Consider the following 55,584-nt stretch of genomic DNA (forward strand, 5'->3'; position numbering starts at 1 on the left):
CAGTCTTTCGTACCAATCGTCGTCCAGCCTTGCTCCTTGGCCATACATCGGAGCTGCCTTCGAGATGACCGTGAAGATCATCTGCCCACCGGGCGTCAGCTGGCGGTAGCAGTCTCGGATGAGTTTGGCGCGCCCTTCGGCATCTAGAAGATAGATAAGCCCGTAGCAGAAGATGCCGTCGTACTGCCTGCTGTCATACGGCATGTTCGCCACCGAGCCTTGGTGGATGGGAATGTGGAGGCCGAGCTGCGATCGGGCGAGAGCGATCGCCTTGTCTGAGATCTCGATCCCAGTGACTGACATCCCGTGATCGACGAACACCTTCGCGTTCCTGCCGTACCCAACCCCGGGGATCAGGACATCCTTGACGCCCATTCGAGCGAAGTGGTCGCTCGCGAAGATGGCAGAGGAGGTCGGCTCGCTCCCCCACATCAGTTGCTTCTCGGTGAAGGCGGTTTCCCAGAACTCAGTCATGTTGGTCACGGCTCCGATCTCGTTTGTCGCGCCTTGTGATGGTTTGCGTAATCACTCGCTTCGAGTGAGTCGCGAGTCGTCGGTCTCGTTCACCGTGCCGTCATCGTTGCGCCGTGTGCCCGACAACCGTCGGACGTGGCCTTCGCCCCGCTCGGCGAGACTCTTGCTCCAGGAGCACCTACTCATGATCCATCTCCGGATGATGGAATCCGCCAGGGGCAGCAAGGTGGCCGCTAACGTCAGCACTCAGCATTGCAAGCGTCACTTTGCCAAGGCTCGAAAGCAGTAGCCCCTCCGCGTCCTGAAATGACTTATTGAGAGCGGCATTTACCGCCTGTTCGACAAGACAGCCGGGCGCCTCCGTTCGGTTGCCAATGGCGAGTAGCGATGGGCAGCCGAGCGCGTTGTAGATGTCGCGTAAAGTTACCCGTGATAGGTCGCAGGCGAGCGTCCACCCGCCGCCATGTCCCTTTTCTGATCGGACGTATCCGGCGTCCCGAAGTCCCGCCATGTTCTGGCGGATCACCACCGGGTTGGTGTCCATCGCTTTCGCCAGAACCTCGGACGTAACGGGGCCATCCTGCTGCACCATGTGCAGCAGGATGTGAAGTACTCCTGATAATCGGCTATCTCGTCTCATGTAAATTACAATATTACATGATGTCGAAAATATCAACGGCGTGGAGCGAATTCGTCGCAAGCGCCTTGAGTTCAGTGAGGGCCACGAGCGCAGCGCGTAGTGCGCGACGTCGCCATTAGTCTGCATCACCTAAACCGTGCGTGCATCGTCATTCAATAGCGAAGGGCCGCGCTGCCGGCTGAAACTCCACGACGTACCACCTCCGCGCACAATAGCTGTAGTTGTCTTTCCTAACCGCAGATCATTGGCTTCCCCGGCAACAGGCTGAATCCCACGCCATCATCCAGTATGTCGAAACGGCCGCTGACGATTTGTACGCTACAGCGATAGGTGCCGCTGATGCGCTCCCCATCGGCTACTGGTCGATGAGTCATGCCGGTTTCTGTAGCGATGGCTTTGGCTACGGAATCGATCTCGCGCCCCCCGTAATGTCCTCAACAGACTGCGTGCCAAGATCACGCGCTGGCCTGATCAAACGCTTGCGGCTAGAGAGCGGCGGTGTGTACGGCTACCGCAAAATCCATGATGATCTGCGCGAGCTTGGCGAACAGTGCGGCAGGCATCGAGTTGCTCGACTAAGGCGTCAGGAAGGGATGCGCTCGTACACGTGTTACCGACGTCGACCGTGGCGTTACTGTGGCAAGCCTCCAGTCGCTTCGCCGAATTACCTGGAGCGTCGATTCAATGCCTCCGAATCTAACAAAGTCTGGGTCACGGACATAACCTACATTCGCACCTATGAGGGTTGGTTATTTTAGGCGGTGGTGCTCGTTTTGTTTTTTCGGCAGGTGATTGGCTGGTCGATGAAGCCGCAGATGACCAGCGATCTGGCTATTGACGCATTGTTGATGGCCGTTTGGCGGCTTAAACCGGGGCGATTCACTAATCTTGTCCACTAATAAATTCGGGTGCACGCGCAGAAAAACCTGGCACTACAAACTGCCCTTATTCCGGTCAAGGCATTGTCGTCGACAGCGGTACATCAAGTTTTCCTGCCACGATTCGATTCGAAAGTAGCGTCCAGGCAATACACCTCCGAACTCCAGTATTAAGGACGATGGTGTCCGAATATTTTTAAGCGGGCGCGATTGACCTTCACTTCAGGCCCCCAATACACCAACGAAAATTTTACCCAAAACCTGTCAAGTCCTAGGTTGTTCAGGAGTGTCTGCAACTAGGCGCGACGGTGTCAGAGATCTATGGAGTGTCAGCGCGTGGGCAGAGTAATCTCCGGCACATGCCTGATCATCAACTCCATTACCCAGTCCATGAACACACGTAATTTTAGGCTAACATGGCGGTTCGGTGCATAGGCCATATATAGCGGCATCGACGCGATGTCCCAGTCCTCGAACAGCGGCACAAGTTCGCCACTCGCCACTGGTTGCAAAGCCATATATCGCGGTAGCCATAGTACCCCCAGGCCAGCCTGTCCCGCTGCTAGATAGGCATTGCCATCGTCTACGGCCAGCACATGTCGGCCGTGCACTTCCAACTGTTCGCCCATGCGCCGCAAGGTGTAAGGGAGCGCTTTGCCTGTTCGCGCCCATCGATACCCCACGACACGATGCTCGCCTTCCTGCAATTCGCGCGGATGTGCCGGCACGCCATAGAGGGCTAGGTACGAGGGTGCTGCGTACACTCCCAGCGGCAGGTCGGCGATGTGCCGCGCGACCAGGGAGGTGTCGGTGATTTCTCCGCCACGAATCACGCAATCGACGCTCTCATCTATCAGGCTTACATGACGGTCGCTCACGCCTAGATCCAGCTGGATATCCGGGTAGAGCTCATGGAATGCCGGTAGAGCCGGAATCAGTAGCAACCGGGCCAGCGGACTGGGCACATCCACCCGCAGTCGCCCACGCGGCGCAGCTGCGGCACTGGATAGCGCGGTTTCAGCATCATCTAACGCCGCCAACAAGAATTGCACCCGCTCGTAGTAGACGGTGCCATCGGCGGTCATTTTCACCTTGCGCGTGGTGCGATTGAGCAGCTTCACGCGCAAGCGCGCCTCCAGTTGCTGGACGAGTTGGCTCACTGTGGTTTTGCTCATGTGCAAGGTGTGGGCGGCCCGAGTAAAGCTACCGGTCTCTACCACCCGCGCGAAGGCTTGCATGGCATCGAAACGATCCATGGGTGCTCCATATTGTTTGGGTATTACAAACAGTGATGGCCAGCATTGCCTGTTTATCGCACCCGAGCAAGCGCCGTAAAGTGTTCATGTCGTTTCCCAACTGCTGGAGTTTTCTGATGAACCAACGAGATGTTGTATTCCCCGCCCGCCGTCAGGCCCTTTACGAGCGCAACCGTTATTCAGCTGCGGTACGTGCCAATGGCTTGCTCTTCGTTTCCGGGCAAGTGGGCAGCCGTGAAGATGGGTCACCGGAGCCAGAGCTCAAAGCACAAGTTCGACGCGCTTTTGAGAATCTCAACGCGGTGCTGTCCGCAGCAGGTTGCAGCTTTGATGATGTCCAAGACGTTACCGTCTTCATGGTTGAGCCGCAGAAGATCTTCGAACAGGTGTGGGAAGTCGTGCCGGAGTATTGGGGCGAAGCGCCTTTCCCCACCGTAACGGCGGTAGGGGTCACTTGGCTGTACGGTTTCGATGTTGAGATCAAGGTTGTCGCTAAACTCCCTAACGACTGAGTCTATGCCTGCTCACCTTAAGCGAAAAGGCATAACTCAACGACTTCACTTGCGCGCTGCGTTGGCAGTCGCTCCATAACGTCCTTCAAGTAGGGATACGGGTCATGCCTACTAAGCTTGGCCGACTGAATCAGGCTCATTAACGCGTCAGCACGTTTGCCGCTGCGCAGCGCCCGAGCAAGAGCCGACTTTGGCACCCCAGTGTAAATGTCCCGGCATCCCACCTTGCGCTGAGATGTCGACGATTTACTCATCGTTTTGATCCATGGCGAACAAGGAGTTGCTGTTGTGGCCGGACCTCGCGCTGCAAAAATCGTTAGAGTACGGGAGATAGGCCGCCATCAATCCGCAAGTTGATGCCGGTTATATAGCCCGCGATGGGGCTGGCAAGGAACGCGACGGCCGCTGCAATTTCGTCGAGCCGCCCGACCCGCCCAACGGGAACCTGGGCAAACATCGGCAGGACAGCACGTTCGATTTCTTCCCATGGCGCGCCCTTGCTCGCCACGCCATGCTCGTGGGCCACTTCGCGAAAACGTGCTTCAAGTGTCGAGCTGTGTATCGTGCCGGGAGAAACAGCATTGACGGTTACCCCATCGCCTGCGACGGCTTTCGCCATCGAGGCCGTCATCGCGTTTATCGCCGCCTTGCACGCCGAATAGTCGGGTGCCGTGGGGGGGGGCATCGTTGCAGCAAGGCTAGAAATATTGATCACCCGCCCCCATTGCGCGGCCTGCATGTTGGGCAGTAAGCGCGTGGTGACGCGTAGGGCAGCGAGGACATTACGATCATAGGCACGGGCCCATGAGGCAGGCTGCGTGTCTTTCCAGGTTTCTTTCACACCGCCTGAACCGCCCGCATTGTTGATCAATATATCGATAGGCCCCGCGAGCTTTTCTGCCGAGTCCACCAACCGCCGCACCTCATCCTCGTCTGTCAGATCACCCACCACGACATACGCGCTCCCGCCCCGCATAATGATATCGGCGGCCACTTGTTCTGCCAGGGCTTCGTCACGACCGTGCACGACGACGACGGCGCCCTCAAGTGCGAGTTTCCTGACAATGGCTTCGCCAATTCCCTTGCTGCTGCCGGTGACCAGCGCCTTCTTACCGCTCAACTTCAAATCCACCTGCCAACCCCTTTTCAATGATGTTCACTTAGCAAGGTAGAGAGAGATGATGGACGAGACCAGTACGCACTTTTATGTGCCCATCCCTCACGAGGAGCGGGAAATCTGCCTTGGGCCGGAGGGCTCGGTCGCACACGTGGCCCGAGTGATACGAATGATCCAGGGGCGCTGGAAATTACCCATTCTTTTCAGGCTCTACGCCGATCCCTCAATGCGCACCCTACAACTGAAACGGGATTTGCCAGGCGTCTCCCAGAAAATGTTGACGGAGCATCTGCGTGAGCTGGCCCAAGATGGCTTGATTGAGCGGATAGATTTCGATGTGAAGCCGCGCCGGGTCGAATATCAATTGTCGGAAACGGGCAGGCAACTCCTGCCCGTGCTCATAGCGGTGCGCAGATTTTCGGTAAGCCACCTTGCATCCACCGCGATATCGCGAGCCACAGGTCGAACGCTACTGTCAGAAACTGACACTGACTAGAGTTAAAGTGAGGGCCCTTCACTTCTGTCAGGTCAAACCATGAATTTCTCGTCTGTTCGCCTAGTGACCAACAACTTTCAACAGCTCGTCCAGTTCTATCAGGACCTCTCGATCATTGAGGCGACCCATCTTGCTGATGGGTTCGCCGAAATCCACTTCGACGGGGCAGTGTTGGCTTTCAGTGATGAACGTCTGATCCGCCTTCATAACAAGGGACTGGCAAGTGCAGCCAGCAACCGGTCGGCCATCCTGGAGTTTCAAGTGGACGATGTCGAGGCCGTGCTCCATAGAGTAAGTGATGCAAAGATTGTGATGCCCGTTACGAAAATGCCTTGGGGTAATATTTCCCTGATGCTCCGTGATCCAGATGGAAACTTGGTCAACGTATTTTCAAAGCCATAAAAAATGGCCCGTATCAAGCGCTCCGATTGAATGCAGATCGCATCAGAAGCCTCTACAGGGCAACGGATAGACGGGATTAAAGTTTGTTTGAGGACTTCCGACTCTATGAGCGAGGAGCCGCATAAAAGCGTAGCGCCAGCAACCCTCATCGTGTCATGGCGAGCGATCAGGCGACCGTCCAAGGATAATCTCATCCTCTCTTTGCCGCCAAAAGCAGACGCGCAACCTTAAGCTGCGCGTTCGCCAGCTGTGACCGATAGTATTAACAGACTTCGTCACACCCGTTTTGGAGGTAACCTCTTGAACCCACCTTTTTTATTGAATCCTCGACCTCCGCCCATGAACGCCTAGCATATGTGGGATCAGCATCGTGGAATCGACAGCTTCGCCATAGATAAGGTCATGAATACTCGCTGCGCGGTGCCAGGTTACGCCGTCGACGCGAAACCGTGGGCGCTTGGACGTTCCAATTGGCTGTTCGCTAGGTCTCTGCGCACTGGTGAACGGGCGGCGGCGATCATGAGCCCGATCCAGTCGGCGCGTATGAACGGGCATCATCCGTATGCGTACATAAAGGAAGTACCGACGCGGTCGCCGATGCAGAAAGCCAGTGAGATCGAACAGCTATTGCCGCATCAGTGGATGGCTGGCTGATCTGCGCGAGGCGTATTCCTCGCACGCTTACTCCCTACCGGGGGATTTAATGATCGAACGACCTAGGGAGATAACTGCAGCCGCGTTAGAGGGCTCTGAGGCGCGCGATGGTATGCCGAGCCCTCTTACGCCTGCGGAGTTCGACGCAATTATGCGGAAGTTCCAAGACGCCGAAGACTGAATGCTGAATCAACTGCGGTTAAAAAGATCCACGAATACGCGCGGCTCGACCACGTGATCAAAAGCTTAAAAAATCTTACGGGACAGTGACAGACAAACTGGCGCTAACCCTTGACTCGCCAACCCGGCTCTTCAAGACCTCACAAGCCAGTGCACCGACATTGATAGTCGAGCTGACAGTTCGGCCGGTGAAGCACGAAAATGCCGACGAAAATCGAAGTGTCTGAAGATTCATGATTACTTGTGGCCCTGATGACACTGCGCAAGGTGTATTGACCGTACGCTTACCTTTTATGCAGGGCCAGCGACCATACGTTTGATAGTAGAGGGAGCAACGCGAAGAAGCAGGGGGAGGAATCGGGTCTGTCCAGGCAGAGCCAATTCGTTTCGTGCTGCCAACGCTTTCAGTGTGATGGCGGCCACTTTGGCAGCGGGAAGCATTGGCATCGTTTTGCCTGCATTCATCGGCGTATCCACTGCGGGGGGAAGGACTTCCAGCACGTGTGTGCCCTTCGGCGCTAGTTGCCGCCGCAGCCCTTCGGCGAATCCACGTAGACCAGCTTTGACCGCGCCGTATGTGGGAGCTTTCGTCGGAGACACCAAAGCGTATCCGGCAGTCACAAACACAATGGCTTCCATCGAATGCCATCGACTCAATACATCGCCGGTGAGAGCAATGGGGGCGGTCAAATTGACAGATACCTCTTGCTCAAGTCCGTGAATGGCATCCACACCTGCTGCGAAGTCTCGTTCGACGTATGTTCCAGCGTTGCTCACCAGAATGTCAAGGCGACCAAACCGACTTGCTATGGTGTCCAGCATTGCGCGCCGGTCAGGCTCGCACGTGATGTCAGCCTTCAAGGCGAGTGCGCCCGGATGCTTCTGCGAAAAGCGCAGCACGGATTCTTCGCTGCGCGCGCACACCACCACATCGGCTCCTTGCAGTAGGAACGCTTCAGCCAGTGCAAGGCCAATCCCGGACGTTCCGCCGGTAATAAGAACTACTTTTTTCATGTGTCCTGACGCTCGATAGAGGGAGGCGGTATGATCTCCTTTAGATACTTACTTTATGTTCGATACTAAATCTTGCAAAGGAGGCACTTTTTTGGAACAAAGTAACTTACAAGACACCACCCACTGCCAGCGGGTTACGAGCGCCTTGGCACGGGTCGGCGACAAATGGTCGGTATTGACAGTGGTCCAGCTCGAGGCCAGCCCCAAACGTTTTAGCGAACTGCGGCGGGCCATTGGAGCGATTTCTCAGAAGATGCTGACGACCACATTACGGGGCTTGGAGCGGGATGGCCTCATTTCGCGCACCGTGTATCCAACCAAGCCCCCGAGCGTGGAATATGCGTTGACGGACATGGGGTTGGAGCTAGTGATGCCTGTACGGGCCTTGGGCACGTGGGTCATCAAAAACTTGGAGCGCATTGAAACGGCTCGTGCGGCGTTTGATTCGTCACTCTCGCCAGCACGTGGGCTGTAAGGTCGGATTCGCGCGCTGTACGGCGTTGCTTTGACGCTTACCCGATGATTTAAGCCACTCGACGCAGCCGAGATTTTCCCAGGATGCGCCTCGTCCAGCTTCCGTAATTTGGCCGAAAGCAGCCGATTGGGACACTTCGCCGGCCAAGGACGGCTTTGAACCACAATCGGCAAATTCCGCCCATAAATGGACCTACCCAGGGGCACACTGCCACTCGCCTTTGGCGTTTCCAAACATAGTGGAGCATTGATGACCTTGCTGATGGCGACAACGGAAACTGAGGCGCCAGGTTGCAGAGTCTCTGCACGACCTGGGCTTTGAAGGGCTTCGGGTAAGAGCTTCGTTGGCGCATGGAAATCCTGGCGATAAGGGTGATCACGTCCGCTAAAAAATAGACGGACAACATCGCCCTAATGCTGGAGTCGGAAAGGTGTGTTCGCCAGGCGCTTACGCCAGTTCGGCGAGTCGGGTTGAGCGACTTCCTCAAGGTCTATCCGGCTGACTCCAGGCAAACAGATAAACGATCTGCCCAGCTGTTGATCGGCGATCTGCTCTTCAGCGAGCAAACCTGGGAGTGGCTAGGCACACATCACGCGACATCGACATCACAGGTCTTAGTCTACAACTACCAGCATTCTTCGGATTACTCGCCTCATCCCGTACATAGCGCAGAACTTTCATTCATATTCGGCAGCATCAATGATCACCGAGATCCCTCCAGGCCGCGGGCGGGGCCGCCCGTTGAGGCCTTGTCAGCATTGATGATGCCCTACTGGACCAACTTCGTGCGGAATGACAACCCGAACGGCCCGGGTCTTCCGGCTTGGCTGGCCTATGAAGGCCCCGGCTTGCAGGTGATGCACTTCGGTGCGGCCCCAGGCGCTGCTGCCGAGGATGGAACGGAGCGATATCGCTCGATCCACTCGTTTCGGAAACGGACAACTTCCGGAGAATTGGAGAAACGTCAACGCGGGAATGCCAATACCTGTCGCAGCAATGCTCGCAAGATTGATCCTCCTGGCGAGGTAGCCATGATGACTCCTTGAAAAAACCCGGTTCCAAGGGTGTTGGTTTTAAGCGGCTGTCGCATTCCTCGCCTGCCCAATTGCAGGCTACATAACCGGGATTAAACTTGCGAATTGATGGCGGCCTTTCTCCCGTTCTCTAACGATGGTTGCCGCCTGAGGTTGGCGCACGTCCATCAGGCAAGGCAATTGACTAACAACAACTTCTTGTCTGCCATGGATCGCTGTGGGCCGAAGTACTGGGCGATGGTTCTGTAACCGTGGGAGTCATCGTAGAAACCTGCTGATTGCAGCGATTCGTGGGTGTTCCAGTTATAAATCGGACCTTGTGTTCTAACGATTTGACAGAGCATCACATGCAACTGATTCCAAGTCTTGTACTTGGACAATGTGATACCGGTTTGCTGCTTGAACAGGTGCCGTAAATAATCAGCCGAGAAACCCACCATACCGGCCAGTCGTTTCAGGTCGAGCCGTCCCACCGGGTTCTCGGAAAGCGCTCTCGCTACGCACTCCAGGCGTGGGTCCTCCATTTGACGAGCACCGGTCGCTTCAATACCCGTGCGAAGCGCAGCCGTGAACAGCGTCGCATCGTGGGCACTGAAATCTGCACGGCAGATTCTATCGAAATCCTCCGCGTAGTTTGGCAAGCGTTCTAGGACCTGAGCAGATGATCTGGGTGAACCCGAGCCGCATTGAATCTTGCGGCCGGAGGTGGACATGGGGTCCAGGTAGATCACGATGAAAGGGGCAGCGCTGACTGTGCTCCACATGCCCGCCGGATGCAGCAGGCACGACGCCGAAAGTTCGCCGCCACTGAACTGGCACAACAGCGGTTTACCGGGCTCTCCCAGCAGGATGGCCGCAGACAGCATCTGCGAACGCTCGTAGCCGTCCGGCCCGGCATACATGATCCAGTCGGGCCCTATGTAAAGCGACTGTGTGGGCATGGAATTCTGCACGATTGCGCCCCCTTGACGATCAGAAGTGCTTGCTCACGCTGACCACGACGTTCCCGGAACAGAGGTTGTCATAGCCCTGGAAGTTGTAGCATTCCATTTTCGATAGGTCCGTATCGACGTAACTAGCCTTCCAGGTCATGCCCCGAAGGTCCTTTTCGACCCCTGCCTCCCACTCATGATAACGAGACCGGGTTTCACCGCTTGCTGAATAAAACACCTGATCCTTAGCGTCGATCACACCATAACGGGCTTTGAACCGAGTGCTGTCGTTGACTGTGTAGGTGTAGCCGACGGTGGCGTAGCTGCCACTCTGATTGCCATCGCGGTCGCCGGTGTACTGGTAAGTCAGTTCAAGCCCCTTGTATTTGACCACCCCATAGGTGCTTGTCTGGTTCAGTTCGCTGCTTCGGGGGTACTCGTATTTGAGCAATCCCACATCAATGGACAGCTCGTCTGTGATCGGGATAAACCATCCCAGATAGTAATCCTGTTCGCGGCGCGTGTTCACCCCGCGACCATAGTCCACCGACGAACCCCAGATACCGACATGCAGGCCGATGGGCGATGCCAGGGCCAGCCCGGCCTGTAGCGCTGGGTTTCGCTGATTCTGGGAAATCCCCATGTAACGGTAGTCGCTGACGGCCGTGAGTTCTATATCCAGGTCGAATCCCTTGCCGAGGGAAACCGCACTTGCGTCATGGGCGATTAGGAATGACAGGCACACGCCAGCCGCTATGGAGGAGAGATTACATTTCATGAGGTCACCGTTTTTATTGTTTGTTTCCTGCTCAATGGCGAGCGGGATTTTTATCGGCAGTTATCAGAGGAAAGAACCGAAATCTTCGTTTTGCCAGAGTTTGCGCCGCTCTGATTCGGGATCGGATTCGGCGTTTGAGTGTTCGCTCCAGATCATGGTATTTCGTTGGGACGTCTCGTATTGAGGCCACTGGGGAACGTTCGCCCCGTTGGGGTTGCCGGTGCGGGCAAAGTTGGTCCAGGCGGACATCATCTGGGCGCTGAGCCGCGCCTCAACGTCGCGCCTGGCCTGTTCAAGCCTGATCCCGCCCGGTACCCAACCCAAGTCCAGGGTGCCGAACACGAAGGGCAGGTCCAGCGCATGGACCGCACCGAGGTCTGGCACGCCTTTGGGTAGATATTCGGTGGGGACTTTCCATTGGAAGCGGTAAAGATAGACGTTGGCGTTTCGAGCGCTCTGGCGCTCAGCCATGCGGTCCATAGGCTGGATCATCGCATAATCGTCGTTTTGAGCCTGTCGGATGAGGTTGTGCTGGTCGAGCTTTAATATAGCGGCGTAGCGCTGATCCAACTTGGTGCCAAGTCGGCTTTCCAGCTCCGTGCGGTACTGCAAGGGGATTGCCGTAGTGGCGGGCCCGAAGTCGGTGTTCTCGACGAACATATTTCGGTATTGGCCGTCGTACAGGCTCCAATAGTTCAGCTCGTTTTGAGTGGCGCCGAGCATCAGGTCGATACCTTGAGCGTTGCCGTCGCTCAGCTGCTTGTTAGGCTCATCGGCGATGAGCGTACCGTCAATGAAGGGGGCGAACAGCAAGTCGCCGACACCTACTGCGGCCACTGCGTTCTTTTGCGTCTCCAGTAACTGCTGGGGAGTGGCCTTCAGCAGTTGTTCTACAGACTGATAGCCACCGACTTGGGCAATGGTCCTGCCGGAACCTAGGGCGAAGTCCTTCGAGTGTATGAAGTTGCTGGCACCGCTTTGGGCGATGGCACGCTTGAACCATTTTGATGGCTGTTGGATGGACAGAAGCGCAGTGATCGAAATACTACCCGCGGACTCACCGAAGACCGTGACATTGTCGGGGTCACCACCGAAGGCTGCCGCGTTACGCTTGACCCACTCAATGGCGGCAATTTGGTCGCGCAGACCATTGTTGCCGCTACCGGCGTAATTTTTGTCGAGAGCGCCCAACTCCATGAAACCGAACAGGCCGACCCGATAGTTGAGTGTCACCACCACTACGTCGTGGCCGGCCAATCGGCTGCCGTCATAGAAGTTGGACGAGCCGTTTCCTACTACGAATGCGCCGCCGGGAATGAAAATCATGATGGGCCGCTTCTTGTGGTCCGCAGTTGGCGTCCAGACACTCAACTGAAGGCAGTCTTCATTCTCGTAGATTTCGTTCTGATTTCCGTCTGAGTAGTGAATGGTCTTTCCAGGGAAGGGGTATCTTTCCAGCGGGTCTTTCGACTGGGGGCAGGTGGCGCGGTATTGGCTGGCATCGCGCAAACCATCCCACTTGTCTGCAGCTTGTGGCGGGCGGAAGCGCAATTCCCCCACCGGAGCCTTGGCATAAGGTATGCCCTTGAACGCGATCACCGAACCTGACGCGGTGCCTTTGATCTCACCGTTTTCGGTGCGTGTGCAGGCGGAACAGTCTTGGCTGGCCAGCAGCTCATGGCTGATTCCCACGCAGGACAAGAGAGCGCCGATGACCGCGATTGTTCTTTTATCCACGAGTAGCTCCGATCTTCTTATTAGAGGCTCGTAGGATGTGACGCATCTCGAACCGCGTATTGTACGAGACGGTTACCGATCAGATGCTAGCCACAATGCTCCAGGACGGCGATGTCGACACGCACCAGTGCGGTCGGTCTATGGCCGATTGCGGTGCGAAACTATCACGACGCCAATGGCGTAAATCCCGCTAGCTTTTATTACTAAAAATCAATACGACTCAGATTTTAGCGATTTGATTACTAAGCTGTGACATATGACTTAAGCACAGTTACTGTTTCGTAAGAGCTCACTGAGCTGTTTGATAACTAACTCAAAGGGTCGAGATATAGCGATAAGACCTCCCGAATACTGGTTGGGCGGCAATGCAAATGCTCAGGTGCATCATAAGCTCGTCCTAAAGTGTGCGATCAAGGCAACAGGACGCACAGTTTTGAGTCTGTGGTATTGAGTGAAATAGCTCAAATAAGTATTTAAAGATATTTTTTGAACGTCATCGATGTGAGCGTTACTGCTGCTCCAAGTAGTACTGCACAAGGCAAAAGAATAGCGAAGGGGTCGAGCGAAAAGGGCAGGGATAGGTAAATGATCCAGGGCACCATCAACAGTGGTAACACTGCTCGCTTAGCGCGGTGATAGACAAAACTGCTTTCACGCCCGGCGCCAAACTTACGCAGGTCGCGGCGCATCAAACCATCGACAAAACCGGTGAGCGAAGCCAACAAAAATAGTGGTGTAGTCAGGACTAGAATCGTCAGGCGCACCACGAAGGTAAAGATCACATACACCGTTGACAGTACGAAGTCCTCAATGCTCACGTAGAGAAGATTGGTCCAGCCCCAGAAGCCATTACTCTGGCTCGACACGCGCGCCTGCTGGGCAAAATCCGCTAAGCCAGTCTTGACCAATAACCATTGATTGAGAAAATCCAGCCACTGGACAATCGTCTGTCCAGGTTGTTGGAGGATGAGAGAAGATTTGAAGTGCTCGCTGAGCCAGCCCAGCTCACTGGTTAGCATGGCCTGACTATGCCGCCAGCCCTGATCACCCCAGAACAGCAGCAGTCCGACGAACTCAATGAAGATTGAGAACAGCAAAGAGGCAATCAGCAATCCGATGATGCGCAGGACCAGGTTGATCGCCGAGATGATCAACCCAGGGCGCTGGATCGGTTGTGGCGGCGTGTTTTGGGAGGAAGTCGCCATCGTTCACTCCATTGCGCGTTGCAGAGTTGATGTGGGCAATTCGTCTCCTGGATCGTTTTCTGCTGAATCGAAACCTGTAGCGGGGCGGGCTACCCCACCTGATCCAGATCGAAGTTGGTTGTTGGGCCGCCACCGCTTGCGCTCCACCACTGTCCCGCCTGCGCGTTGTAGGTCGTCCGCATCCGTTGAGTGAGTTCTTGTAGGTCCTTGGGCATGGCGTCGTCGTTGGAGGGTTTGGGTAAAGGCATGCGGACTTTCCAGAGCTGCCCACCGGCCTGGAAGGAGAACATTTGCCCCTTGGGCAAACTGACGATATGAGCAGGCTCGATCAGCGGCACACTGGTGCTGCTGACACGGTCCTGTGAGGACGAGGTGAAGTCGGTGTTGGCCTCAGGATCGGAGGTGTCGGTGGCACCCGACACCAGGGTCTTGGTCAGCACGTTGACCTTGGGTAACTGCTGGGTGAGCAGTTCAGCAGTGGCGGTCTCGCGTACCCGCAGCATCTGCAAGGTGTTGAAGTTACCGATGACCTGGCCGGCCTTGGCCCGGTTGCCGATTCGCGCTTCGATATCGCTGAGGGTCTGGGTGTAGGCCGTCACCTGGATGCCGGCGCCGCCGCCCTTGTTGATCAGCGGGATGAATTCATCACCCATCAACTCGTTGAACTCATCGGCGTGGAGGTTGATCGGCAACTTGTCACTGTTGTTACCCGATTGGGGCAGGCCATGGTCGATGCCGTGTTTGTAGATGTGTCCGGCGACCGAGACCAAGTCGGCGAACATGGAGTTGCCCACCGCGGCGGCCACCTCGGCGTCGGTCAGTGCATCCAAGCCGACGTAGACGATGCCGCGTTTTCGGATGATCTGCATCCAGTCGAATATCGGCCGCGGGTCATCCAGGTCGGTGTAGTTAGGGGCCAGTAACTGGGCGGTCTTGCCGGTGGTGAGTTTCTCCAGCAGCGGCAGTAGCGAGGCAACGATCTTGTCGAAGTAAGTACGGTCGTAGCGCACTGCCGAACGCAGTCCGTCCATTACCGGATCAAATACCCGTTTGGCCGCCAGGTACTGCTCGATGGCCACCACGCGCTTTTCGCGTCCCACCATATGCCGGGGAATGTTTTTCTCGTTGAGCTTGCCTTCAAGCTGGACGATCACTTCCCACGCTTTTGGGTCGGTCTTGGCGAAAAACTGCTGGGCGTATTCGATAAACAGTGCGTCGATGTTGACCACATGTCGCTGGATCTGCAGGTAGTCCGGACGTCGGCCCAGCTCGATCAGAGCGCGGGCAATAATGTTGACGAAACGCCAGGCGAACTCGCGAAAGGCCGCGGAGTTGCCTTCACCGCTGAGCTGCCCGGCGATGCGCGACGCCACTTCCGAAATGCGCCCGAAACGTCCTACGGCGTTGTAACGCGCGGAGATCTCTGGCCAGCCTAGATGGAAAACATAGAATTCCTTTTCCCGACCGGCGCGTTTGGCTTCGACGTACATGCGTTTGAGCAGGTCGGCATCGCCCTTCGGATCGAAGACGATGACCACCTCATGATCGATGCGATGAATGTCCTGGGTGATGTACACCTCGGCGAGCCGCGTCTTGCCTACGCGGGTCGTGCCGAGCACCAGGGTGTGTCCGACCCGTTCGCTCAGCGGCAGACTAACTTCCGTTTCATTGGGCTCGACCCCATGCAACAGCGGCGAGCCACCAACCGGGGGCAAAGGGCGCAACGGATTGAAGGCACTGTCCCAGGCGGTGACACGCGCCAATGTCGAGAGCGGAAACGGTGCATGTTCCAGGCGCCGTTCGAGTCCACGGGCCAGGCGGTAACAGGTCGATTGGTCGACATAGTGGGCGACCGCCGGATCCTGGGCTTCGACCAGGCGCTGGGTGTGCAGGCGGGTCCAGCGAAAGCCGCGGCCCATGAACAGACGCTTGCGGCTGACCGGAATCTGGCGGCTGGTCAGCTCGTAGCGGGGCAGCCGACGGATATTGCGCCGATAACGCAGCACCTCCCAAGCTTGTCGCAGGCGGATAAGGCCGAACAGGGCATAGGCCAGCGCTGCGACCAGACCGATCTCGGGTGACAGGGCCACAGCCCAGGGCGAGTACACGCACAGCACTGCGGCCGCGATGCAGATCGCTACGGTGTACAGCTCCACCGCTGGCCGGAGCTTGGATTCCATCGCATGCTCGGCCATGATCTGGACTCACTGTTCCAGTGAGGTGGCAGTGATCAAGACGGGGTAGTGCTCGATCTGCAGGCGGGCGGCGATGTCGTTGCCATTGACCGGCAGGATGGTGACGCCCGGAGCGGCTGCTCGGATACGGGCCAGGGCTTCATTATCGGCCACTTCGACGGCGAGGCCAGCCGCGCCCATTTCCTGAAGTTCAGCCGCACGTTGACGCAGCCAAGTCAACGACTGGGGATCGCCGCCCACCAGAAAGAAGGGTTGCAGGCCCGGCATGTTCAGGGCGCGAGACGTGATTTGGCCGGGGCTCAAGTGAGAGCTGCGGACGGGTAGTATCCAGGCTTCATCGGCAAACGTGGACAGGTCCGCATGCATGGCCCGATCAGGCAGGATCTTGTTGTTTATTGGCGGCCTGACGACCTGAAAATGGGGGCGGGTGAAGTCGCTAGGCTGATCCCCGGCTACGATCAGTTCCGGCTGGGCGAAAGGTGCCAAGAGCAGGATGAAATAGCAGATAAGGGATATTCGCTTCATGGTGGTGTGCCCTGTTTGAAGGAAACCTGCAGTCGTTCGAGTTGTCGGGAAAAGCCGGCGCGGTAACGCGCGGCTGGCGTTCCTCCTGCCGGGCGGTGATAACGTCCGGCAGCCAACACCCAATCACCGGTGGCAGCGTGATGCTCCTGCAACAGCGCGGCGGTGACGGCGAGATTTCGGTAGGGGTCGAGGGCTTCGCAGGGATTGGAGAAACGTTGTCCGTGGTAACCCAAGTTGGTTTGCCCGATTCCGGCATCGACCCGCTTGGGGTCATGTCGGGCGAGCGCTTGAAGCAAGGCGTGACAGGCAGCCTGGCGAGTGGCGAAGCGGTAAGGACTACCGGCGATGTTCAGGGTCCACGGCCAGGGCAGCAGTCGACCACGGACGCGGATACCGCTCTCCTGCAGGGCAATCGCGAACAGCACCGTAGAAGGGATGTCGGCGTCATGCGCCGCCAGTTGGTAGGCTGGCGGCGGAAGCTCCTCGGCCTGAGCCGCCAGCATCGCCAACATCAGCGCAATACCGCTCAGTCGAGGCGTTGCCATTGTCCATTCACCTGTTGAAATGTGGCAGGCAATGGCCCCGGGGCCCCCAGGCTGAACCAGCGACCACGGTCATGGTTCAGGGTGATCTGCCGGCGTTGAACCTTGGCCGGATCGATGTCCGCTTGCCGAGCCCAGCTACGGACGCGTTCATCCTCGCCTTGGCTGCCCACCAGGTAGATATCGAACGCCGTGTCACTGTTTTGCAAACGTTGTGCTTCAGCGGAGCATGCAGGGCAGTGGTCCTCCACAAACAGAGCTGGGCGCGGCGCGACCGATGAGCTGGTAGGGGACGGGGATGCCATGCCCTGGATCGGCAGCAGCCCGGGAAATAGCTTGGCCCAGGCCGTGGTGTAAGCGTTTTGGTAGGCCAACTCACGCTCGGCGCGTTTGGCTTCCAGCGCTACCTGCAATTCGGCATAGCGCTGGCGCTCTTGGTCGGTCTGGGCTTCGACTCCAAGTGCGGTCAACGGATCGAGGTTCGGGCTCCAGAAACCGCGTGGGCCGGCTTGGATCTGTTCGAAGCGCGTCCACTCCTGCTCTGTCAGCCCCCAGCTCGACGCCTGTTCAGAGTGAGAGCGCCCCAAGGGCGCGACCTGCGTGCCCTGATTCCGTGACTGTATCGTGAGGGGTTGGCTCATCGCAGCGCCCGTGGTCAATAGCGAAACGAGACAAACGACGGCGGGCAGTAACGCTCTGTTCATGATCGCTTCTCAAGGGAGGTGCACGGTCTGATCTGGTTGAGCGGCCACCGTGAAGATGGCTGAGTTCGGCTCCAGCACTTTCAGGTGCCAGGCGCCGAGCTGCTCGCCGTTATGCAGCAGCCGAACATCCATGAGCGAGCGACTGTCATGAGGTGCGACTGCCAAAAAGCGCTCACCACCACGGGATTCGACCCCCAACACCGAGAACGGTGGCGGGAGCGGGACGGGCTTGGGGTGAGCGGTCTTTTTCGGTTTGGTCGCGGAAGGCGATGGCGGTGGGGATGATGGCTGGGTCTTGATGTCCAGGAACTGCTGCTCGACCTGTTCAAGACGTGCGCGTAGCACTGTCAGGTCTGCCATGGTGGCACGGGCCGCCAGGCCATCGCGCAGTTCCTGTATCTCTTGCGCCCACTGATCCAGCATCGGATCGAGGGTATTGGCCTGTTGCTCACCAGTATCGACCATCTGCTTCAGGTCTTTCAGCGCGTACTGCAGCTTCTCCTGGGCGTCCTTGAGGGCGTTTGAGTCACGTTGCAGGGTGTCCAGGGTTTGTCGGTATTGCGTGTCCGTGCTCTGAAGGTCTGCCATGCGCTGGTACTGGTTATACAAACCACCGCTTAGCCCGGCGACCGCCAGGCAAAGTAAGCCGACAATGAGGGTTTGAAACGTCGAGGCTCTCATGGGAGTGCCTCCAACAGATGGGGCGAGACGGGTGTGATCAGCGCGACGCCGGCCTCCGTTTTCTGCTGTTCGAAGCAGACCGAACGGCTGACTTCATCGGTCGTGAGTTGCCAGGCGGGGCCAGCCAGCACTTGTAGCGCGCTGCGCAAAGGGATTGGGCCAAGCCGGTAATGGGCCGCCGGCAGGGGCCGGGTAAACAGCACCTTCACCGACGCGGTAACGGGACAGAGCGAATAGCCCGAGCGCTGCAATACGTACTGCAATGCATCCTGCACCGAAGGATTCAGATTGGACGGGATACTCACATCGATGATCTGGGTGAGAAGGTCGCGTTGTTCCGTGGTGGGCTCGGTGCTGACCAGCGTATAACGGCCATAGCGGAGTTCCGCCGTATGGCTTCCTTCAATTGGCCCCCTCGAGAGCTGGGCCCGATTGGAGCTACTGTCGATCTCGGGATGGGTCGAAAATGGGTTGGGAGTTTGCGCGGTGCAAGCGCTCAACAAACCCAGCAGGCAGACAGGCGGGAAAAAGCGCTCCATGGAAAAACCTCAAGTCAGATTCAGTGCAGAACCTGGCATGAGGTGAAGGAGCGATTCAGTGAGAAAGTTGATTTAAGGTGGGTCGTGTTAACGCTGAACACGTTGCTATTCATCGAAAATGGCGAGCCCATCCAAGACGGCAGCGTCGGGGTCGAAGATCAACAATCGCACATCCGCCAATGCCGCCAAATACAGTACGTTGACCAAGGCTTCCGGTGTGCCTGCGTCGAGTTGTTCTTGTCTCAAGCTCGAATAACGATTGCCCTCAATGTTCAGCAAGTTCTCGTCCGTCCAGGGTGTGCCGATCAGTTTGCAACCGATACCGCAGCAATCTGGCAGCGTAAAAAGCTCGAACAAGAGGCCGGTTTGCCTCGGCGCGGAGTGACTGACCCACTCTTCCAGATAAAGCATCGCTTCTTCAGGAAGATGTGCGGTACTGATCTCCCAGGCTCGACTGTAGTGTCCCGTTCCAAAGCTCAAGCGATGGACCATGGCTTGGGCTTCTTCCAGGGAGTACAGGTCGCCGACGTGATGCCGCTCGTTGAGCATTTCGCCCATCACAGCGTAGATTACTTGGCGCACTAGCCCGGTGGACGGGCAGCGTCCATCCAAATCATCCGAAATGGATTGGCCTTCGCTGATCAAGGCGAAATCGTCATTGAACAGGCAGGGGAATAGTTGCAGTGCATGGTCGAGCAGATGGGTCTGTGAGTCGTGTACGGGGCGAAAGCAAGGAGGACAGTCGTCTTCGTAGGTGATCAGTAGCAGCCGTTCGATATGCAGGTTGTCGTAGCCGCGAGCAAATGGATTTGAGGCCGGCAGCAGGGCTGCAGCTTGGGGGGCGCGGTTCATGAGGGTTCTCCAGGATGAAAATGAATAAGGCGCCCGAAGGCGCCTGTGAGGGTTAAAGCCAGCCATATTCGGCAAGGGAGAGCGGACGACCTTCACCCACGATGAAGTGATCCAGTACGCGCACTTCGATCAAGGCCAAGGCCTCCTTCAGCCGTGCGGTCAAAACGCGATCCGCCTGGCTGGGTTCCGTACAACCTGAGGGATGGTTGTGAACAAAAATGGCGGCGGCAGCGTTGTGCGCTAGGGAACGCTTAACGACTTGGCGGGGGTAAACGCTGGCGCCATCAATGCTGCCGTGAAAGAGAACTTCGAACGCCAGCGCCCGGTGCTTGGCATCGAGGAAAATCACTCCGAAGACTTCATGCTCTTGTTGCACAAGGTGCAGTTTTAGGTAGGAGGCCACGGCGTCAGGCGACGTCAGGATAGGGCCGCGGGCGAACAGCCGACGATCCAGAATATGCAGTGCTTCGTCGATCACCTGGTTTTCTTGGACGATACGATCAGCCTCGAAATCCGAGGTCTCAATCAGTGTGAGTGGGGTGCTCATGGTGGTATCTCCGAAGGGAACCATCAGGGGTACACGCCCGAGGGGAGTGGTGTCCCCGAGGTGGGTGTGGAGTCGCGGGCGTTAGCCGATGGCGCGCTGTTTACAGCCGAGTGAATCGGTGGCGTTGACCGTGCAGGGGCGAACCACAGCCGTCGCAGGGCAATGGGGAAAAAGCTTTTATTCCCCAGCCAGTTTCGGGATCGAAGTCGGCACTGATGGGCATTAACCGAACCAGTTCTCGATGGATGCCGGCGATGCGTTTCTCAATTTCATCCGTCGTGTAATAGAGCGATAACGTGCTGTAGTCCTCGTAAGCAGTAGCAAACAGGCAGTCGTCGCAAAGCCAGAAGGATTCCATGTTGGTTCTCCTGTGCGGATTGAAGAAAAGGCGCTCGACGGAGCGCCTTGATGAGGAACATCGTGGACTGTTCAGGCGGACTGAACGGTACGGGTGGCATCACGGCGGGCCGTGCGGGGAGTGGGTGGAGATTCAGGTTCGACCCGAGCCTCTGTTGGGTTTGCGGTCTCCTCAGCTTCGGTATCAGCCGATGAAGGGGATGGCTCACTGTTTGGCGCTTGCTCTGCAGGTGCTGTTACTTCCTGCCTGGCGGGCGCTTTGTATTCGAACGTGCCGTTGACCTTGATCCAGTCAATGAACAGCAAACGACCTTTCAGGCTGGCGCCCGGTTGGCCTTGTTTATCGCCTTTCTCGTAGAGAAACGGATCGATCCACAGGTCGCCGATACGGAACGACAGCAAGACCTTTTTCTCGGCGTTGACGGCGTCCCTATAGAGACGAATCAAGCGTTCAGCTTCACCTCCAGCGACTTTGCAGTCGAAGCGGGTGTACTCCACCGCATCAGTGGCACCGTGCAGGGCTGCGATATCGCAGGCCATGAATGGCTGGCCGCGGCGGACTTGTACTTCACGAACACGGTTGAGGTAGCCGATACCGACGGTGTGCAGATTGAAGTAAGTGGTCGCTTCTTGGGAGTGGTTGGCGTGGGCCATGGTAGTTCTCCTGTTTCAAGGGAAAACGGCGACGCACAATCCCTTACGGGGAAGTGAGTCCCCGTCAGTGTGGGTAAGGCGAAGGCAAGCGATGAACGACTCGCCACCGGCAAGCCGATGACGATCAGAACAATGCGTCTGGGGGAATAGCGGCACAGCAGAGGAACGTCTGCTGTGGTGATCCGCAGGCATGGGGTAGTGGGCATTCATCACCGCTGAAGCGGTAACCGCGCGAGCTTCCGAATGCTGATCGCACTTGGGTGAACCACCACGAACGTGGCGTAGCCTTGAAGGTTCAAGCTACTTGGGCTGGGCTGTCAACGACAGCGAACCACGCCCTTTGTATAAGCCTGTCAAAGGGGAGCGTCAAGACGCTGCAACCCGATTTTTTAAGGCCGGAATACGGTGGAAGTCACTGGGATTAAGAAAATGAAAAAAATGAAGAGTGGGCCTGGAGGGGGCGCCAGGCGAGGAAGAGAAAAGCCACCTTTGGCGGTCTTACGCAGTCGACAAACTCCTCGCAAAACTTGGTTTAACTGCGCCATGATTCGCCAACCGACCCTTGTCGTGGCCTGGGTCGGAACATGCTGGCACGCATCCGCGCACAAAGGGTGCCCAGTGTTTCCCCGGTGGGCTCCGGGACTGAATGCGATCGCCGAAGCGGATGACCGCTGTTGCCCTAGAGGCAACAGTGGTCATCCGCCACTACGATCAGGTCGAGCAAAATACGGGAATGAAATTCCGCAGAACAGAAGGCTCCGAACTCAAGGAGTCCGACCGAGCTACCCGGAGCGAATCGGTCTTGGGTCGCCGTTGGCGATAATCCTGAGGTACTACAGCAGAGAGGATGGGACGAGGTCAAGGCAGAGAGCGCACCATTCTCATGATGATCGTCCCATGACCATCATGAGCGACGCGTATCTTTACTGATCGACACAGTGCCCTTGCAATCCGGGTAGTAGGAGCACGACCAGAACGGCCCTGATTTTCCCGTTCGCCTGAGCATTGAGGCGTTGCACTTGGGGCAGCTCGGGCTCGTTTCGACCGCTATTGCCAAAGTGAGCGAGCGGTAGTGTGCGACCAACTGCGCGATCCAGCTCGCCTGCTTGGCAACGAACGCATCCAGGGTCAGGCGTCCCGATTCGATTTCGTCCAGAGCCTGTTCCCAGATTGCGGTCATACCTGGATCGGCGACTGCTGCCGGTACCGCCTCGATCAGGGTATGGGCCGCGGCGGAGGCCATTAAGGCGCGTTTTTTCTTCAGTAAATAACCGCGATCAATCAACCCTTTGATAATGCCGGCTCGCGTGGCTTCGGTGCCGATACCGGTGGTGTCCCGAAGTTTCTGTTTCAGGCGTGGGTCGTTGACTAGCTTGGCCACATTTTTCATCGCCTTGATCAGATCGCCCTCGGTGAGCGGTTTGGGAGCGGCGGTGCGCATGAACTTGAGTTCGACGTCGTTTACGGCGCACTGAGTACCCTGTTGCAAGACGGGCAATACTTGGTGCTTTTGACTGGGCTCATCGTCCTCGGTGTTGTCGGAGAGCAAGCCTTTCCAGCCCTGGATCAGGATCTGTTTGCCGACAGCGGTCAAACGTTCTTCGCCACATTTCAGTTCTACTTGGGTTCGATCAAACTCATGATGCGGAAGAAATTGCGCCAGGTAGTGGCTACGGATCAGTTCGTAGACCTGGCGTTCTTGTTCGGACATCCGCACCAGGTTTGCGGGCTCGGTGGTGGGAATGATGCCGTGGTGCGCGGTGACCTTGGCATCGTTCCATACGCGGGCGCGCAATGATCGATCGAGGCTCCCGAATGCAGGTCTGAGTGCAGGATCCGTTTTGAGCAGGGCATCGAGTACCGCGGGTGCCTCGTTGAACATACTCTCTGGCAAATAGCGGCAATCGCTGCGCGGGTAGGTGGTGGCTTTGTGGGTTTCATACAGGGCTTGGGTGATGTTCAGGGTTTCCTGAACACCGAGCCCCAGCTTACGCGAGCAGACTTCTTGCAACGTGCTCAGGTCGAAGGGCTGGGGCGGTGGTTCTCGGAACTGCTCAGTCTGCAACGAGAGTACCGTGGCGGACTTCTCGCCGGTGATTGTTTGGACCGCGTGATGGGCAAGCGCCTGTTGCAGGCAACGCCCCGCTTCGTCCCGTCCTGAACGTGGTGGTAACCACGACGCGATGAATCGCTGGCCCATCGACGATAGGTGCACGTCAACGTTCCAGTAAGGCACCGGGACGAAGCTGGCAATCGCGCGATCCCGATCGACCACCAGACGTAAGGTGGGTGTCTGGACGCGCCCCACTGACAAAACGCCGTCGTAACCTACTCGCCGACCGAGAAGGGTAAACAAACGACTGAGGTTCATGCCGATCAGCCAGTCGGCACGGCTGCGGGCGAGCGCCGAGTGATAGAGCGGGAAAGTCTCCTGATCAGACTTCAGCGAGGACAGGGCTTTGCGAATCGACGCCTCGTTGAGGGCGGACAACCAGAGGCGCTGAACCGGGCCTCGGTACTTGCAGAGCTCCAGCAACTCACGGGCAATCATTTCACCTTCGCGATCGGCGTCGGTCGCGATGACAACACTTGAGGCTTCACTCAGCAGGCGTTTGATGATTTCGAACTGCGCGGCGGTCTTGGGTTTGACCTCGACCTGCCACTGCACGGGAATGATTGGTAGATGATCCAGCGACCAGGATTTGTACTGAGCACCATAAGCGTCAGGTGGGGCCGTTTCCAGCAGGTGGCCGATACACCAGGTGACGGTTGTCTCTGTGCCGATTAGGCAACCGTCACCACGCCGAGTGGCCCCGAGCACCTTGGCGATGTCACGACCTTGGGACGGTTTCTCGCAGAGGAAGAGACGCATAGAGCTGCTCCGGATTGATTTAGGAGCAGCGTTGTTCGAAGTAGCGCGGACTAATATGAGAAACCTGAATGGCAGGTTCCTCATATTAGTCCGTGATGGCAGCCTTGAATGGGTCGAAGCTGCTACCTTGTTGTAGCGTGGACGACAGGGCGGGGCTTCACGAGCAGCCAGTAATAACTGGCCAGCAACTTCGCGTAAAGGCGCAATTTTTATGCCTGATGTCTGTCAGGCCGTAGGTGGTTGCCCTCTGCGTTTCTTGGGTTTCGACGCAGGTGAACCGGCCGGCTCTGTATTTTGAGAGGCCGCCGGTTCACTGGAGCGCTCGCGCATGACCACGCCGTTTAACCGGTGAGGTAGGATACCGACGCGACGGGCCTCGATCTTGAAGGTCACCCGCGCGTTATCTTCGCTGTCCTCCCACTCATCGCGCACGGTACGACCTTCAACCAGCACGCGCATGCCTTTCTGGTACAGCGTGCTCCAGTGTTCAGCCTCGCGGTGCCAGAGCTCAACCGGCGCCCAATAACCGCCCCGATCTTCATAGTTACCCTCGCGTGGCACGGGGTTGTCGAAGTACACATTCAGCCGTAGCAAACGTCGTGGCTCGTCATTGCCTGATGGAAATACCTGGAACTCTGGCGCACTGCCGATATTGCCTTCGCCGACGAAAAAAGTACTCATCGTGATACCTCCATTGCGGGTGTGAACTGGCGCAGCAGCTGTTCGGCACTGGCCATTTTGATCGCGCAGGTCGAGGCCTGGCGGTAAAGCGAATGCACCACGCTCATCTGCAGGTTCAGTGCAATGCGCTCGCATTCGAAACGGTGCAATCTCTCGCGTACGACCTGCGGCAAGGCTTTGTTGCAGACCTGGCGTTCCCAGACCGAGACTCCCATACGGGCAAAATCACGGGTGCGCCAACGCAAAAAGGTGCTGCCAGCGCTGGTGTTCTGCAGCACCAATCGGATATCCAGCAGTGAGTAAGGAGGCTGTCCGGCCTGCTGCACCACAGCCTCCATCAGGTGACATAACTGCGCCTCGATTTCCCTCGCTACCTGCGCCAGCTGTTCCAACTCCCCCTTACCCTTAAAAGGTTTTAAAAGGCCTTTTAGGTAGGCTGCGTGTTCGAGTTGTCGATAGGCATCCGGTGTTAACGCTTCGAAGGGCATTGGTTGAGCCGGGATCATCGGATTCATGCTTCGTCCTCCGGCTCATTCACTGTCGCAGAAGACACTCCCACGTCCTCTGCCAACGCGTCGGCGTCATGCACTGCCACCGCACCACGGCGAGTGATTGGCGGCGCGAACTGGGAGCGGCGATGACCCTCCAGGATGTCCATCGGGGGCAAACCCATCTTCTCGATAGCCGCAATGGCACGGGCGTTGTTCGCCGCCATGTCATCGCGTGTGACGCCGGCATGCCGATAGCGCTGGGCCTGGCCGAATAGGCTGCGCAGCAGATGGGCGCCTTCGTCGATCCAGGCTTCCATGTCGATGCGGCCGATCAAGGCGGTGTGATGGGCCAATAGGGTACGACGCACCAGGGTGTCGTAGTCGGTCAGCAGGTAGACCGCCAGAAAACCCAGCTGGCTGCCGATGTACAACGGCAAGGTGACGGGGTGGATGTTGAGGTTGTCGCCCATGTCGATCTGTGTCGGCAGATCCTGTCTGATTCGGTCCAGCTGCTGGGTCAGTTCCAGCATCCCAGCTTTTGCCTGCATCAGCTTTTCTTCGAGTTGCACGATGGCCCAGTCGGCATAGGGGTCGTCTTGGGCCGCGGTTTGTTTGATCAGGTTGGTGACACTGATGTAGCCGGCCATGCCCATGATCGAGTGGACGCCTTCACGTGCGGCCCGACCTTGCCAGATACGGGCGGCGTGGTGGGTGTGCAGGGTCAGGGTGATGCTGCTGCGCAGTGAACCCAGGTTGAGTTGATAGTGATCGGCCACGGTATTGTCCTCGCATAAGCTTGGACGGGAACGTTGCGACAGATGAGGGTCAAGGGCAGCCAAAAAGCTGAATGCGGTCTGTTCGGTTTGGTTTAAAAGGGCTAACTAAGGAGACGTCAGTGAAGGGTGAACCGGCTTTTCCCTAAGAGTTTCATAGTTTGGTCCGATGTGTTCGTAGAGTGGAATTCCATGGATTTGATGCCAGTGGCATCAAATCTACTGACGTCCACCGCGTTTACCGCGCAGTTGGCGCAGCTCATTCAGGCACGCTTGGGCGAGGGCGGATGCGGGTTCGCCCTGTTTTCGAATGGGGCGCGAGGGAGTCGGTGCCGGCGGCTCTGCAATGGGGGACGGTTTGGCCTGACCTGCCCAAGGATGAAAGTCACCTTTCAGCGCACGCTGGATCAGACCCATCAGATACGCCGCTGGCTTGCGGATTCCACCGGCCGCACAGCGTGCCCCTGCTTCGTTGAGCACCACCTGCCGATCCGCGGGTTTGAGCTTGTTTAGCGCCACGGCGACGGCCTGACGCTCGCTTGGGCTCAGTTGCAGCGCAGCGGGCCAGTGCAGGTTATCTACCGCTGGGGTCGCGCGTGGTACTGTACAAATACTTTCTTTTAATACAGTACAGGCGGCGCTCGGATTCCGAACGGTGCCGGAAACGCTGGCGTTCAAGCCTGGTTCGGAATCCGAACCAGGGCCTGCACGATTCAGAACCTGGTGATTTGCTCCCAGTTCGGAATCGTGGAAGGCATCATCGGCCGTCTGGTCCAGTCCTTGCTGTGTCCAGTGTTCGCCCCAGCTGTCGAGTCGCGTCGGTAACCGATCTCGCTCGATATTCTTATCCTGGCGGACTTCCTCCACAATGTGCTGAGCGACAATGCGCACCGCCTTCGTCGCATGACCCAGGGCATGTCCGACCAGCTCCAGGTAATCCTGATCCAGCTCCAAGGCTTCGGCAGGAGTTAACGGCTCATCGTGCAGAACATACAGTGAACCTTGAAGACGTCCACTGAGCGGGTCGCGTCCGCGACTCACCAAGCTGAGCCAACGAGTTAGTCTGAGCATCGTCAACACGCGGGCGATGGTTTCACGGGAGGCTGATGCGCCGTAGGGCACGCTCGACAGGTAAGGCTGCAAATCTTCATAGCGCGGCGTAACCACGCCGTTGCCTTGCAGCATGAGCCGAAACACTTGCCAGGCATTACGCTCCAACGGCGTCAACCGACAATCCAACAGCAGCCGACGTGGCACGACTTCGTGAGCTTGGCCACTGAACAGAAAGCCAGCTTGCATGGCTTGATTGGAGGGATGCTCAGTGGTGGGGCGTGCCGGCCAGCGTTCACTCAGTTGTTGGGTGCATTGCTGCAGGACACGCTGCCAGCGATTGGACGGGGCAGCGTTCATGTGCCGTTGCTGTACTGGTCAATCTGCTGCCAGACGATGGTCAGGCTGATCTGCTGCTCTTCGGCCAGCATCATCATGGCGTCGAGCTGGTCGCCGGTACTGTCCTGAGCGCGCAGCTGGCACCATCGCTGCCAGAGCGCATGTTCCTGGGCTTCGCTCAAATTTTGTGGACGGCCTTTACGGGTTTCTATCTTGAGCATTCGTCGACGTAGGGCGGTTTCCGAATGCGCCAAGCCGAAGCACTGATACATGATTGTGCTGCTGGCGCCCAGCTTGAGCGCTCGATTGATCAATCGCTCGTTCTGCTCGTCACGTTCGGCCTGCTCGATCAAGCGATGCAGCACCGGCGAATCAATTTTGATCTCAACCCAAGGGATGACGGCATGGGCCAGGCGCGACAACGTAGTGGGCGGTAAGGACTGCAACAGGTAGATGTCGTCCTCACTCAGTCCGAGGGCCTTGCAGCGCTTCAGGTTACCTTGGCGCAGCTCATGCAACACCTGGGTCAGCATGGCCTGGTTGAGGACATTGAAGGACAGGCTCATGGCAGCTCCTTCGGTGAGTTGTCTTCAGGGCAAAGCGTTAAATCGATCAGGCGGCGGGCCAGGCGGATCAGACGATACAGCCTGATGAGCAGACCGTCGGGCAGTCGTTCCAGGCCCACATCCGCCGCGGGACGGTTTGGCAGGGGGATTTGGTAAACCCCGAGCAATAGTTGGCCGAACAGGGCAGAGGGCAGCTGCTTGCGATCGTCCCAGTTCACGTCGTCTTGAGCACGCAACAGGGCCAGGAGCAGTAGGTGAATGCCGGTCGAGCGGGACGCGGCAAGATCGAGCCGCTCGATATCCAGAGTGAAGCCCAAGCCGTGCGGTTGATCGATGACGCTTTCGGGATCTCCAGCATAAGCGGCCATTTCACGAGCCAGCTGGGCAACGGCTAAACGCAGTTGCTCGGGGCTATCCAGTGTTGGCGCGATGATCCAGATGTCATCGGTCGTGAAGGCTTCGATGATAGATGTTGCTTTGGTGTTGGTCTCGCGATCGATCTGTTCGCGAATCTGTTGAACACGTGAGAGCGGGCTGGGCACTGATAGGGCATTGGTCTCAGGCGGTGCGAGCAGCTCCTCTCGAGCGGTTTCGGTCTGGGTTCTGGTCTCGGCTGATTGAGTGTGGGACTCGTAGGAGAGGGGTCCTGCCGCGGCTTCATCAACGCCCGGCAGACGGTTGTTCTCTGAGGGTGTGGTCACGACGATGCCCGGCGTTGAGATGACTCGCTGGGTGTCGCTCAGCTCCAGGGCCAACATGCGGTAGGACTGTCCGAGCAAACGGCTCATGCGCTCGAGCAGTTCATCTTGGAGCTGCTCAAGATCGAAGGACTCGGGGTCGGCATCGACGTAGACCAGAGTCTCGAGCCAAAATTCGGCGAACGTAATGGTGGCTGTTGGATAACGGTTCCAGGTTCGCTCTGCCTGACTACGTAGAGCGATCAGGCGTTCGATCTGGGGCTTGCCCAAACCGGCATACAGGGTGTGTGGAATGGCGGGCAATAAGTGTTCGAGGGTGTCGAGCATCCGGCTGATGTGCGACTGTGAAATAGGGTAACCCCCAGCGGCAAGACGTCGTGCCAGTTCACGTTGCGAGAGCACCGCTCCCTCTGCTTCGAGCATGGTTTTGAGTTTGGCCACCGCCAGAGCCCGTTCGATGAAGGTGAGTTGACCGTGCAGATCGCTTTCGGCCAGATGGCCTAGCAGGGCAGTGATTTCATTGCTCCAAGGTCGGAACAGGCAATGAATGCGAAAGAAGCGCTCGTCGCGGGTTTCCTGCCACAGCTCGCCGAGAATTGCCAAACGCGTATTACCGCCGTTGCGGATGATGAAATAGGTTTCACCCGGGCGGCGGGTAATCGGTGGCGGTTGATCCAGCCCGCGTTCACGGATCGAAGCCTTGATATCGTCATATAGCGGATTACGGATGAAGCGCGGGTTATGTTCGTAGGGCCGCAACTGCTCCAGCGTGACCAGCATCGGCGTGTCAGTAAGTGGATCGGACAGCCGCTCCAGTTCTGGCCCTCGAGGGAAATGGTCCTGGTGCAGCTTGCCGGTGATCTCCTCCTGACTGAGCTTCTTCATTTGAATTGCCTCAGTTAAGTTCTGTTGCGCAAATGGTCACCGACCTCGAACTTGACGATCTCGGCAGTCCCTGAACCTTCGAAATGTTGGGAAAGTTCTGCGAGGAACCGACCCATGGCCGAGCGCCCACCCTGGAGGCGAAAGACCACGGTGCAGTATTCTTCGCAAGGTGGATGATGTGATCGAATGGAGGGTGGAACGGTGATGGGAAGCTGATCCAACATTAAATAACTCCTTGCCAAACGCCGTTGGCCTCAAGGTCGATAAAAATGGTTTCGAGAGATGCCGGCTTGGTGCCTCATTTCATCGAGCGTTCGGGCACTTGCCCACCTTAGAGATCGCCTCGCGCCATTCCGGAAACAACTCGATGGCCAGCGCTTGCATGGTTTCCAGCGCTGATGGCGAGCGTCGTTCACGTGACTGGCGCGTCTCGATTCGGTGGACCGGTAGGCCTAGGGAGGCGGCATTGAGATATGCCACTCGGTCTGGAACCACAGTGTCTAAAACCGAGATGTTGGTAGCCTCAGCGAAGGTCTCACGCAGACCACGGATGATCATCCGTGTATCCACTCGAATGGTATTCACCTGGTTCAGTAGCAATCGGAAGGAGGGCAGTGGAATGCCCAGATGACGGAACGGCTCGAGTTCGCTCATTAGCTTCACGGTACCGCGGCGCAGTTCGCGGGCGGCGAGCATTTCCGGGGTTATGGGAGATAGGGCGAGATCGGAGGCCAGGATGGCCATCTCCAGCAACACGCTGCGTGTGCCCTGAGTGTCGATCAAAAGCAGGTCATAGTTGAGACGGAAGTTGTCGAGCAGATTGCGCAGTCGTAAACGTCCGTCAGGTGCATGCAGCAGCAAGTTGCTCAGTCGGCCTTGATCGTCGTTGGAGAGGATCAGATCGAGCCCTGCAATCACTGTCCTGGAAATAATCTGGGCAGGAGTTGTTAGGTTGAGGGCGATGATTTCATACGCACCTGCATTAGCCTTCTGGCTCAAGGCGTAATAGCTGGAGAGGGTGGGTTGATTATCCAGATCGAGCAGCAGAACGCGTTGGCCAGCATCTGCCAGCAGACCACCGAGGTTGGCAGCTATTGTGGTTTTGCCAACCCCACCTTTGGTGGATACCACCGATACCACACGCATGGCATCAGGCCTGCTGCGCCAAGCGCTCGCTGACCCACCGCTCGATTTCCAGCGAGTCCCAGCCCACAGCGCGCAATCCAATGCGTTTAGCCTGAGGAAATTTCCCTTCCTTCATCAGGTTGTAAATGTGCGCACGCTTGAAGCCGGTTTTACGCTCCACCTCGTCACGCCGCATGATGTGACGTTCGACCTGCAGTTGAGGTGCTTCAACGATGGGTGAGGATTGGCTGGACATGCTGGTCACTCCTGGCGCCGATTGGCACTTGGTGGGAAGTGGCCTGAATTGAATAGTAGAAGTGGGGGGAGAGTCATTGCACTGCAATCGTTGGGATTGCAGTGCAATGACTCTGTCTATTGGTTTTTTTTGAGGCTGCGATTCGCCGCGGCGAACTTTTCATCCAGCGTTCGTTTGCTGAGACCAGGGGTATCTGTATGGCGTGCGGTAATCGCATCTACAATTGCTGCTTGATTCTTGAATACGGAGAGAGGCTTACCAGCAGGTGATTGGTCCAGAAAGAGGTTGAGCAAAGCACCGATGATATTCTGATAGGTGAGTTCGCTACGATCGCTGAGCTGTCCGTGCGTTTTGACCATTGCTTTGAGGTCATCTCGTTCAAGTCCGATTGCCCGGAGGTCTACCAAAATATCTTGGAGGTGGTGCTGTAGCGTGCTCACCTCTCGCAGGAGGGTATCCCGGTCCGCTTGTAGCGCAAGAAAGGTCCCGAAACTGACTTTTTCATGAGCGTCTCCGTCGGATTCAAACAGAAAGCCGGGCTTCTGATCGGGATAGTAAACCTGCATCCAATGGCGCAAATCAGAGTGGCGTATTGCCAGTTGAAAGGGCTCCACGTAACTTCCCCTGAAAACCGAAATACCGAGACAGCCATAGGGCAATTCTCCATGGCGTATTGCGTCGTAGATTTTTTCGGTAGTCGCGTGAAGAGCTGGCCATTGAGGGAACAGTGCGGCAAGGTTTTCGGGGGCGGACCAAGCCGCTTGCACTATCTGTGCTTCGTAACGGATGAGATTGCATCAACGCAACGCCGCGTCGATGGGACGATAGAAGGTTTTGGGTTGCGGATTGAAAATATAACCTGACATCTGCGGATAGACCTCCATATCTTGATGAATAGACCTCCCCTGAAACGTCTCTACATCGCAAACCGGCAAACCGAAAATGCTGTGGCTGATTCACTCGGATTTTTACTCAGTGAGGTCATCCCATTTAACTATCTTTACGGTCAACAAAGTCCTCGCCGGGTAATCATCACCGACGGGCAAGGCTCCTGCCAGTTTATTGAAGGCCTCTGGGACTTGGGGGGCGGCCTGGTTGATCAGCGCTTCGTTTCCGCCGCTGTCTATGAAAGGCTCTAGAAAGGGCGCGAAACGATCATTCCGATTGAGTAAGGTATTTATGGAATTTGTATCTTGATAACCGAAGGCCTTAACGTAGCTGGCAAAGGCGCAGCACTGGCTCATGGCTGCACGAAGCAGCAGGTCTGAGAACACCGTCTCCATTAGACGATAGACCTGCGGGTCGAGGTCCTTCATGACCACGGCGTCAATTACGACCTGTTTCATCGTTTCAGCAAGAGTATGCATCGACCCCTTCTCGGTTTCAGTACGATTAGACCTGTCTTAGTCGTAAATAACTCGTTATTCGATCTGAGCCTATGTAAACGGCCGGCGAATACACCTTCAAAACCCCAGCATTAAGGACGATGGTGTCCATCAAAATACGTGGACACCATCGCCCTTATTGTCAGGATCACCATGCGCCAGTGCACCACTTATCCCAAGCTCTTCAAGTCTCAAATCGTCCAGGAATGCCTACAACCTGACGTCTCGATTGCCAGCGTTGCCCTGCGCCATGGCATCAACGCCAACCTGGTTCGCAAATGGATACCGCTTTACCGTGACGGGAAACCAGTCTCTTTACCGGCATTCGTTCCATTGAATATGGAAGCCGCGCCAGTGTCTTCCCCGCAGAGCATGGCCAGCATCGAAATTCCCCTCGGCCCGCAAACGCTCAGAATGAGCTGGACGATCACCGATCCAGAGGGCTGCGCTCGTTTCGTGCGTGGTCTTTTCCAATGATTCGTGTCGATGCTATCTGGCTCGCCACCGAGCCCATGGACATGCGCGCCGGCACTGAGACCGCGTTGGCCAGAGTGGTCGCGGTGTTCGGTGTGGCGAAGCCGCACTGCGCTTACCTCTTTGCCAACCGCCGGGCCAACCGGATGAAAGTCCTAGTGCACGACGGTGTCGGTATCTGGCTGGCGGCGCGGCGCTTGAACCAAGGTAAGTTTCATTGGCCAGGCATCCATCGTGGGATGGAAGTCGAACTTGACCCCGAACAATTTCAGGCGCTGATACTTGGATTGCCTTGGCAGCGAGTCGGTGCGGGTGGCGCAATTACAGTGCTTTAAGTGTCGCCTTTTAGCTGTAGCGGTCGGGCTGTTTTGGTAAAATCCACCCCATGACTTCCTTGCCCGATCTCGACCGAATGCCCCCGAACAACTGCGCACGCTGGCAGCGCAGTTGATGTCCAAGGTCGACTCCATGAGCCAGAAAATCCAACGCCTCGAAACGGTCAACGAGCAACTGGCTCATGAAATCGCCATCCTCAAGCGACACAAGTTCGCCAAGCGCAGGGAGCAACTGAGCCCCGACCAAGGCAGTCTGCTCGATGATCTGCTCGATACCGATATCGCGGCGATTGAGACTGAGCTTCAGGCATTGCAAACGAGACAAAGCAAAAACCTAAACGCACTGCATTCCGGCTGAGTTTCCACGCACACTGATACATCGCGAACCGGACAATACGCACTGCCCATGCGGCTGCGCACTGAAACGCATAGGTGAAGATGTCAGTGAAAAGCTGGGCTACACTCCGGGCGAGTTTACCGTTGAGCGCCATGTGCGTGGCAAGTGGGTTTGCGATGACTGCGAAACGCTGATCCAGGCACGGGTTCCGGCGCAGGTCATCGACAAGGGCATCCCAACGCCGGGTTACTTGCTCACGTCATGATTGCCAAGTTTGCTGACCACCGTGTGTCACGAACACAACCTCCATAGCTGAACGGAGAGTTGTGGTGCTTTATTGAAGATGAGGGTGGGCCCCTCGGAGTCGGTTTGCAGGAGCAGGCTCCAAACCACCTCAAGCTGCTGGGGTAAAGAGCCTTGGTGGTGAGCGTTGAGGAAAAGGCGCGGCATTGACCGCGTCAGGTGCGGTACAGAGAGACGAATGAAAATGAACCGTCGATGTGGTGTCGAAACGTATTCAGATGGTGTCGAAACCGGGCTTTGGTGGTTGGCCCGGGATGAAGGTCGAGGGATGCCTGCCGACTGCTCGACCGGCGCCCGGCATGAAGGCGGCGTGACTCTGTACCAGGCTTCAGTAAGGAACGTGAGAACCTGTCGTCCCGATGTTAAGGGAGAAGTGAATCGCCCCGGGTTTCTTAGGCGCCTCAATGCCTTAAACCGAGGGCAATTAGGAGTCGCCTCATCCAGTTTACTGAAGCGTCAGTTTGATGTCTTGGAACCGAGTAAAGTTTGGGGCACGGACATCGCCTACATCCGCGGGTATGAAGGCGGGCTGTATTTGGCGGTGTGTACTGCCGCGAGCTTCGGCTGCTCTGTGTATTTTTTCATCCCCTCTTATATTGATGTCCAGCATTTGGGGGGCAGATCATTTTTAAGTGGATACCATCGTCCTTATGGCTGGGATCGGGTAGGTGTTCGCCCGCTTACTGACGCGCGCCTATGTCGCGCGATGTTCGATAAGATCCGCAGTGGCATTGTCCAGAATCGTGGGCTAATGGCCTGACTCAATATGACCTCGAAACAAGGGCTTGGCGTGGCCAGCGTTATCTAGCTTGTCAATGAGTTCTTGACATTAAAGTGGACTTTAGATTTAAGGGTATCGTGGGCCAATGACTTTGAAGTCGAGATCATGATCGCTCAAAGCGTCTCTCCAGCGACCGGTGCCGGCCTACCTGCTGGCGTGCATCACACGTATCCCACTCCGCGCCGTGGCTACGTTCTATCTTTCTTTCTCAATGATCTAAGGACGCAACATGCAAACTATCCTCGGAGCTACCGGCCAGATCGCCGTTGAACTGGCGCGAGAACTACACCGGATCTTTACGGATGACATACGTCTTGTGAGCCGGAACCCGCTCAAGGTGAACGAATCCGACACTCTGGTACCGGCGGATTTGCTGGATGCCGGTCAGGCAGCTAATGCAGTCAAGGGCAGCAGCATCGTTTACTTCACCGTAGGTTTACCGCCGGATACAGAGATGTGGGAAACGCAGTTCTTATTAATGCTGCAAAACTCCCTAAATGCGACTCGCGCAGCTAACGCCAGATTTGTCTATTTCGACAACACCTACATGTATCCGCAAAATAATCGCGTGCTGACCGAGGGCGCACCCTTCGAGCCAGTCGGTCGCAAATGCAAGGTACGTGCCGCAATGGCATACTTGGTGCTACAGGAGATGGAGCGAGGTGATATTCCCGTCGTGATTGGCCGGGCACCCGAGTTCTATGGCCCCAGCAAAACGCAGAGCGTCACCAATAGGTTGGTCATCGACAATTTGAAAGCTGGCAAGATACCTCGTGTGCCCGTACGAGACGATACGAAGCGCACGCTCATATGGACTCCAGACGCGAGCCGCGCGTTGGCAGCCTTGGGAAACGCAGCAAGCACATATGGGCAAACCTGGCACCTTCCATGCGACGACAACCGTCTGACCTACAGGCAGTTTGTAACTCTGGCAACCGAAATTTTTGGCAGACCCCAATCTTACCGAGTCCTCGGCAAGCTCACATTAACGATGGCTGGCCTTGTCTCCAAGCAGGTGAGGGAGCTTCAGGAACTATTGCCACGATACGAGTACGATAACCTATTCGACTCTTCGAAGTTCAAGGAGCGTTTTCCTGAGTTTGACGTGACTACCTATCGTCAGGGGCTTGAACAGATTCTGGCCGAGTCGAATTGCATTTAGTTAAGAAGAGTATATCCATGACCTGCAGCCAAATGGCAGCAGGCCGGTAATTTCCTCGAGGGCTGTGTAGAAAGTCGGGCAGTGCCTCTTTGCGTTAGGCATACGGGTCAAGTGTAGTAATGTGCATATAATTGAGTCAAGCTTATTCTTACTACTACCTGATTGCCGCTTTGTAGCAAGCCAACGAACACCAGTTCGGGTGTCTAATTGCCCACGCTTTATCTGATACTGACTGCCTTACTATCTATGAGTACCGTACCGCCCTCGATGGGGTCAGCGCTGTCCAGCACTTGATGGGTGAAATCAAAAAAAATGGCGATAATCGATCCTTTGGCTAATCAGGTGGGGCCTTGATATTTTCCATAAGATGGGGCTCAGTGCGAATGCGTGACAACAATGCATAAAGTTTTTTAAGTAGTGAAAGAAGCTCCTGCTAGGATTAGTATGTTGTCGCCATGCTCACTGCGGTTTTCTCAGGAAGTTCAAGATGAATAGCCTCAGTTCACTACTGCAGACTATCTAACTAATCACTTTGCGCATTGGTGAAGATCGGGTCTAAGGCAGCAGACGTTTCGCCGGGCAGAATGGGCATCGCGTTGCAAGCAGACGCGGCGCTTGTATAAAGTGAATCATGCCAACAGGATCTGACCTAAGCTAATGTTCGGCTCAATCGCTAGCCGACATGGACGCAAGCGGCGCAGGGGCATACAGCGCACTCTGGAAGTCCGGCACGTACTCGTACTTCATCATCTTGCCTAGCTTCAGCGATTCGATGTACTTGGACAGGCTACCGCCGTTCAACGTCAGCTTCACGGAATCAGCGTCCGAGTTGGAGGCGTGACTCAACAGGCGGGAGACGGCGTAGCCGTACTGTAGTTGACCATTCTTGTCGGCATTGGTGAAGTTGCTCGTCACCATATTAACTTTGTCTGAAAGGTCCTCGAGTTTCTTGGTTTCAAGGGTGATGTCGAGCTTGCCGGTCTCGCTGTCTATGATTTCATAAGTGACTGTACTGTCGCTTTCCCGACGGTTGATACCTGTCAGCCACTTTGGTAGGTTGTAACCAACGACGCCCCTAACTCGGGCTATCTCTGTGTTGACCGGAAGCTTGACTACATATCCCCAAAGGTCATCCGACATGGACTGGCTGATCAGGCTGATGGGGCCGAGGTTCGATCTGCCGGGCTTGTTCGTGGCGATCGCAAGCGCAACCTCGTGGTATGAGTCGTTATCGCAGTAGTTGTACGAGAAGGCAGTCAAGGCGACCACCCCCCTGCCTGGCCATATTTGAATGGGTTGGATATGATTTTGCATTTCGGCAGGTATGAGTTCGCGCAGCCTATCCAGATCAGCAGTGTATATAGCTGTCACCCGGCTGTTTTGGTAGAAGAAGTTAGGAGAATAGGATTCGAAGCCCATGTCGACTTTCTTCTTATCGAGTCCCTTGAACCAACTCAGATCAATGCTAGGAGCTTCGGCCGCGATGACCGAGAGCGGCGGGTTAGAGCGATAGCGATCATACAGTCCCCCCGCAACGACAGGTACTTTGTGGCCGGCGATATTGATGACCACGTTACCGGGATGCTGGGTCTCCGGGGGCTGAGCCCAGGCGGGGATTACAATAACGTTCAGAAATAGTCCTGTTGCGAGCGCAATGCTTCTGAGTTCCATGCTTTCCGTTTCTCCACTATCTATGACTTACTTGTGTTAGCACCTAACAGGGCTGATGCTACCGACGCTAACCTTAAACTAAGCTTTAAGGTCAAGCGGTTGCGTGCGCTACGAGGAGAAAACCCGGTCTGACTTACCCACCAACTTCGTTGAAAGGCCTGCCACATGGGAGTGCGAGGCACTTTACGGTAAGTGTTAATAAATGTGTAACGCTGCTCGATCATGACGCACCCCAGAGTCGTTCACATTCATGCCACCGCCGATGTCTATTTATCGAATTACCCCATCAAGAAAGGACAGCTTACATGCAAACGTTTCCCGCAGTTCAAGTCAGGGCAGTACTCGGTCGCGGTTTCAAAGGGCGGGTGCGATGGTCGGTTTCGGATGAGTCCGAGCCTCGACGAAGTGCGCGAAATCCAGCCGTCGGCTATGTAGTTTTTTCCACAGAATTCCCAAGCGTTTGATGGCTTTGCGGAGTGGCCTAACATGAACACCGAACTTCTATCACCTACTGGACCCGCGACGCCCACTTAATGTTCCTGGCATGCATTGGCCTACTACGTACGACATGGCCTGTGCCGCTTCCGACACTGTGTGTCCTCCTACGCTACAGGGGCTTGATCCGTTCGATACTCCACCTTGATAGTCGCAACACACCATGGCATAGATGCAACACGCATCAGAAACGCAAGCGCTGAGTGAGAAATTTAACCGCATGGTTGAAATTTTTTCCCTCTATGAAAAGGAAGTCAAAGAGTCCGGTTCCAATTTGGCCCGCGAATTGAGAGCACCGTTCAATGCCGCCCAGAGTAGAGTCCAAGGCATGCTGGATGACATGTTTCCGCAGTCAGTGGAACAGTGCGGTTGGTATCAGACCAGCTACAGAGCCTGAATACGTTGGTGGGTTATTTTCACTTACGCTCCCTGTTATGCGCTGGCGAATTTAAAATTCACGTAAGCCGCTTTCATTGCACCGACTGATTAAGGAGCGTCTGGCCTGGTTCTCACTCCCGTTTAAAAAATGAAATGAATGTAATCACGGCGCTGGAATTTACCGAATTCATTGAAGGTGATCGGTTGCGCCTGTGGTAGTTGGTCAATATTCTGATCGAAAACGCAATCAAGTATGCACTCGAAGGCAGGGAGCTTGCTGTGGCTACCTATGGTGAGAGCGGCATGGTGTGCGTGGAGTTTCTGGATAAGGGGCAGGCTATCGATGAAAACGATCTGCGCACATGTTCACCCGATTTTGGCGTGCCGAACAATCGCGCGTGCGGATGACAGATGGCGTAGGGCTTGGGCTTTCGATCGTACAGGCGATTTGTGAAGCTCACGGCGGGAAAATTCTGGCTCTGTACAGGCCCGAAGGCGGTTTGACCCTAAAGGTGTTTTTGCCGTTAAAGCCTCCTGCCCTGAACTGTTACTCCTCTCGTTGAATGTATTTTTCGCGTTATTGATCAGATCTTAACAAAGCCTGAACAGCCTCTTCAGTATTAATCTTTAGAATGCCTTTATCACATACGGCAGAGCAAAAAGCGTGTTGACGTGGTACGGTTTCTTCTTGAAAATTATAAAACTGTGGTGCTCGCAACAATGCTGATCTGTGGATTAAAAAACTTTTTATTCTTCCAGGTCAGCGACAGTCATGAACAAAAAGTTTTTTTCGCCCTTGCAGCATCCATTCTTTTACTCGTCAGCGTTAGTTCCTTGGCGCAGGAAATCAGTGGGTCATCGGAGGTACCTGGAAAGGTGGGTTTACTGGGCGCATAGGCCTCGGTTACGACTGGCGCAGTTGAGAGGCACAGTTCACCACTAATCATCTGGGGCACTAAGACCTCGTGAATTTGCTATGCCTGCGCTCAAAGGTCGAGCAAGGGTAGTAGTGTCATCGGCGGGGCATCACCAATTGGGTATCCGCTGGAACGATGTGCAATTTACGCAGGACTACGACAAGTGGTTGGCAAATGGGCAGCCGAGGACTGCAATTGCACCGTTTGCACCGATGAGGCTTTATCAGTTCACGTATCCGCGGATACTGGCCTGATTAGTGCATGACTAACGCAGGGCTAGAATTAGCGCCCAAATCCGAAGGGGATGCTATGAATAATTGGTCAGTAAATACGGAACATCACTCCCAGGATCGACGTGCTGATGCTTGGCGTCAAGCCTTGCAGCATGTCTATCTGAGTACTGTCTACGATTACGACACCGAGCATTTGAAGGGGTATGTCAGCTACTGCATCTCTCCGCAGGGCATCGAGTTCGTTACCCTGTCCGGTAGCGCTCAGCTGCTGATCGGAGACTATCCGCTGCAGACTGAAAGCCTTTGGTTATCGGTTGTCATCAAAGGCGAAGCCTACCTGCATATCGACGAGCAACGTACTGAGCTTGCCGCTGGAACAATTCTGTATGGCGCCACTGGGGGGGACACAGTCGCTCTTGAGTTAAACGACGATTTTTGCCTGCTGACGCTGGAGCTGCCCCATGCGCTTTTCTACAGGCGCTTGCTTAACCCTCTTTCCATCAGCCACGGCACACTTTCGGGTGAGTCGGCGACCAGCCGCCTTTTAGCTAAACTGCTGGTGTCTGTTGCCGAGGAGCTTGAAGCGCTGGATTCCAGCACCTTCCACCCCGTGGAAACGGCACTCACCGAGCTGCTGATTCAGGCTCTGTCCGAACGCAACGCTATCAATACCTTCAAGGATCCGGCGCACGCCAAACACTTCCAACAAATTTGCCATTGCATCGAACTGCGCCTTGGCGACTCACAATTGAGTTTGGGCAAGATTGCCGAGAAATGTCACACCTCGGAACGCTATATCCAGAAGATCTTCAAAGAAGCGGGGCTTGGGTTTAACCAGTACCTCAGACGCCAGCGTCTGGAGCGTTGTAAGCGTGACATGGCAAGTCAACTGAACGGAGGACTGTCGTTATCGGAGATCTGTTTTCGCTGGGGCTTCAATGACCAGGCTTACTTCAGCCGGGTTTTCAGCGCTGAGTATGGGGTTTCGCCCAGGGCCTACCGCGCCAGGCAGCTGGACGTCCAGGCTAGCAACTAGCCCGGACGCGCATCTGCGCCTCACAAAATGAACTGGCCGCCGTGATAGACCAGCGGGGCCGCCTCGTCCATCACCTGCACTCCCTCTGGACGACCGACCAGGATGCAGTGATCACCACCCTCGTGGATGGCATCAATGTGACATTCGATGCGGGTACAAACCTGTTCCAATAGGGGGCAACCCAAGGCTCCCCAATTGTGCGGGATGCCGACAAATTGCTGATCTCCCTTACGGGCGAAGACATACGCCAGCTCGGCGGCGTCGGCAGTCAGTACGTTGACTGCAAAGCTTCCATGCTGGCGGATGGCTGCGAGCGTGCGGCTGTTTTGGTCCAGGCACACCAGCAGCAGGCGTGGGCGCAACGACACACTACTGAAGGCGCTGACGGTGGTACCCAAGGGGTTGCCCTTGGGATCGGCCGTGGTGATGACCGTCACACCCGAGACAAATTGCCCCATACTGCGTTTCCACAAGAAAAGCTCCGCTTGCTCATCATCAGTAATGTTGTCACCGATGTGGACCAGGGTAGATTGGCTCATGTCACTTCCCTCAGGCTCGACCGCACACGGCCAAAGCCGTCAGTGCGTAAATTTGGGCGCTTTGCAGAAGGTCTTCCGGGGTTGGCAAGAACCGGGGCATACCGCATGTCACGGCCGGAATACGCTGCATATTGAACACGTTGTGGTCACGCCACATGCTCGAATACACCGGGTGAGCCAATTGCAATGGTTGTTCAAGAACCCTCTGTGTTGCTCTCTGGATAGCCGCCACCAGTGGCTCGACAACCTGTTGATCAGCCTCGAAGCCATGTCTGACGACCATCGGTTGCACAGCGAATTCACCGATGTGCATCGCTCGCAGCAGCGCTTCCAGCTCGCGCATGACAGGCGCCAGCGTTTGTTTGGGCGTCAACCCCAATTCCAGATAGAGAGAGAAAACCTCGCTACCGGCACCAAAGGTATGAGGCATTCCAGCGCGGACCGAATCTATTTGCACCTTGGGCACTGAGATTCCGCCGGCTGATTCGTATCGATGTCTGAGTTCATAGCCAATACCCCAACGGTGTAACCCTTCGATCAGCTTGCCGCTGCGATAGATTGGGTTGGGATGTTGTTGCAGATCTTCGGGATGCTCCAGGATCGGTGTAAAGGCCCCTTCCCCCAGTAGGTCGATGCGCAGAAGCGCATAGCCGCATCCCTGCCATGTCACGCCAAAGTCAGTACCTTCTGCCGCAATCGCGTAGTCGGCTGCAACACCGCCATGATGAAACAGGTAGTGGGCACCAATGTCCTTGCCCAGGTTATCCAGCCCGCGATGTTCCTCGATCGGTTCAGGGCCTATTTCCCCGGGGCAGGCGGTCAGGTAAAGCCGCCCCGCCAGTTCGATACCGGCTTTGCGTAATGCCTTGGCAGCGATCAAAAAGCAGCTCATTGGCCCGCGGTCGTTACTGATGGGATAGCCGTGCAGGCGATTGTTCTCCAGCCAGCAACGCGTCCAGTCAGGCCGCTGTACGGTGTTTTCGCGGTACTTGTATTTGTCCAGATCAGGGTTAAATGTTGGACTTTCAGTATCTAGATGCGCGGTGAACAGCAGGTTGGCACCCACGCCGCGACCACCATATTCGCCAATGATGTTAGGTCGTTGCGCAGTAATGCCCACGGCACGAGGTGCTAGCCCCTCTTTCTGCATCCAGCCACGAACGAACTCGGCGGCTTGAAGCTCTTGGCCGGAGCGGCTGGGAATGTTGCCCAGAGTCAGCGCCAGCTGAGTCAGCTCTTCCTTGTCGATTGCCGCCTTGATCGCAGCCGACTCCTGATCCGTCACGTGATAAGGCGCCGGGCAGGCAGTGCGCACCAGCGCAGGTGGAATAACGTCGGGCTTATCCATGTGGAGTACTCCAGGCATTGATGATTGCATCTGTGTCCAGGCGGATCGCAAAGCTCTCGGTCAAGACATTCAGGCTATGCCGGTGCTGTTCGAGGTCGTAGGCACCGCAGGCATCGCCGGCGATGAATACCGAAAAGTCCTGGTGAAACGCATCGCGCACGGTTGAGTCCACACAGCACTCGGTGGTGAAGCCGCAAACTACCAGCGTGTCGATTCCGGCGTTGCGTAGTTGCGTAGCCAGGTCGGTGCCATAAAAAGAGCTATAGCGCTGTTTCCAGATCACCGGCTCACCTGCAAGGGGCTGGACCCCATAAAACTCAGCTCCAGGACTGCCTTCGCGGCACAAGCCATTGCTGATTTCCAACGCTCGGTTCGTGCGTTCCATCCACAGCTGCCAACTGGCCGGGCAACCCTCAGTTGGCTGGCGCAGACCGACAAAGTAAACGGGTACTGCGCTTGATCGGGCCTTGGCCAACAGCGCCTGGACCTGAGCCAACGGCTGCTCCAGAGGAACTACATCCACTCCCAATAGACCCAGGCATCCCTGAGGAGAGATAAAGTCGACTTGCGCATCGATGACGCACAGCGCCGTGCGTTCGGCAGCCAACCAGTCATGCAAGGCCATCTGACTCATGAAAACTCCGCCCGCAGCTGTGGCAGGATTTGTTCACCAAACACTTTCAAGCCACTGGCATAGTCCGGGAAAATCAACATCACGCCATCTAGTTCGCATTCACGCAGCAACTGCGACAACAAGCGTCGACACGTGTCGGGGCTGCCGATAGCGGTGTGGGTCATGAACGCATTGCTGGCGCGCTCCACCATGGCGTTGCCCTTGCCTTCGGTGTCGATTCCGAAACTGTTCAGCATGCCCCGTACCGCGCCCACATCCAGGCCGCTGCGGTAGTGGTCTGCCAGGGCATGAGCTTCTTCGTCAGTAGGAGCACAGATGATTGTAGACATGCAGAATGTCTTGATCGTGGTGCCTTGGTTTGCCGCCATGCTCTTGGCTCGAAGGCTGATTTCCCGCGTTTCAGCATCGTCCTTGCCGCCGATGAAACAGGCGTCTGTATGGCGAACGCTGAAGCCTAGCCCCCGGTCCGATTGTCCGGCACAGACCAAGTAAGGTCGTGGTGTACAGACCGGCTTGGGTTCGGAGATACAATCGTCCAGGTTGAAGAATTCGCCTTTTTCGGTAACCCGAGGCTCGCTCCACAGACGCTTGATCATGCGCGTCCACTCTTCGGTCATCGCGTAGCGTTGGTCATGGGACAGGGAAGCGTCCCATTCCCCCATTTGCGTGAACTCACCCTTGAACGAGCCAGAGACGATATTCAGGCCTGCTCGTCCGCCACTGATCTGATCCAGGGTGGCAATCATTTTTGCGGTGACAGCAGGGTTGTGGAGGCCGGCATGCAGGGTGGCAATGATGCGCGCATGGCTGGTGGCCTCTGCGATCGCTGCCATCATGGTCACCGACTCCAGCGACGTACCCCAATGGTCCGTGTCGCCACCAAAGCCTCTCCACTTTGCCATGGACATGATGAAGTCCAGGCCTAAAGCATCGGCCAGTACCGCTGCCTCGCGGTTCTGCCGGTAAGAGGCATCCAGCGTCGGAGTGGTGGTGGATATGATCCAGCCGCCGTTGGCGATGGGCAGGAACACCCCGAATTCTTTAGTTGTTTGACTCATACTTTTACCCATTACGTTTGGTGCAAGAAAATGTTCAGTTCACGACTGCAGCGGCGTCAGCCTGGACAAGCTTCGGTGGGCGCATCGCCAGGATTGCCAGCAACACCAGCACCGGCACGATGACAATGCTCAAGAACGCAGTGGTGAAGCTCCCGGTACTGTCCTTGATCGCGCCCGCCAGCAGCGGCGAAAAGCAGGCCAGCGTCGAGATCAGGTTCATGACGGAGAACAGCTCAAGGTAAGGGCCACGGCCGAAGTAGTTGGACAACATCACGCTGGTGGCCAGGAACGTCATGCCGTAGCCAATACCGATTCCGCCGCAGAACACCAGAAGGCTCGACCAGGAAGTACCCAGGCTCAGGGCCAGAACGCCGGCGATCAGCAGCGCCAGGCTGCCTGCGAGAAGTTTTTTGGGCTCGAAAATTTCACCGATGGCACCGCCAACAACGCGCGACAGGGCGTTCAGAAAAGCTTGGGCGCTGAGCAGCCCAGCGGCCATTTCAGGGCTGAAACCGCGATCAGTAATGTGCGCCACCGCAAAACTGTTGACCGTGATGCCACACAGCAGAAAGGAGGTGTACGCAGCAGCGATGACATAGAACTGCCAGGTGCGTAGTGCCTGAGAAGCGGTCCACTGATCGTCGGTACGATAAATGCCGGCTTTACCTTGAGACTTACTGTGCTTGGCAACTTGGGCGGCATGCGCCTGCTCGCGCTCACCTTCACGCAGTACCAGGCAGGTAAGTACTCCGGCCACTGCCAGCAGGACACCACACAGGCCCCAGTGCATGCGCCAGCTGCCCCAGACATTAACCGCCAGAAAGTAGATCCAAGGCCCCACCACACCGCCCAGACCACCGAGGGTGAAGTACACGCCGAAAGCCAACGACTGCTTCTCGAACAGGCGACCCAGCACGTGGGTGCCTGGCACGGTGGCGACAAAACTGAAGCCAATCCCCAGCAGTGTCGTGCCAACAAAGTAGGCCGTAATACCGTGAGCGTTATAGAGAGAAGCAAACCCAACAGTCAGGATAAGCGTGCCCAGAAACAGAGTTACGCGTACTCCCGCACGACGGATTATTATCGCTGGCAGGTAACTGGATAGTCCGCACGCTAAACCGAGAAAAGTGAAGCCCAGGCCGGCATCGGCCCAACTCCAGTTCAACTCTTTGATCATGCTCGGCAATACCACGCCAAGGGAGGTAAAGGTCGCTGCGGAAACAAGAAAGAACAACAGGCTGAACAGCGAAAGTACTGTCCATTGATAATATGTGGAATACGAACTGTAAGTGTTGGGCATGGTATAAACTCCGGGCGCAGTCAGGTAATAACGGGTCCCCGTTGAAATTAGAAGAAGCTGTAGCGGATCGACGCCCCGTAACTGACTTGGTCGGTATCGTAATAGCGGGTGCTCTCTATCTTGTATTTGTTCTTGATCGGTTCCACGATCAAGCCGGCCCACAAGTGCCCAGGCTTCTGGCCCATTGCTTTACCCAAGTCATAGTGCAATTCGGGTTTAAAGTCGGTTGTTTTCGCCTGTCCGCTTCCGCCAAAGGTTTGGTCGAAGGTACCGACAATACGGAAGTCACCCAATTTAGTACTGAAGGGGTAGCCATAGTCGATATGAAGGCGACGGTCATTCCAGCCTAGTTGTTCGTTATGTTCAAAGTAGAACATGCTGCGCAGCCAGGCGAACCCAGAGACATTCCAGTCAAGACCGATACCCGGCATGTACTGGTAATCGTAGCCCTGAGTGCGATCAATCCACTGGGCGAAGCTGATGTCCTTCAAGATTCCATAGGACAGGTCAGTATTGAATATCTTGGACATACTCAGGCGCGGCACAAGTTTGTAATAGTAGGTGCTGCCCGTTCCCTGATAGTTGTGGTTGAGGGCGTTCTGCCAGATGCTGTACACATACATGTCGCCAATACTGTAATCGCCAAAAGCCTCAAAGATAGGAGAGATGGTGTCTTGTGGATCCACCTTGTTTCCGCCCTGAACATACAGGCTGGTGTCGAAGCTTTGATAATTTACAAAGTCGCCGGCCTGGGCGCCGAAGGCGGTACACAACAGGGAGATGCAAGCAGCACCCAATGAACCTTTTACAGCAATAGTGGAGTAATTCATGTTTTCTTCACCAAGATCGTTTTATGGCGCTTTTATATAAAGCGTCCCAATAATTTCAACGGCAGGTGGAGTCCGCAAAGTAATAAGTTCAACCCGACTTCCGTGTTCCGCATACACAATGAAGTGCTGCTTTGTCATCCTTGCTAGTCATGTTATGCAAAGCCTTCGCGGAAAACTTGTCCAAATCCGCACCACGTTTTGCACTGTTGCTCGCGATCATGTGTTGGTATATCTAGCCGCCCTGATCGCTATGCAGAGATTCTGCCAACGGCGCGCTTCTTGCAGATTTCCACCTGAAAGTTAAACGAGACTTCATCGGCGCATCTGACCGCACGGGTTATGGCGGTGCGTCAAGGGCAGACCATAGATGCAGATTTCACTTTATAGCGGCACCTTCAACGGGCTGACTCGCAGTTTTATCCCTCTGGCAAGGGTGCCGGTGATTCTGATCACCGTCGCGGCGTTAGTGTTCATGCTCTTACGGGTGCTGCCGCTAGATCCGGCAGCCATGCTGTTATCCCCTAATGCTACACACGAACAAAGCACTCAAATGAGGCGGGTGCTGGGCCTTGATAGGCCCATAGTTGTGCAGCTTTGGTTGTGGGTCAGGAATGCCAGCCACGGCGACCTCGGACAATCTCTTCAGTTTGACGACAGCGTATCCAGCCATATCCTGCATGCCCTGCCGGTTACCTTACAGTTGGTCGGGTGCAGCTTGCTGCTGGGCATTGTCTTGGGCGTGGCCAGTGGTGTGCTGGCGTTTTATAGTCGAAACACGCCCCTGAGGGGAGCACTCGACCTGCTCAATGGCCTGGCGCTGGCTATCCCTGAATACCTCTGGGGCATCGTGCTGATCCTCGTATTTGGCATCACCCTGAAAATGTTGCCTTTCTACGGGCAGATCGACCCTCAACTCCAGGTGCCTGAACATACGGGCCTTCTGCTGTTCGACTGTCTTTTGGCGGGCGATGGCCCTGCTCTGGGCAGTGTCTTCGCGCACCTCTTGCTTCCGGCAACGGCACTGGCGATGAGCATCGCGCCCCCACTAATGAGGGTGCTTTATTCAAGCCTGGACCAGGCCTTCGATCAAGAATATGTGCGCTACGGTCGTCTCAGGGGACTCTCGGAGCGGCGTCTTCTGGTCCATCACGCCCTGCGCAACGCATGGCTACCAGTGGTCACTCTGATGGGCGTGCAAGGCGGGTTATTGATCGGTGGCACACTGCTGGTAGAAAGCATCTTCGGCCTGCCGGGGCTGGGCAATCTGATGATCGACGCCATTGCCAGTCAGGACTTGCCAATGATTCAGGGTGTGGCGCTGGTCTACACCATGGCGGTGTTGTTGAGTAATACCTGCGTGGAGTTGGCACTGGTTCACCTCGACCCTCGCCTGAGGCCGCTATGAGCGTTCGCATCGCCCTCGGCTGGCGAGTCAAATGGGCATCGGGCTACTGGCTCATGTTGACGTTGGTGGCTCTGTTTGCCCCCGTTCTGGCCCCGCACTCCCCACAGATGCAGGATTTGACCCACACATTACAACCCCTGGCGTGGTTACCCGGGGGCAATTGGCACTTCCCTTTGGGCACCGACGTACTGGGACGTTGTCAGTTTTCACGGCTGTTATTCGGCAGCCGTGTGGTGGTTCTGGTAGCGTTTCTGGCAGCACTGGGCAGCGCCGTGATCGGCACTACGCTTGGCTTGCTGGCCGGTTATTTCAAGGGTTCGATCGAACGCACAATAATGTTTGTGGTGGACGTCTGGATGGCATTCCCGGCGGTAGTGCTGGCCATGCTGTTGATTGTCGCGCTCGGCCCAAGCCTGAGCAACGTCGTACTGGCAATCATCCTAGTGGACTGGACGCGTTTCTGTCGGGTGATACGCAGCGATACCCTGCAGTTGGCAAACCAACCCTACGTATTGGCCGCGCGCATTGCCGGGGCTTCGCAGCTGTCTGTGTTGTGTCGTGAATTGCTGCCTGGAGTTCTGCCGACTCTGATCGTGCTGTGCTCACTGCAGATGGGTTCGGCAATCGTTGCGGAAAGTATTCTGGCCTTTGTCGGCATGTCAGTCGGCCCGACTGAGGCCTCCTGGGGGGCGATGATCGCCCAAGGGCTGGGTTATGCGTTCAGCGCCCCATGGCTGGTATTGCCGCCCATCATTGCCACGGTCAGCGCAATACTCGCCAGTATCATGCTGGGGACCGGTCTACGCTATGCCGCCCGTACTACTTCACCACGTCGCTCCCCTAGAGAATCTGAAAGATGACGGCAGCCCATGCACAGTTTGTACCTCCGCACGTGCTCGAAATTCGTGGGCTCAGCGTCGATACGGAGCATGTTCAGATCCTGCAGGGCATTGATTTCAGTCTGGAGCAGGGTCGTATTCTTGGCATCGTAGGTGAATCCGGTGCAGGCAAGAGTCTGTTGAGCAAAGTGCTGGGCCGTGCCTTGCCAGAGGGTTTTCGGGTAAGTCGCGGCAGCCTGATTTTCGCCGGACAGGATTTGTTGGCCGGCCCGTCATCGGCCCATCGCGACTTGTTGGGCAAGCGCATCTGCTTCGTGCCCCAGGATGCCCAGCAGGCATTGAACCCGGTGCTGAGCATAGGCCAGCAACTCAATGAGCATTTCGAACGACTGGGCATACCCCCGGGATCTTGGCCGGCCATGGGGCAGGATACGTTGCGCAGCGTTCAACTGGCGCAACCCGAGCGCGTGTTGCGCCAGTTTCCTCACCAGTTGTCCGGTGGCATGTGCCAGCGCGTTTTGCTCGCCATGGTCTTCGTGAGCCAGCCTGACCTGATTGTCTGTGATGAAGCCACCACGGCGCTGGATCCTGTTACCCAGCTTAAGATTGTCAGCCTGTTGCGTGATCTGCAGCGCGACCGGCGGACCTCAGTGCTTTTCATCACCCATGACCTGGACCTGGCGGCACACTTGTGTGACCAGTTGCTGGTGCTCTACGCGGGCACCATGGTCGAGTACGGGAATACCGAAAAAATTCTTTTGGCTCCTGGCCACCCCTATACCCGCGCGCTGCTCAATGCTCGACCAGCCCTGACCGGTGATTGGCAGCCATTGCAACCCCTTTCAGGGCAGATGCCGAGTATGGAAAGCCTCGCGAACCTTAAAGGCTGCCGCTTTGCGCCGCGCTGTGGCCAAGTCGAATCCTCCTGTCACCATCCGCCACCCCTGCAGCAACAGGCAGACGGCCGTTGGTTACGCTGCTGCGGTGGTCAACAGGTCAGCGTTGCAGCGGACAGCCCGGTAAACTTGGATGCGCGTTACGCCCTGGGACTGCTGGGTGGCGCGCCACCTTTCCTGCGCGTGGAGAACCTGAGTCAAAATGATCGCGTGGGTCGATGGCCCAATCGGCATCTGGAGCCGAGATTGCAAGGGATTGATTTCAGCATCGCTCCCGGCGAGTTCATCGGCTTGGTCGGCCCCAGCGGCAGCGGCAAGTCCAGCCTGGCGCGTATCCTGATGGGCTTGCATGCTCCCGACACCGGTCGCCTATGGCTCAATGGCGAACCACTTGGCCTTGACCGGGCCTCTTGGGAACGGCGCCGGCAAGCAGTTCAGCTCACTTTCCAGAATTCCAGCACCACGCTCAACCCGCGCCGTACCGTGAGCGAACTGTTGACCCAGTCACTGGATCATCAGGCCGTGTTGCGCTCCGAACGCAAGGCTCGTGGCGAGACGTTGGCCAAGGCGGTCGGTTTGCCGCTGGAACTCTTTTCACGGCTACCTGAGCAACTCTCGGGAGGGCAACGCCAGCGCCTGAATATAGGACGGGCGCTCTGTAATTTGCCTCAACTGCTGATAGCCGACGAAATTGTCTCGGGGCTCGACGTCTCGGTGCAGGCACAGATTCTCAATTTGTTGTTGGCGCTCAGGCGTGAGCACAAGATTGCCCTGTTGCTCATCAGTCATGACCTGGGCGTGGTGCGCTACTTGTGCGGCCGCGTGATGGTCATGGATCAGGGACGTATCGTCGAGTCTGGCGACACGGCAAAGGTCTTCTCTGCTCCCAAGCATCCGGTCACCCGGCAACTGCTGGAAGCGGCCCGTTATGAGGTAGAGCATGCTTGATCGTCGTACATTGTTGCGTCACACCCTGGCCTGCATGGCTTTAGGCACGATGCAACGGTTGGCTGCGGCTGCGGATGATGGGGGCATGCCGTTGAGCATTGCCTATCCCACGGACATAAACAGTTGGGACCCCCTGCGCGTCAACCCGCTGCAGTCAGGCCTGATCAAGTGTTTATTTGACCAACCGTTGTCACTGCGTCGAGACCTCAGCCCAGGCCCTAGTGTTATTAGCCAGTATCGCTGGCTGGACTCCAGTTGCCGACAGTTGGAAGTACAACTGCGTGAGGGCGTGCGCTTTCACAATGGTCAGCCGCTGGACGCAGAAGACTTGCGTTTCTCGTTGCTGGAACGTGCACGCCTTGAGCCAGGATCCTTACTTGCCGGTATTTGGGGCGGTCTGGTAGATATCGAGTTGCGCACTCGCTACCGGGCCATCATGCGGCTGAGTTACCCCATGGCCGTCGCCCCGGCAATGCTCGCCGATGTGCCGTCGTACCTTGTACCCAGCCAGTATTATCAGAGGGTAGGCAGCGCTGGTTTTGCTGCAGCGCCTATCGGTTCTGGTCCCTATCGCTTGCTGGAGTACGAGCAAGGCGTTCGTATCCTGTTCGAAGCCAACCGCGACTACTGGCAGGGCGCGCCGGCGATTCGACGTCTCAATGTGCTGATCAGCCGCGACCCGGTCGCCCGTGCGGCGATGCTGCAAGCGGGCAACGCTGGGCTGACAGTGAACCTTCCGGTGAGCGAGAGCCAGCGCCTGGGACGTTTACCGGGCCTGACGCAAACCATTAGCCCAAGTACGGCCATTGTTTTGCTGCAGATGGTCAATCAAGGGGCGTTGAGACGAATTGAGGTACGTCTTGCCTTGCATCATGCCATCGACAAAGTGGCCATTTCTCAGGGCCTGTTCGCGGGCTATGCCGTGCCGATCTGGGTGCCGGCCGGCCCTGATATGCCTGGCCATGTCGAGGGCTTTAAGATTCCGTACGATCCGTCAATGGCACGTGACCTGCTCGCTACCGCGGGCTACGATCAGCAGCATCCTCTGAAAATCAATCTGTACACCACCAAAGGCGTTCTGCCCAGCGACTTGGAAATGGCAATGGCCATCCAATACATGTGGCAGCAAATTGGTGTACAGGTCGACTTGAAGGTGTTGTCGATGAGTATGCTGCTGGCCTACCAGAGCCAGGGTCGCCTGGATGGTCCGGTACTGCGTGGCTGGAACCCCTCAGCGGGGGATCCGGCCACATACTCTGGCTTTTTGATGCACCCCCAGATGAGTTTCGCCCTGTTCAAAAGCGACGATATCGCCCCTCGGCTCGACCCATTAATGGCTGAACCGGACAATCAGGCCCGTATCGCTGGTTTTCGCCTTTTTGACCGATGGCAAGTCGAACAGGGCTATTCCATCCCGCTTTTCCAGAGCCCTTCAATCTGCGTGCATCGTTCTGATTTGCGGTACACGGCGCAACTCAATGGCGTCCTAAAGGCCTGCGAGCTCTACTGGGGCAATGCGCAGGCATAAGGCTGTGAACCGCACGACGTAGCCCTAACAAAGGCAGGCGAATTAACTTGCTTTTGGCAAAGGTGTTCTCGGCCGAAGGGGATGCGCTAATGCACTCGGCGCATTTGGATTCTTGCGCTGATAAAAGTCCCAGGCCGTGAGAAACTTCGTCCGAACTGCAGGCCCAAGGTGTTTTCGCATCTCTGTGTACTTGGGGGCGCACACATCTAGCGTTATCAGGATGATGAGTGCGATGCCATTAGGTTGCCTCGTTGCAATCCCCGAGCCGACCACTTAAACGTGGTCATTTATTTGTTTACTGTTGCGAGAGTGGATTTCGGCGACGCTCCCCTTGTGTGCTTAACAGAAGATGGCGGTCAGCATCACTAGCACAATCATCTGCTATTAGGTCGCGCTCAAGCAGATACTCAAAACTGCAATATCATCTGTCCGCTGATGCGTATACGGCACGATACCCGACTCAAGTCTTCGTCTGATACCAAAGACCAAATCGAGAATTTTGATGGTGACACTACAATCGTTACGTAGCACTCTGCAGGAAAGTGACTCAGCAGGAGCTGACTTGATGGATGGCGCAAACCCGATTTTTACCAAGGAGCGTTTGTTAGAAAGTGCTCCGCGTCTGTTCTGCCAAGAAGGCATTCAAGCAACGGGTATTGCGCGATTGCTAAGTGACGCCGAGGTCGCTGTATGAGAGTTATGGATCCAAGGAAAACCTTTCCGTGCGGTGTTTGATAGCGAAGCCGCAATGTGGTTTTCCTAGTTTGATAAGGAGTTGCCTCAGCGTACGGACGATCCGGAGCTGCGTCTGTTTATTCTGATTGATTTGTTGGATGAGTGATTTGGAGGAGGGCGTTTTTTCAGATGCCTGTTCACCAATGCGGTGGCCCAGCATGACAAAGCCTCGAGTTGGGTGCGTGATCTGGGGCAAGAGCATTTTAACCGGGTGCACGCCCGTATCGAAAACCTGGCCACTGAGGCTGGACTGCGTGAACCCAAATGCGTCGCTCAGCAAATCTGCCTGCTGATTGACGGTGTCATAGCGACCGCAATGGTTTCGCGAAATGCACAGAGTGCCCAAGTCGCTCGCCCCATTTTGCAAATACTGCTTCGCTAAGCGAAAAAGTCCGCCTGAACTCAGCACCAGTAGAAGCGACATTATTTGCGCCGGTGCCTAGTAACATGAAGGTTATTCTTCAAGTATTTGAGTTTGTAATGCAGTAGTGGGATCAGTAATCCTGTCAAGGATTCAGTCTCACAATGGATTTCTCCACAAGGCGAAGAAGAAAGGGTTTGAAGCTTTATACGAAAAAACCGGAAATATCTCTAGATATCAGGCGCTGCAGTATATCGCAAATTCGGTAAAGTTGTGGGCCGAATTAAAAGCGACAGGGGTGTTTGACACTCATGGCCGCTAAGTTGGGACAATCTTGGGGGAGGCTCTGACGCCATGATTGTCCCAAATTGACTAGACCTATCCTAGACAATAAGCTTGAAAAGCTAGCTCTGAGATTCGAGGGCGAAAGCCTCCTCTCGGAGACACTCGAAAGAAAAGACCATCATCCGATGGGCTTTTTTTGTATGTGTGTTTGGTAACCGAATCCATTGTGCACGAGGTTTGGTCGCGGTAGCGATGGCGGTTACCTGCCATCCTAGGACGGGATCCCTACGTGCGGAACTACTGCTTGCGGCTCCTGCCTTGGGTAACAGCATCGGCCCCCGGCTCCCTGTTTACACGGCTCAATGGCTTGCCCATCGGTTTCTCCAATGTGTGTCCGGGATTAGTTGACCACTACATTATCAATCTGCAAAGACTCTAGATGCGTTCGGTTTCGATGCTATAGAGGAGGCCGCCGTCGCAAGCATCGAGCTTCTTTCGGGAGCGCAGACCATCGCGCACGTTCGATCAATGCGTTTGTGGGATGAAGTGCCACCATCGCTCTATAGCATAATTGATACTGAACTGCGTAACTACGTTACACGCCAGCTTGACTCGTTTGGAGTCTTTCAGCGTCCGCTTACTGTCGCAGTGGTGTGGGGCCGCAAACGGTAGCGTTTTGACGAGAGTTCGGGGCTCACGGATACAGCAGCTTTACTTGGCTGGGGCTGAGTCAGGCCCTGCAGTACGGCGGCGCAATTATCGCGTGGCGGTGCCCTGGAACGGCAACCGGACCATCGGCATCTGCCAACCATTTCGCCTCGCAAGCCGCGTATACGAAAAATTCCGGTCGCGCAGCTCTGCGACTAAGAGCGGCTGGCTGGTGCAACGGCCGCAGTGATCGTACCTTGAGCGTGAGTGCATTAATCGGAGGCGAACGCCGGTATGTATGTTCACTGCGCGGTGGGGGAGGGGGACTTTTCGGAAGGAGATCTCGAAAGCTGCGTTCAGCATAGCGCCGACAGCCGAGGCCGCTTATGATGAAAGGCGCCCAACGGTCGTTCCAGCTCAAGCCTCTCTTATTTATAGGAACCGGGCTAACCCGCGTGGATGGGTGGTTTTCGAGGCGAAACCATACAGCCTCGAGCTTGCTTTCTCTCATATTATTTTGGAGTCGGTTTATGTCTAAGGTTGCCAGCCTTGCCGCCTGCCTAATCGGTTTATCATTGCAGCCTGCAGCCCATGCCAGCAGTACCTTTTATGTCAATCCCGAATCAGCCGCCGCACAGTGGGTAAAGCAACATCCTGATTCCCCCGAGAGCGCAAAAATTCGCGCCGCCATCGTCAACGTACCGAGTGCCCTCTGGCTGACCGGCACCAGCCAAACCACCGATAAACTGACGGCTAGGATCAATCTTTACGTTTTGGCCGCCCAAAATGTCCAAAAGGTCCCGATTCTTGTTGCCTACAACCTGCCTCACCGTGACTGCAGCGGTGGCGCGTCCGCGGGCGGCGCAGGAAGTGCCGCTGAGTATCGGGGTTGGATCGACCAGTTGGTCAACGGCGTAAGCTATCAGCAAGCCGTCATCGTTCTAGAACCGGATGCGCTGGCCGATATGCAATGCCTTAATCGCGACAATCGGGATGAACGCCTCGCACTCCTTAACTACGCAATATCCAGCTTCAGGCAGCGCGCGCCGCACGCGGATGTTTACCTGGATGCGGGAAATGCCGGCTGGAAACCCGCGGGACTGATGGCCGATGAACTGAATGCCGCTGGGGTGAAAAATGCGCGTGGTTTTGCCCTGAACATATCCAGCTTTTACACACTGGCTCAGTCCCGCGATTATGGTGCCGCGATCAATGCCAAGTTGTCCGCCGATCACGATTACACAAAATCCATTGTCGTAGATACGAGCCGAAACGGAAATGGCGCCGTCCCCGGCGACTGGTGTAATCCGCCCGGGCGCAGGGTGGGCATTCAGACTCAATCCCTCTCGCCAAACCTGCTGGCCCTGTGGATCAAGTTGCCTGGCAACTCGGACGGCGAATCGTCACCGAAGACCGACTGCCATGGTGGTCCGGCCGCCGGCACATTCAGCGCAGCGCTGGCGGTGCGGCTGATTGATGGCAACTGAAGTTTCTCCTGCGGACAGGACAGGAAGCCTGGGCACACGAAGTGCCTACAGGCTTCAGAATTGCCAGCACGGCATTTCAGGGTCAGCGTTACTTTTCTAGGTATGCACCTGATGTTGATG

General features: G+C 56.2%; 58 protein-coding genes and 4 pseudogenes (1 of these 62 only partly in view). 20 read left to right on the forward strand and 42 right to left on the reverse strand.

The annotated features are described in order from the left end of the window. The 4 genes from HKK54_RS22430 to HKK54_RS34020 all read right to left on the reverse strand — a co-directional run. A protein-coding gene (locus tag HKK54_RS22430) for a class I SAM-dependent methyltransferase (protein ID WP_169389328.1) crosses the window boundary here: on the reverse strand, positions 1-474 show its 5' portion. It extends 147 nt beyond the left edge of the window; the window shows 474 of its 621 coding nt (coding positions 1-474); the start codon lies at positions 472-474; its stop codon lies off the left edge, out of view. 51 nt (positions 475-525) lie between these two features. Then, positions 526-660, reverse strand: coding sequence for a hypothetical protein (locus tag HKK54_RS33800; RefSeq protein WP_272902940.1), 135 nt, complete (start codon positions 658-660; stop codon positions 526-528). Then, positions 653-1,114 (reverse strand): Rrf2 family transcriptional regulator, encoded by a 462-nt coding sequence (locus tag HKK54_RS22435; protein ID WP_169387863.1) that lies wholly within the window; start codon positions 1,112-1,114, stop codon positions 653-655. The genes HKK54_RS33800 and HKK54_RS22435 overlap by 8 nt, the downstream gene beginning before the upstream one ends. 230 nt (positions 1,115-1,344) lie before the next feature. Next, positions 1,345-1,488 carry a DUF3363 domain-containing protein gene (locus tag HKK54_RS34020; protein WP_442962309.1) on the reverse strand — a complete coding sequence of 48 codons (144 nt, stop codon included), beginning with the start codon at positions 1,486-1,488 and terminating at the stop codon, positions 1,345-1,347. A gap of 90 nt (positions 1,489-1,578) precedes the next feature. Here HKK54_RS34020 and HKK54_RS22445 point away from each other — a divergent pair. Then, positions 1,579-1,986, forward strand: a pseudogene (locus HKK54_RS22445) (IS3 family transposase); the annotation flags it as partial. A 335-nt stretch (positions 1,987-2,321) separates the two neighbouring features. Here HKK54_RS22445 and HKK54_RS22450 read toward each other — a convergent pair. After that, positions 2,322-3,248, reverse strand: a complete 927-nt coding sequence (locus HKK54_RS22450; RefSeq protein ID WP_169387864.1) for a LysR family transcriptional regulator — start codon at positions 3,246-3,248, stop codon at positions 2,322-2,324. Positions 3,249-3,364: 116 nt separating this feature from the next. Here HKK54_RS22450 and HKK54_RS22455 point away from each other — a divergent pair, with 116 nt between their 5' ends. Further along, positions 3,365-3,760 (forward strand): RidA family protein, encoded by a 396-nt coding sequence (locus HKK54_RS22455; protein WP_169389329.1) that lies wholly within the window; start codon positions 3,365-3,367, stop codon positions 3,758-3,760. A gap of 17 nt (positions 3,761-3,777) precedes the next feature. Here the strand turns inward: HKK54_RS22455 and HKK54_RS33840 are convergent. Beyond that, positions 3,778-3,939 (reverse strand): annotated as a pseudogene (locus HKK54_RS33840) (transposase domain-containing protein); the annotation flags it as partial. A 137-nt stretch (positions 3,940-4,076) separates the two neighbouring features. Further along, positions 4,077-4,892: an SDR family NAD(P)-dependent oxidoreductase gene (locus HKK54_RS22465; protein ID WP_169387865.1), complete on the reverse strand. Its 816-nt coding sequence runs from the start codon at positions 4,890-4,892 to the stop codon at positions 4,077-4,079. A gap of 46 nt (positions 4,893-4,938) precedes the next feature. Between HKK54_RS22465 and HKK54_RS22470 the strand changes: the two genes are divergently transcribed. The 3 genes and pseudogenes from HKK54_RS22470 to HKK54_RS22480 form a co-directional block, all read left to right on the forward strand. Next, the gene (locus tag HKK54_RS22470) at positions 4,939-5,373 is read left to right on the forward strand and encodes a winged helix-turn-helix transcriptional regulator (RefSeq protein WP_202026866.1); all 435 of its coding nucleotides are present in this window, start codon (positions 4,939-4,941) and stop codon (positions 5,371-5,373) included. Positions 5,374-5,412: 39 nt separating this feature from the next. Next, positions 5,413-5,775 carry a VOC family protein gene (locus HKK54_RS22475; protein WP_169387866.1) on the forward strand — a complete coding sequence of 121 codons (363 nt, stop codon included), beginning with the start codon at positions 5,413-5,415 and terminating at the stop codon, positions 5,773-5,775. A gap of 444 nt (positions 5,776-6,219) precedes the next feature. Beyond that, positions 6,220-6,429: pseudogene (locus HKK54_RS22480) on the forward strand (transposase domain-containing protein); the annotation flags it as partial. 471 nt (positions 6,430-6,900) lie between these two features. Here HKK54_RS22480 and HKK54_RS22485 read toward each other — a convergent pair. Continuing rightward, positions 6,901-7,623, reverse strand: a complete 723-nt coding sequence (locus HKK54_RS22485) for an SDR family NAD(P)-dependent oxidoreductase (protein WP_169387867.1) — start codon at positions 7,621-7,623, stop codon at positions 6,901-6,903. Between the two features lie 91 nt (positions 7,624-7,714). Here HKK54_RS22485 and HKK54_RS22490 point away from each other — a divergent pair, with 91 nt between their 5' ends. Together HKK54_RS22490 and HKK54_RS22495 are read left to right on the forward strand one after the other, a co-directional pair. Beyond that, positions 7,715-8,098, forward strand: a complete 384-nt coding sequence (locus tag HKK54_RS22490; RefSeq protein WP_237150973.1) for a winged helix-turn-helix transcriptional regulator — start codon at positions 7,715-7,717, stop codon at positions 8,096-8,098. A 470-nt stretch (positions 8,099-8,568) separates the two neighbouring features. Further along, positions 8,569-9,144, forward strand: a complete 576-nt coding sequence (locus HKK54_RS22495) for a carboxylesterase family protein (RefSeq protein WP_169387869.1) — start codon at positions 8,569-8,571, stop codon at positions 9,142-9,144. Between the two features lie 155 nt (positions 9,145-9,299). On the opposite strand, the gene HKK54_RS22500 is transcribed toward HKK54_RS22495, so the two are convergent. The 26 genes from HKK54_RS22500 to HKK54_RS22620 all read right to left on the reverse strand — a co-directional run bounded on the left by HKK54_RS22500 (position 9,300) and on the right by HKK54_RS22620 (position 32,483). After that, positions 9,300-10,085: a helix-turn-helix domain-containing protein gene (locus HKK54_RS22500; protein ID WP_169387870.1), complete on the reverse strand. Its 786-nt coding sequence runs from the start codon at positions 10,083-10,085 to the stop codon at positions 9,300-9,302. Between the two features lie 19 nt (positions 10,086-10,104). Then, the gene (locus HKK54_RS22505; RefSeq protein WP_169387871.1) at positions 10,105-10,842 is read right to left on the reverse strand and encodes a TorF family putative porin; all 738 of its coding nucleotides are present in this window, start codon (positions 10,840-10,842) and stop codon (positions 10,105-10,107) included. Positions 10,843-10,905: 63 nt separating this feature from the next. Further along, positions 10,906-12,579, reverse strand: a complete 1,674-nt coding sequence (locus tag HKK54_RS22510) for a carboxylesterase/lipase family protein (protein ID WP_169387872.1) — start codon at positions 12,577-12,579, stop codon at positions 10,906-10,908. A 473-nt stretch (positions 12,580-13,052) separates the two neighbouring features. Next, positions 13,053-13,784, reverse strand: a complete 732-nt coding sequence (locus HKK54_RS22515) for a TIGR03747 family integrating conjugative element membrane protein (protein ID WP_169387873.1) — start codon at positions 13,782-13,784, stop codon at positions 13,053-13,055. An 89-nt stretch (positions 13,785-13,873) separates the two neighbouring features. Further along, complete coding sequence (gene traD / locus HKK54_RS22520; RefSeq protein WP_169387874.1) at positions 13,874-15,979, reverse strand: type IV conjugative transfer system coupling protein TraD; 2,106 nt, start codon at positions 15,977-15,979, stop codon at positions 13,874-13,876. Between the two features lie 9 nt (positions 15,980-15,988). After that, entirely contained in the window at positions 15,989-16,504 is a 516-nt protein-coding gene (locus tag HKK54_RS22525; RefSeq protein WP_169387875.1) for an integrating conjugative element protein, read from the reverse strand. Then, the gene (locus HKK54_RS22530; protein ID WP_169387876.1) at positions 16,501-17,049 is read right to left on the reverse strand and encodes a lytic transglycosylase; all 549 of its coding nucleotides are present in this window, start codon (positions 17,047-17,049) and stop codon (positions 16,501-16,503) included. Before HKK54_RS22530 ends, HKK54_RS22525 begins: the two co-directional genes overlap by 4 nt. Continuing rightward, positions 17,031-17,750 carry a TIGR03759 family integrating conjugative element protein gene (locus tag HKK54_RS22535; protein WP_169387877.1) on the reverse strand — a complete coding sequence of 240 codons (720 nt, stop codon included), beginning with the start codon at positions 17,748-17,750 and terminating at the stop codon, positions 17,031-17,033. Before HKK54_RS22535 ends, HKK54_RS22530 begins: the two co-directional genes overlap by 19 nt. 9 nt (positions 17,751-17,759) lie before the next feature. After that, entirely contained in the window at positions 17,760-18,431 is a 672-nt protein-coding gene (locus HKK54_RS22540; protein ID WP_169387878.1) for a chemotaxis protein, read from the reverse strand. Beyond that, positions 18,428-18,970 (reverse strand): PFGI-1 class ICE element type IV pilus protein PilL2, encoded by a 543-nt coding sequence (gene pilL2, locus HKK54_RS22545; protein WP_169387879.1) that lies wholly within the window; start codon positions 18,968-18,970, stop codon positions 18,428-18,430. The genes HKK54_RS22540 and pilL2 overlap by 4 nt, the downstream gene beginning before the upstream one ends. Positions 18,971-19,075: 105 nt before the next feature. Beyond that, positions 19,076-19,822, reverse strand: coding sequence for a DUF5983 family protein (locus HKK54_RS22550; RefSeq protein WP_169387880.1), 747 nt, complete (start codon positions 19,820-19,822; stop codon positions 19,076-19,078). A gap of 52 nt (positions 19,823-19,874) precedes the next feature. Next, a complete protein-coding gene (radC, locus tag HKK54_RS22555) occupies positions 19,875-20,369 on the reverse strand; it encodes a RadC family protein (RefSeq protein WP_169387881.1) in 495 nt (164 codons plus the stop codon). Positions 20,370-20,469: 100 nt separating this feature from the next. Then, the gene (locus HKK54_RS22560) at positions 20,470-20,727 is read right to left on the reverse strand and encodes a hypothetical protein (RefSeq protein ID WP_169387882.1); all 258 of its coding nucleotides are present in this window, start codon (positions 20,725-20,727) and stop codon (positions 20,470-20,472) included. Between the two features lie 71 nt (positions 20,728-20,798). After that, positions 20,799-21,380, reverse strand: a complete 582-nt coding sequence (locus HKK54_RS22565; RefSeq protein WP_169387883.1) for an STY4534 family ICE replication protein — start codon at positions 21,378-21,380, stop codon at positions 20,799-20,801. A 904-nt stretch (positions 21,381-22,284) separates the two neighbouring features. Next, complete coding sequence (locus HKK54_RS22570) at positions 22,285-24,252, reverse strand: DNA topoisomerase III (protein WP_169387884.1); 1,968 nt, start codon at positions 24,250-24,252, stop codon at positions 22,285-22,287. 225 nt (positions 24,253-24,477) lie between these two features. Continuing rightward, positions 24,478-24,933: a single-stranded DNA-binding protein gene (locus tag HKK54_RS22575; protein ID WP_169387885.1), complete on the reverse strand. Its 456-nt coding sequence runs from the start codon at positions 24,931-24,933 to the stop codon at positions 24,478-24,480. Beyond that, positions 24,930-25,448 (reverse strand): DUF3158 family protein, encoded by a 519-nt coding sequence (locus HKK54_RS22580; protein ID WP_169387886.1) that lies wholly within the window; start codon positions 25,446-25,448, stop codon positions 24,930-24,932. The genes HKK54_RS22575 and HKK54_RS22580 overlap by 4 nt, the downstream gene beginning before the upstream one ends. Continuing rightward, on the reverse strand, positions 25,445-26,200 hold the full coding sequence (locus HKK54_RS22585; protein WP_169387887.1) for a PFL_4669 family integrating conjugative element protein: 756 nt from the start codon (positions 26,198-26,200) through the stop codon (positions 25,445-25,447). The genes HKK54_RS22580 and HKK54_RS22585 overlap by 4 nt, the downstream gene beginning before the upstream one ends. 216 nt (positions 26,201-26,416) lie before the next feature. Continuing rightward, positions 26,417-27,607, reverse strand: coding sequence for an STY4528 family pathogenicity island replication protein (locus tag HKK54_RS22590; RefSeq protein WP_169387888.1), 1,191 nt, complete (start codon positions 27,605-27,607; stop codon positions 26,417-26,419). Next, positions 27,604-28,152, reverse strand: coding sequence for a DUF2857 domain-containing protein (locus tag HKK54_RS22595; protein WP_169387889.1), 549 nt, complete (start codon positions 28,150-28,152; stop codon positions 27,604-27,606). The genes HKK54_RS22590 and HKK54_RS22595 overlap by 4 nt, the downstream gene beginning before the upstream one ends. Next, the gene (locus HKK54_RS22600; RefSeq protein WP_169387890.1) at positions 28,149-29,735 is read right to left on the reverse strand and encodes a ParB family protein; all 1,587 of its coding nucleotides are present in this window, start codon (positions 29,733-29,735) and stop codon (positions 28,149-28,151) included. Before HKK54_RS22600 ends, HKK54_RS22595 begins: the two co-directional genes overlap by 4 nt. Positions 29,736-29,749: 14 nt before the next feature. Further along, complete coding sequence (locus HKK54_RS33845; protein WP_336604749.1) at positions 29,750-29,959, reverse strand: hypothetical protein; 210 nt, start codon at positions 29,957-29,959, stop codon at positions 29,750-29,752. A gap of 79 nt (positions 29,960-30,038) precedes the next feature. Then, positions 30,039-30,881 (reverse strand): ParA family protein, encoded by an 843-nt coding sequence (locus HKK54_RS22605; protein WP_169387891.1) that lies wholly within the window; start codon positions 30,879-30,881, stop codon positions 30,039-30,041. 4 nt (positions 30,882-30,885) lie between these two features. Continuing rightward, positions 30,886-31,116, reverse strand: coding sequence for an AlpA family phage regulatory protein (locus HKK54_RS22610; protein WP_169387892.1), 231 nt, complete (start codon positions 31,114-31,116; stop codon positions 30,886-30,888). Positions 31,117-31,232: 116 nt separating this feature from the next. Then, entirely contained in the window at positions 31,233-31,883 is a 651-nt protein-coding gene (locus tag HKK54_RS22615) for a hypothetical protein (protein WP_237150974.1), read from the reverse strand. Positions 31,884-32,084: 201 nt separating this feature from the next. After that, entirely contained in the window at positions 32,085-32,483 is a 399-nt protein-coding gene (locus HKK54_RS22620) for a hypothetical protein (RefSeq protein WP_169387893.1), read from the reverse strand. Positions 32,484-32,621: 138 nt separating this feature from the next. Between HKK54_RS22620 and tnpA the strand changes: the two genes are divergently transcribed. The 5 genes and pseudogenes from tnpA to HKK54_RS22645 all read left to right on the forward strand — a co-directional run bounded on the left by tnpA (position 32,622) and on the right by HKK54_RS22645 (position 35,893). Further along, positions 32,622-32,978, forward strand: a complete 357-nt coding sequence (gene tnpA / locus HKK54_RS22625) for an IS66-like element accessory protein TnpA (protein WP_169387894.1) — start codon at positions 32,622-32,624, stop codon at positions 32,976-32,978. Further along, positions 32,975-33,310, forward strand: coding sequence for an IS66 family insertion sequence element accessory protein TnpB (gene tnpB / locus HKK54_RS33650; protein ID WP_169387895.1), 336 nt, complete (start codon positions 32,975-32,977; stop codon positions 33,308-33,310). The genes tnpA and tnpB overlap by 4 nt, the downstream gene beginning before the upstream one ends. 50 nt (positions 33,311-33,360) lie before the next feature. Beyond that, positions 33,361-33,932 (forward strand): annotated as a pseudogene (locus HKK54_RS22635) (IS66 family transposase zinc-finger binding domain-containing protein); the annotation flags it as partial. A gap of 196 nt (positions 33,933-34,128) precedes the next feature. Beyond that, positions 34,129-34,710 (forward strand): hypothetical protein, encoded by a 582-nt coding sequence (locus HKK54_RS34025; protein ID WP_442962310.1) that lies wholly within the window; start codon positions 34,129-34,131, stop codon positions 34,708-34,710. Between the two features lie 250 nt (positions 34,711-34,960). Beyond that, positions 34,961-35,893: an NAD-dependent epimerase/dehydratase family protein gene (locus HKK54_RS22645; RefSeq protein WP_169387896.1), complete on the forward strand. Its 933-nt coding sequence runs from the start codon at positions 34,961-34,963 to the stop codon at positions 35,891-35,893. A gap of 666 nt (positions 35,894-36,559) precedes the next feature. Here the strand turns inward: HKK54_RS22645 and HKK54_RS22650 are convergent. Continuing rightward, positions 36,560-37,564, reverse strand: coding sequence for an acetoacetate decarboxylase (ADC) (locus HKK54_RS22650; protein WP_169387897.1), 1,005 nt, complete (start codon positions 37,562-37,564; stop codon positions 36,560-36,562). A gap of 1,235 nt (positions 37,565-38,799) precedes the next feature. Here HKK54_RS22650 and HKK54_RS34030 point away from each other — a divergent pair. Then, positions 38,800-39,000: an ATP-binding protein gene (locus HKK54_RS34030; RefSeq protein WP_169387898.1), complete on the forward strand. Its 201-nt coding sequence runs from the start codon at positions 38,800-38,802 to the stop codon at positions 38,998-39,000. A 663-nt stretch (positions 39,001-39,663) separates the two neighbouring features. Continuing rightward, positions 39,664-40,623 (forward strand): helix-turn-helix domain-containing protein, encoded by a 960-nt coding sequence (locus HKK54_RS22660; RefSeq protein ID WP_169387899.1) that lies wholly within the window; start codon positions 39,664-39,666, stop codon positions 40,621-40,623. Positions 40,624-40,643: 20 nt separating this feature from the next. Here HKK54_RS22660 and HKK54_RS22665 read toward each other — a convergent pair whose 3' ends face one another. From HKK54_RS22665 to HKK54_RS22690, 6 genes are all read right to left on the reverse strand, one after another. Next, positions 40,644-41,162: a flavin reductase family protein gene (locus HKK54_RS22665; protein ID WP_169387900.1), complete on the reverse strand. Its 519-nt coding sequence runs from the start codon at positions 41,160-41,162 to the stop codon at positions 40,644-40,646. Between the two features lie 10 nt (positions 41,163-41,172). Continuing rightward, the gene (locus tag HKK54_RS22670) at positions 41,173-42,510 is read right to left on the reverse strand and encodes a hypothetical protein (protein WP_202026868.1); all 1,338 of its coding nucleotides are present in this window, start codon (positions 42,508-42,510) and stop codon (positions 41,173-41,175) included. Continuing rightward, a complete protein-coding gene (locus tag HKK54_RS22675; RefSeq protein WP_202026869.1) occupies positions 42,503-43,144 on the reverse strand; it encodes a cysteine hydrolase family protein in 642 nt (213 codons plus the stop codon). The genes HKK54_RS22670 and HKK54_RS22675 overlap by 8 nt, the downstream gene beginning before the upstream one ends. Further along, the gene (locus HKK54_RS22680) at positions 43,141-44,175 is read right to left on the reverse strand and encodes an LLM class flavin-dependent oxidoreductase (RefSeq protein ID WP_202026871.1); all 1,035 of its coding nucleotides are present in this window, start codon (positions 44,173-44,175) and stop codon (positions 43,141-43,143) included. The genes HKK54_RS22675 and HKK54_RS22680 overlap by 4 nt, the downstream gene beginning before the upstream one ends. A gap of 61 nt (positions 44,176-44,236) precedes the next feature. Further along, the gene (locus tag HKK54_RS22685; protein WP_169387902.1) at positions 44,237-45,502 is read right to left on the reverse strand and encodes an MFS transporter; all 1,266 of its coding nucleotides are present in this window, start codon (positions 45,500-45,502) and stop codon (positions 44,237-44,239) included. Between the two features lie 47 nt (positions 45,503-45,549). Then, the gene (locus HKK54_RS22690) at positions 45,550-46,332 is read right to left on the reverse strand and encodes an outer membrane protein OmpK (RefSeq protein WP_169387903.1); all 783 of its coding nucleotides are present in this window, start codon (positions 46,330-46,332) and stop codon (positions 45,550-45,552) included. A gap of 367 nt (positions 46,333-46,699) precedes the next feature. Between HKK54_RS22690 and HKK54_RS22695 the strand changes: the two genes are divergently transcribed. From HKK54_RS22695 to HKK54_RS33805, 5 genes are all read left to right on the forward strand, one after another. Continuing rightward, complete coding sequence (locus tag HKK54_RS22695) at positions 46,700-47,737, forward strand: ABC transporter permease (RefSeq protein WP_169387904.1); 1,038 nt, start codon at positions 46,700-46,702, stop codon at positions 47,735-47,737. Further along, entirely contained in the window at positions 47,734-48,597 is an 864-nt protein-coding gene (locus tag HKK54_RS22700; RefSeq protein ID WP_169387905.1) for an ABC transporter permease, read from the forward strand. The genes HKK54_RS22695 and HKK54_RS22700 overlap by 4 nt, the downstream gene beginning before the upstream one ends. Further along, positions 48,594-50,420 (forward strand): ABC transporter ATP-binding protein, encoded by a 1,827-nt coding sequence (locus tag HKK54_RS22705; RefSeq protein ID WP_169387906.1) that lies wholly within the window; start codon positions 48,594-48,596, stop codon positions 50,418-50,420. The genes HKK54_RS22700 and HKK54_RS22705 overlap by 4 nt, the downstream gene beginning before the upstream one ends. Next, positions 50,413-51,948 (forward strand): ABC transporter substrate-binding protein, encoded by a 1,536-nt coding sequence (locus HKK54_RS22710; protein WP_169387907.1) that lies wholly within the window; start codon positions 50,413-50,415, stop codon positions 51,946-51,948. Before HKK54_RS22705 ends, HKK54_RS22710 begins: the two co-directional genes overlap by 8 nt. 565 nt (positions 51,949-52,513) lie before the next feature. Further along, on the forward strand, positions 52,514-52,642 hold the full coding sequence (locus tag HKK54_RS33805) for a hypothetical protein (RefSeq protein ID WP_272902941.1): 129 nt from the start codon (positions 52,514-52,516) through the stop codon (positions 52,640-52,642). A 3-nt stretch (positions 52,643-52,645) separates the two neighbouring features. Here the strand turns inward: HKK54_RS33805 and HKK54_RS22715 are convergent, their stop codons facing one another. Then, positions 52,646-53,107: a hypothetical protein gene (locus tag HKK54_RS22715; RefSeq protein WP_169387908.1), complete on the reverse strand. Its 462-nt coding sequence runs from the start codon at positions 53,105-53,107 to the stop codon at positions 52,646-52,648. Between the two features lie 1,400 nt (positions 53,108-54,507). Between HKK54_RS22715 and HKK54_RS22720 the strand changes: the two genes are divergently transcribed. Then, positions 54,508-55,464: a glycoside hydrolase family 6 protein gene (locus HKK54_RS22720; protein WP_169387909.1), complete on the forward strand. Its 957-nt coding sequence runs from the start codon at positions 54,508-54,510 to the stop codon at positions 55,462-55,464. Positions 55,465-55,584: the final 120 nt, after the last annotated feature.

The sequence above is a fragment of the Pseudomonas sp. ADAK13 genome (assembly GCF_012935715.1).
GTDB lineage: Bacteria > Pseudomonadota > Gammaproteobacteria > Pseudomonadales > Pseudomonadaceae > Aquipseudomonas.

Excerpts from the sequence above, each read along its gene's own strand:
- HKK54_RS22450 (WP_169387864.1), bottom strand. The coding sequence starts at position 3,248 with ATGGATCGTTTCGATGCCATGCAAGCCTTCGCGCGGGTGGTAGAGACC.
- HKK54_RS22595 (WP_169387889.1), bottom strand. The coding sequence starts at position 28,152 with ATGAGCCTGTCCTTCAATGTCCTCAACCAGGCCATGCTGACCCAGGTG.
- HKK54_RS22475 (WP_169387866.1), top strand. The coding sequence starts at position 5,413 with ATGAATTTCTCGTCTGTTCGCCTAGTGACCAACAACTTTCAACAGCTC.
- HKK54_RS22700 (WP_169387905.1), top strand. The coding sequence starts at position 47,734 with ATGAGCGTTCGCATCGCCCTCGGCTGGCGAGTCAAATGGGCATCGGGC.
- HKK54_RS22645 (WP_169387896.1), top strand. The coding sequence starts at position 34,961 with ATGCAAACTATCCTCGGAGCTACCGGCCAGATCGCCGTTGAACTGGCG.
- HKK54_RS34025 (WP_442962310.1), top strand. The coding sequence starts at position 34,129 with ATGAAAATGAACCGTCGATGTGGTGTCGAAACGTATTCAGATGGTGTC.
- HKK54_RS22565 (WP_169387883.1), bottom strand. The coding sequence starts at position 21,380 with ATGGCCCACGCCAACCACTCCCAAGAAGCGACCACTTACTTCAATCTG.
- HKK54_RS34020 (WP_442962309.1), bottom strand. The coding sequence starts at position 1,488 with ATGACTCATCGACCAGTAGCCGATGGGGAGCGCATCAGCGGCACCTAT.
- HKK54_RS22710 (WP_169387907.1), top strand. The coding sequence starts at position 50,413 with ATGCTTGATCGTCGTACATTGTTGCGTCACACCCTGGCCTGCATGGCT.
- HKK54_RS22650 (WP_169387897.1), bottom strand. The coding sequence starts at position 37,564 with ATGGAACTCAGAAGCATTGCGCTCGCAACAGGACTATTTCTGAACGTT.
- HKK54_RS22575 (WP_169387885.1), bottom strand. The coding sequence starts at position 24,933 with ATGAGTACTTTTTTCGTCGGCGAAGGCAATATCGGCAGTGCGCCAGAG.
- HKK54_RS33845 (WP_336604749.1), bottom strand. The coding sequence starts at position 29,959 with ATGTTGGATCAGCTTCCCATCACCGTTCCACCCTCCATTCGATCACAT.
- HKK54_RS22470 (WP_202026866.1), top strand. The coding sequence starts at position 4,939 with ATGATGGACGAGACCAGTACGCACTTTTATGTGCCCATCCCTCACGAG.
- HKK54_RS22550 (WP_169387880.1), bottom strand. The coding sequence starts at position 19,822 with ATGAACCGCGCCCCCCAAGCTGCAGCCCTGCTGCCGGCCTCAAATCCA.
- HKK54_RS22690 (WP_169387903.1), bottom strand. The coding sequence starts at position 46,332 with ATGAATTACTCCACTATTGCTGTAAAAGGTTCATTGGGTGCTGCTTGC.
- HKK54_RS22540 (WP_169387878.1), bottom strand. The coding sequence starts at position 18,431 with ATGAGAGCCTCGACGTTTCAAACCCTCATTGTCGGCTTACTTTGCCTG.
- HKK54_RS22675 (WP_202026869.1), bottom strand. The coding sequence starts at position 43,144 with ATGAGTCAGATGGCCTTGCATGACTGGTTGGCTGCCGAACGCACGGCG.
- HKK54_RS22515 (WP_169387873.1), bottom strand. The coding sequence starts at position 13,784 with ATGGCGACTTCCTCCCAAAACACGCCGCCACAACCGATCCAGCGCCCT.
- HKK54_RS22455 (WP_169389329.1), top strand. The coding sequence starts at position 3,365 with ATGAACCAACGAGATGTTGTATTCCCCGCCCGCCGTCAGGCCCTTTAC.
- HKK54_RS22435 (WP_169387863.1), bottom strand. The coding sequence starts at position 1,114 with ATGAGACGAGATAGCCGATTATCAGGAGTACTTCACATCCTGCTGCAC.
- HKK54_RS22610 (WP_169387892.1), bottom strand. The coding sequence starts at position 31,116 with ATGTCCAGCCAATCCTCACCCATCGTTGAAGCACCTCAACTGCAGGTC.
- HKK54_RS22600 (WP_169387890.1), bottom strand. The coding sequence starts at position 29,735 with ATGAAGAAGCTCAGTCAGGAGGAGATCACCGGCAAGCTGCACCAGGAC.
- tnpB (WP_169387895.1), top strand. The coding sequence starts at position 32,975 with ATGATTCGTGTCGATGCTATCTGGCTCGCCACCGAGCCCATGGACATG.
- HKK54_RS22720 (WP_169387909.1), top strand. The coding sequence starts at position 54,508 with ATGTCTAAGGTTGCCAGCCTTGCCGCCTGCCTAATCGGTTTATCATTG.
- HKK54_RS22580 (WP_169387886.1), bottom strand. The coding sequence starts at position 25,448 with ATGAATCCGATGATCCCGGCTCAACCAATGCCCTTCGAAGCGTTAACA.
- traD (WP_169387874.1), bottom strand. The coding sequence starts at position 15,979 with ATGGCCGAGCATGCGATGGAATCCAAGCTCCGGCCAGCGGTGGAGCTG.
- HKK54_RS22660 (WP_169387899.1), top strand. The coding sequence starts at position 39,664 with ATGAATAATTGGTCAGTAAATACGGAACATCACTCCCAGGATCGACGT.
- HKK54_RS22605 (WP_169387891.1), bottom strand. The coding sequence starts at position 30,881 with ATGCGTGTGGTATCGGTGGTATCCACCAAAGGTGGGGTTGGCAAAACC.
- HKK54_RS22590 (WP_169387888.1), bottom strand. The coding sequence starts at position 27,607 with ATGAACGCTGCCCCGTCCAATCGCTGGCAGCGTGTCCTGCAGCAATGC.
- HKK54_RS22620 (WP_169387893.1), bottom strand. The coding sequence starts at position 32,483 with ATGCATACTCTTGCTGAAACGATGAAACAGGTCGTAATTGACGCCGTG.
- HKK54_RS22505 (WP_169387871.1), bottom strand. The coding sequence starts at position 10,842 with ATGAAATGTAATCTCTCCTCCATAGCGGCTGGCGTGTGCCTGTCATTC.
- pilL2 (WP_169387879.1), bottom strand. The coding sequence starts at position 18,970 with ATGGAGCGCTTTTTCCCGCCTGTCTGCCTGCTGGGTTTGTTGAGCGCT.
- HKK54_RS22560 (WP_169387882.1), bottom strand. The coding sequence starts at position 20,727 with ATGGAATCCTTCTGGCTTTGCGACGACTGCCTGTTTGCTACTGCTTAC.
- HKK54_RS33800 (WP_272902940.1), bottom strand. The coding sequence starts at position 660 with ATGAGTAGGTGCTCCTGGAGCAAGAGTCTCGCCGAGCGGGGCGAAGGC.
- HKK54_RS22715 (WP_169387908.1), bottom strand. The coding sequence starts at position 53,107 with ATGTCGCTTCTACTGGTGCTGAGTTCAGGCGGACTTTTTCGCTTAGCG.
- radC (WP_169387881.1), bottom strand. The coding sequence starts at position 20,369 with ATGAGCACCCCACTCACACTGATTGAGACCTCGGATTTCGAGGCTGAT.
- HKK54_RS22530 (WP_169387876.1), bottom strand. The coding sequence starts at position 17,049 with ATGGCAACGCCTCGACTGAGCGGTATTGCGCTGATGTTGGCGATGCTG.
- HKK54_RS22535 (WP_169387877.1), bottom strand. The coding sequence starts at position 17,750 with ATGAACAGAGCGTTACTGCCCGCCGTCGTTTGTCTCGTTTCGCTATTG.
- HKK54_RS33805 (WP_272902941.1), top strand. The coding sequence starts at position 52,514 with ATGGATGGCGCAAACCCGATTTTTACCAAGGAGCGTTTGTTAGAAAGT.
- HKK54_RS22670 (WP_202026868.1), bottom strand. The coding sequence starts at position 42,510 with ATGGATAAGCCCGACGTTATTCCACCTGCGCTGGTGCGCACTGCCTGC.
- HKK54_RS22705 (WP_169387906.1), top strand. The coding sequence starts at position 48,594 with ATGACGGCAGCCCATGCACAGTTTGTACCTCCGCACGTGCTCGAAATT.
- HKK54_RS22525 (WP_169387875.1), bottom strand. The coding sequence starts at position 16,504 with ATGAAGCGAATATCCCTTATCTGCTATTTCATCCTGCTCTTGGCACCT.
- HKK54_RS22665 (WP_169387900.1), bottom strand. The coding sequence starts at position 41,162 with ATGAGCCAATCTACCCTGGTCCACATCGGTGACAACATTACTGATGAT.
- HKK54_RS22685 (WP_169387902.1), bottom strand. The coding sequence starts at position 45,502 with ATGCCCAACACTTACAGTTCGTATTCCACATATTATCAATGGACAGTA.
- HKK54_RS34030 (WP_169387898.1), top strand. The coding sequence starts at position 38,800 with ATGTTCACCCGATTTTGGCGTGCCGAACAATCGCGCGTGCGGATGACA.
- HKK54_RS22485 (WP_169387867.1), bottom strand. The coding sequence starts at position 7,623 with ATGAAAAAAGTAGTTCTTATTACCGGCGGAACGTCCGGGATTGGCCTT.
- HKK54_RS22570 (WP_169387884.1), bottom strand. The coding sequence starts at position 24,252 with ATGCGTCTCTTCCTCTGCGAGAAACCGTCCCAAGGTCGTGACATCGCC.
- HKK54_RS22695 (WP_169387904.1), top strand. The coding sequence starts at position 46,700 with ATGCAGATTTCACTTTATAGCGGCACCTTCAACGGGCTGACTCGCAGT.